The sequence below is a fragment of the Blautia sp. 1033sp1_1033st1_G9_1033SCRN_220408 genome, assembly GCF_040929965.1.
In the GTDB taxonomy this organism is placed as follows: domain Bacteria; phylum Bacillota; class Clostridia; order Lachnospirales; family Lachnospiraceae; genus Blautia_A; species Blautia_A ammoniilytica.
Window position 1 is genome coordinate 1 of sequence record NZ_JBFKZO010000026.1, and the last position, 47034, is coordinate 47034.

Annotated in this window: 58 protein-coding genes, 1 tRNA gene and 2 pseudogenes; 27 read left to right on the forward strand and 34 right to left on the reverse strand. The window is 39.8% G+C overall.

The features are described from left to right. Positions 1-343: 343 nt before the first annotated feature. From AB5916_RS15070 to AB5916_RS15095, 6 genes are all read right to left on the reverse strand, one after another. On the reverse strand, positions 344-895 hold the full coding sequence (locus AB5916_RS15070) for a hypothetical protein (protein WP_368191620.1): 552 nt from the start codon (positions 893-895) through the stop codon (positions 344-346). Between the two features lie 5 nt (positions 896-900). Continuing rightward, positions 901-1038 carry a hypothetical protein gene (locus AB5916_RS15075; protein ID WP_368191621.1) on the reverse strand — a complete coding sequence of 46 codons (138 nt, stop codon included), beginning with the start codon at positions 1036-1038 and terminating at the stop codon, positions 901-903. Between the two features lie 294 nt (positions 1039-1332). Continuing rightward, positions 1333-1632 carry a type II toxin-antitoxin system RelE/ParE family toxin gene (locus AB5916_RS15080; protein ID WP_368191622.1) on the reverse strand — a complete coding sequence of 100 codons (300 nt, stop codon included), beginning with the start codon at positions 1630-1632 and terminating at the stop codon, positions 1333-1335. A gap of 1 nt (position 1633) precedes the next feature. Further along, positions 1634-1882 carry a type II toxin-antitoxin system prevent-host-death family antitoxin gene (locus AB5916_RS15085; protein WP_158422546.1) on the reverse strand — a complete coding sequence of 83 codons (249 nt, stop codon included), beginning with the start codon at positions 1880-1882 and terminating at the stop codon, positions 1634-1636. Positions 1883-2048: 166 nt separating this feature from the next. Beyond that, positions 2049-3494 carry a hypothetical protein gene (locus AB5916_RS15090; RefSeq protein WP_368191623.1) on the reverse strand — a complete coding sequence of 482 codons (1446 nt, stop codon included), beginning with the start codon at positions 3492-3494 and terminating at the stop codon, positions 2049-2051. Continuing rightward, the gene (locus AB5916_RS15095; RefSeq protein ID WP_368191624.1) at positions 3491-3979 is read right to left on the reverse strand and encodes a sigma-70 family RNA polymerase sigma factor; all 489 of its coding nucleotides are present in this window, start codon (positions 3977-3979) and stop codon (positions 3491-3493) included. The genes AB5916_RS15090 and AB5916_RS15095 overlap by 4 nt, the downstream gene beginning before the upstream one ends. Positions 3980-4138: 159 nt before the next feature. Between AB5916_RS15095 and AB5916_RS15100 the strand changes: the two genes are divergently transcribed. Further along, positions 4139-4342, forward strand: a complete 204-nt coding sequence (locus AB5916_RS15100) for an ATP-binding protein (protein ID WP_368191652.1) — start codon at positions 4139-4141, stop codon at positions 4340-4342. 762 nt (positions 4343-5104) lie between these two features. On the opposite strand, the gene AB5916_RS15105 is transcribed toward AB5916_RS15100, so the two are convergent. From AB5916_RS15105 to AB5916_RS15120, 4 genes and pseudogenes are all read right to left on the reverse strand, one after another. Further along, entirely contained in the window at positions 5105-6031 is a 927-nt protein-coding gene (locus AB5916_RS15105; RefSeq protein ID WP_368191625.1) for a HEPN domain-containing protein, read from the reverse strand. Positions 6032-6377: 346 nt separating this feature from the next. Continuing rightward, positions 6378-7193: a PD-(D/E)XK nuclease family transposase gene (locus AB5916_RS15110; protein ID WP_368191626.1), complete on the reverse strand. Its 816-nt coding sequence runs from the start codon at positions 7191-7193 to the stop codon at positions 6378-6380. A gap of 64 nt (positions 7194-7257) precedes the next feature. Then, the gene (locus tag AB5916_RS15115; protein ID WP_368191627.1) at positions 7258-7716 is read right to left on the reverse strand and encodes a hypothetical protein; all 459 of its coding nucleotides are present in this window, start codon (positions 7714-7716) and stop codon (positions 7258-7260) included. Positions 7717-7733: 17 nt separating this feature from the next. Then, positions 7734-7913 (reverse strand): annotated as a pseudogene (locus AB5916_RS15120) (site-specific integrase); the annotation flags it as partial. Positions 7914-8048: 135 nt separating this feature from the next. Between AB5916_RS15120 and AB5916_RS15125 the strand changes: the two are divergent. Genes AB5916_RS15125 through AB5916_RS15135 form a run of 3 tightly spaced genes read left to right on the forward strand, consistent with a single transcriptional unit; the run spans position 8049 to position 12866 of the window. Further along, positions 8049-9182 (forward strand): Fic family protein, encoded by a 1134-nt coding sequence (locus tag AB5916_RS15125; RefSeq protein ID WP_368191628.1) that lies wholly within the window; start codon positions 8049-8051, stop codon positions 9180-9182. Positions 9183-9220: 38 nt separating this feature from the next. Beyond that, a complete protein-coding gene (locus AB5916_RS15130; RefSeq protein ID WP_368191629.1) occupies positions 9221-12193 on the forward strand; it encodes a class I SAM-dependent DNA methyltransferase in 2973 nt (990 codons plus the stop codon). A 4-nt stretch (positions 12194-12197) separates the two neighbouring features. Continuing rightward, positions 12198-12866 (forward strand): hypothetical protein, encoded by a 669-nt coding sequence (locus AB5916_RS15135; protein WP_368191630.1) that lies wholly within the window; start codon positions 12198-12200, stop codon positions 12864-12866. A gap of 82 nt (positions 12867-12948) precedes the next feature. Here the strand turns inward: AB5916_RS15135 and AB5916_RS15140 are convergent, their stop codons facing one another. Next, positions 12949-13764 (reverse strand): tyrosine-type recombinase/integrase, encoded by an 816-nt coding sequence (locus AB5916_RS15140; RefSeq protein WP_368191631.1) that lies wholly within the window; start codon positions 13762-13764, stop codon positions 12949-12951. A 57-nt stretch (positions 13765-13821) separates the two neighbouring features. On the opposite strand from AB5916_RS15140, the gene AB5916_RS15145 reads away from it, so the two are divergent. Continuing rightward, entirely contained in the window at positions 13822-13962 is a 141-nt protein-coding gene (locus AB5916_RS15145; protein ID WP_021651320.1) for a hypothetical protein, read from the forward strand. 6 nt (positions 13963-13968) lie between these two features. Beyond that, positions 13969-14193, forward strand: coding sequence for a transposon-transfer assisting family protein (locus AB5916_RS15150; protein WP_368191653.1), 225 nt, complete (start codon positions 13969-13971; stop codon positions 14191-14193). 285 nt (positions 14194-14478) lie between these two features. Here the strand turns inward: AB5916_RS15150 and AB5916_RS15155 are convergent, their stop codons facing one another. Next, the gene (locus AB5916_RS15155; RefSeq protein ID WP_118064609.1) at positions 14479-14715 is read right to left on the reverse strand and encodes a helix-turn-helix domain-containing protein; all 237 of its coding nucleotides are present in this window, start codon (positions 14713-14715) and stop codon (positions 14479-14481) included. 331 nt (positions 14716-15046) lie between these two features. Between AB5916_RS15155 and AB5916_RS15160 the strand changes: the two genes are divergently transcribed. The 8 genes from AB5916_RS15160 (at position 15047) to AB5916_RS15195 (ending at position 20885) form a co-directional block, all read left to right on the forward strand. Continuing rightward, complete coding sequence (locus AB5916_RS15160) at positions 15047-15751, forward strand: lantibiotic protection ABC transporter ATP-binding protein (protein ID WP_368191654.1); 705 nt, start codon at positions 15047-15049, stop codon at positions 15749-15751. Next, on the forward strand, positions 15752-16498 hold the full coding sequence (locus AB5916_RS15165) for a lantibiotic immunity ABC transporter MutE/EpiE family permease subunit (RefSeq protein ID WP_008705323.1): 747 nt from the start codon (positions 15752-15754) through the stop codon (positions 16496-16498). Positions 16499-16500: 2 nt separating this feature from the next. Further along, complete coding sequence (locus tag AB5916_RS15170) at positions 16501-17244, forward strand: lantibiotic immunity ABC transporter MutG family permease subunit (RefSeq protein ID WP_025580193.1); 744 nt, start codon at positions 16501-16503, stop codon at positions 17242-17244. After that, entirely contained in the window at positions 17237-17614 is a 378-nt protein-coding gene (locus tag AB5916_RS15175) for a NisI/SpaI family lantibiotic immunity lipoprotein (RefSeq protein ID WP_262579579.1), read from the forward strand. The genes AB5916_RS15170 and AB5916_RS15175 overlap by 8 nt, the downstream gene beginning before the upstream one ends. A 38-nt stretch (positions 17615-17652) precedes the next feature. Then, on the forward strand, positions 17653-18315 hold the full coding sequence (locus tag AB5916_RS15180; RefSeq protein WP_055056575.1) for a response regulator transcription factor: 663 nt from the start codon (positions 17653-17655) through the stop codon (positions 18313-18315). After that, entirely contained in the window at positions 18306-19670 is a 1365-nt protein-coding gene (locus AB5916_RS15185) for a sensor histidine kinase (protein WP_368191632.1), read from the forward strand. The genes AB5916_RS15180 and AB5916_RS15185 overlap by 10 nt, the downstream gene beginning before the upstream one ends. A gap of 559 nt (positions 19671-20229) precedes the next feature. Next, entirely contained in the window at positions 20230-20655 is a 426-nt protein-coding gene (locus tag AB5916_RS15190) for a sigma-70 family RNA polymerase sigma factor (protein ID WP_368191633.1), read from the forward strand. Beyond that, positions 20652-20885 (forward strand): helix-turn-helix domain-containing protein, encoded by a 234-nt coding sequence (locus tag AB5916_RS15195; protein WP_119245851.1) that lies wholly within the window; start codon positions 20652-20654, stop codon positions 20883-20885. Before AB5916_RS15190 ends, AB5916_RS15195 begins: the two co-directional genes overlap by 4 nt. 51 nt (positions 20886-20936) lie before the next feature. On the opposite strand, the gene AB5916_RS15200 is transcribed toward AB5916_RS15195, so the two are convergent. From AB5916_RS15200 to AB5916_RS15215, 4 genes are all read right to left on the reverse strand, one after another. Next, complete coding sequence (locus tag AB5916_RS15200; protein WP_368191655.1) at positions 20937-21296, reverse strand: cysteine-rich VLP protein; 360 nt, start codon at positions 21294-21296, stop codon at positions 20937-20939. Positions 21297-21522: 226 nt separating this feature from the next. Then, positions 21523-21720: a DNA-binding protein gene (locus AB5916_RS15205; RefSeq protein WP_368191634.1), complete on the reverse strand. Its 198-nt coding sequence runs from the start codon at positions 21718-21720 to the stop codon at positions 21523-21525. Continuing rightward, a complete protein-coding gene (locus AB5916_RS15210; RefSeq protein WP_008705328.1) occupies positions 21717-21935 on the reverse strand; it encodes a hypothetical protein in 219 nt (72 codons plus the stop codon). Before AB5916_RS15210 ends, AB5916_RS15205 begins: the two co-directional genes overlap by 4 nt. Before the next feature lie 63 nt (positions 21936-21998). Further along, positions 21999-22154: a DNA-binding protein gene (locus tag AB5916_RS15215; RefSeq protein ID WP_368191635.1), complete on the reverse strand. Its 156-nt coding sequence runs from the start codon at positions 22152-22154 to the stop codon at positions 21999-22001. A 594-nt stretch (positions 22155-22748) separates the two neighbouring features. Between AB5916_RS15215 and tnpB the strand changes: the two genes are divergently transcribed. From tnpB to AB5916_RS15230, 3 genes and pseudogenes are all read left to right on the forward strand, one after another. Further along, positions 22749-23108, forward strand: coding sequence for an IS66 family insertion sequence element accessory protein TnpB (gene tnpB / locus AB5916_RS15220; protein ID WP_148446808.1), 360 nt, complete (start codon positions 22749-22751; stop codon positions 23106-23108). Positions 23109-23503: 395 nt separating this feature from the next. Next, a pseudogene (locus AB5916_RS15225) lies at positions 23504-24811 on the forward strand (IS66 family transposase); the annotation flags it as partial. Positions 24812-24844: 33 nt separating this feature from the next. After that, positions 24845-25021, forward strand: coding sequence for a transposase domain-containing protein (locus AB5916_RS15230; RefSeq protein ID WP_368191656.1), 177 nt, complete (start codon positions 24845-24847; stop codon positions 25019-25021). Positions 25022-25399: 378 nt separating this feature from the next. Here AB5916_RS15230 and AB5916_RS15235 read toward each other — a convergent pair whose 3' ends face one another. The 8 genes from AB5916_RS15235 to AB5916_RS15270 form a co-directional block, all read right to left on the reverse strand. Beyond that, the gene (locus AB5916_RS15235) at positions 25400-25807 is read right to left on the reverse strand and encodes a transposase (protein WP_368191636.1); all 408 of its coding nucleotides are present in this window, start codon (positions 25805-25807) and stop codon (positions 25400-25402) included. 30 nt (positions 25808-25837) lie between these two features. Further along, positions 25838-26677, reverse strand: coding sequence for a transposase (locus AB5916_RS15240; RefSeq protein WP_368191657.1), 840 nt, complete (start codon positions 26675-26677; stop codon positions 25838-25840). Beyond that, positions 26678-26872 (reverse strand): hypothetical protein, encoded by a 195-nt coding sequence (locus AB5916_RS15245; RefSeq protein ID WP_368191637.1) that lies wholly within the window; start codon positions 26870-26872, stop codon positions 26678-26680. Positions 26873-26991: 119 nt separating this feature from the next. Continuing rightward, positions 26992-28536 carry a glutamine-hydrolyzing GMP synthase gene (gene guaA, locus AB5916_RS15250; RefSeq protein WP_158422278.1) on the reverse strand — a complete coding sequence of 515 codons (1545 nt, stop codon included), beginning with the start codon at positions 28534-28536 and terminating at the stop codon, positions 26992-26994. Positions 28537-29107: 571 nt separating this feature from the next. Continuing rightward, entirely contained in the window at positions 29108-29842 is a 735-nt protein-coding gene (locus tag AB5916_RS15255) for a TraX family protein (RefSeq protein ID WP_368191638.1), read from the reverse strand. Between the two features lie 70 nt (positions 29843-29912). Continuing rightward, positions 29913-30674, reverse strand: a complete 762-nt coding sequence (locus AB5916_RS15260) for a hypothetical protein (protein ID WP_368191639.1) — start codon at positions 30672-30674, stop codon at positions 29913-29915. 385 nt (positions 30675-31059) lie between these two features. Further along, positions 31060-32184, reverse strand: coding sequence for a helix-turn-helix transcriptional regulator (locus tag AB5916_RS15265; RefSeq protein ID WP_368191640.1), 1125 nt, complete (start codon positions 32182-32184; stop codon positions 31060-31062). 72 nt (positions 32185-32256) lie between these two features. Further along, positions 32257-32439, reverse strand: coding sequence for a ribbon-helix-helix protein, CopG family (locus tag AB5916_RS15270; protein WP_288700359.1), 183 nt, complete (start codon positions 32437-32439; stop codon positions 32257-32259). A gap of 281 nt (positions 32440-32720) precedes the next feature. Between AB5916_RS15270 and AB5916_RS15275 the strand changes: the two genes are divergently transcribed. Further along, entirely contained in the window at positions 32721-33410 is a 690-nt protein-coding gene (locus AB5916_RS15275; RefSeq protein WP_368191641.1) for a hypothetical protein, read from the forward strand. A 181-nt stretch (positions 33411-33591) separates the two neighbouring features. After that, a complete protein-coding gene (locus AB5916_RS15280) occupies positions 33592-34662 on the forward strand; it encodes a DUF4234 domain-containing protein (protein ID WP_368191642.1) in 1071 nt (356 codons plus the stop codon). A gap of 64 nt (positions 34663-34726) precedes the next feature. Here the strand turns inward: AB5916_RS15280 and AB5916_RS15285 are convergent, their stop codons facing one another. From AB5916_RS15285 to AB5916_RS15295, 3 genes are read right to left on the reverse strand one after another with little or no spacing between them, the layout of a single operon-like run. Beyond that, complete coding sequence (locus tag AB5916_RS15285; protein WP_368191643.1) at positions 34727-35290, reverse strand: tyrosine-type recombinase/integrase; 564 nt, start codon at positions 35288-35290, stop codon at positions 34727-34729. Continuing rightward, on the reverse strand, positions 35283-35627 hold the full coding sequence (locus AB5916_RS15290; RefSeq protein WP_368191644.1) for a hypothetical protein: 345 nt from the start codon (positions 35625-35627) through the stop codon (positions 35283-35285). Before AB5916_RS15290 ends, AB5916_RS15285 begins: the two co-directional genes overlap by 8 nt. Before the next feature lie 12 nt (positions 35628-35639). Beyond that, a complete protein-coding gene (locus tag AB5916_RS15295; protein WP_216419168.1) occupies positions 35640-35918 on the reverse strand; it encodes a hypothetical protein in 279 nt (92 codons plus the stop codon). 338 nt (positions 35919-36256) lie between these two features. On the opposite strand from AB5916_RS15295, the gene AB5916_RS15300 reads away from it, so the two are divergent. Next, positions 36257-36484 (forward strand): helix-turn-helix domain-containing protein, encoded by a 228-nt coding sequence (locus tag AB5916_RS15300; protein WP_368191645.1) that lies wholly within the window; start codon positions 36257-36259, stop codon positions 36482-36484. 280 nt (positions 36485-36764) lie between these two features. Here the strand turns inward: AB5916_RS15300 and AB5916_RS15305 are convergent, their stop codons facing one another. From AB5916_RS15305 to AB5916_RS15320, 4 genes are all read right to left on the reverse strand, one after another. Further along, positions 36765-37031, reverse strand: coding sequence for a hypothetical protein (locus AB5916_RS15305; RefSeq protein ID WP_227195450.1), 267 nt, complete (start codon positions 37029-37031; stop codon positions 36765-36767). 147 nt (positions 37032-37178) lie between these two features. Next, positions 37179-38372, reverse strand: coding sequence for a DEAD/DEAH box helicase family protein (locus AB5916_RS15310; protein WP_368191646.1), 1194 nt, complete (start codon positions 38370-38372; stop codon positions 37179-37181). Between the two features lie 100 nt (positions 38373-38472). Continuing rightward, on the reverse strand, positions 38473-38922 hold the full coding sequence (locus AB5916_RS15315) for a hypothetical protein (protein WP_368191647.1): 450 nt from the start codon (positions 38920-38922) through the stop codon (positions 38473-38475). Between the two features lie 65 nt (positions 38923-38987). Beyond that, a complete protein-coding gene (locus tag AB5916_RS15320; RefSeq protein ID WP_368191648.1) occupies positions 38988-39401 on the reverse strand; it encodes a hypothetical protein in 414 nt (137 codons plus the stop codon). A gap of 225 nt (positions 39402-39626) precedes the next feature. On the opposite strand from AB5916_RS15320, the gene AB5916_RS15325 reads away from it, so the two are divergent. After that, the gene (locus tag AB5916_RS15325; RefSeq protein WP_368191649.1) at positions 39627-40796 is read left to right on the forward strand and encodes a tyrosine-type recombinase/integrase; all 1170 of its coding nucleotides are present in this window, start codon (positions 39627-39629) and stop codon (positions 40794-40796) included. A 180-nt stretch (positions 40797-40976) separates the two neighbouring features. On the opposite strand, the gene AB5916_RS15330 is transcribed toward AB5916_RS15325, so the two are convergent. The 3 genes from AB5916_RS15330 to trmB all read right to left on the reverse strand — a co-directional run bounded on the left by AB5916_RS15330 (position 40977) and on the right by trmB (position 42045). Further along, positions 40977-41049, reverse strand: a tRNA-Lys gene (locus AB5916_RS15330). Between the two features lie 115 nt (positions 41050-41164). Next, the gene (locus AB5916_RS15335; RefSeq protein WP_173727086.1) at positions 41165-41323 is read right to left on the reverse strand and encodes a hypothetical protein; all 159 of its coding nucleotides are present in this window, start codon (positions 41321-41323) and stop codon (positions 41165-41167) included. A 68-nt stretch (positions 41324-41391) separates the two neighbouring features. Further along, positions 41392-42045 (reverse strand): tRNA (guanosine(46)-N7)-methyltransferase TrmB, encoded by a 654-nt coding sequence (gene trmB, locus AB5916_RS15340; RefSeq protein ID WP_158422308.1) that lies wholly within the window; start codon positions 42043-42045, stop codon positions 41392-41394. Between the two features lie 377 nt (positions 42046-42422). Between trmB and AB5916_RS15345 the strand changes: the two genes are divergently transcribed. The 6 genes from AB5916_RS15345 to AB5916_RS15370 all read left to right on the forward strand — a co-directional run. After that, positions 42423-42734 carry a hypothetical protein gene (locus AB5916_RS15345; RefSeq protein ID WP_173727087.1) on the forward strand — a complete coding sequence of 104 codons (312 nt, stop codon included), beginning with the start codon at positions 42423-42425 and terminating at the stop codon, positions 42732-42734. A 42-nt stretch (positions 42735-42776) separates the two neighbouring features. After that, positions 42777-43820, forward strand: coding sequence for a V-type ATPase subunit (locus AB5916_RS15350; RefSeq protein WP_158422285.1), 1044 nt, complete (start codon positions 42777-42779; stop codon positions 43818-43820). A 20-nt stretch (positions 43821-43840) separates the two neighbouring features. Continuing rightward, complete coding sequence (locus AB5916_RS15355; RefSeq protein ID WP_368191650.1) at positions 43841-45802, forward strand: V-type ATP synthase subunit I; 1962 nt, start codon at positions 43841-43843, stop codon at positions 45800-45802. An 89-nt stretch (positions 45803-45891) separates the two neighbouring features. Beyond that, on the forward strand, positions 45892-46323 hold the full coding sequence (locus AB5916_RS15360) for an ATP synthase subunit C (RefSeq protein WP_158422287.1): 432 nt from the start codon (positions 45892-45894) through the stop codon (positions 46321-46323). A 1-nt stretch (position 46324) separates the two neighbouring features. Beyond that, positions 46325-46633 carry a V-type ATP synthase subunit F gene (locus AB5916_RS15365; RefSeq protein WP_158422288.1) on the forward strand — a complete coding sequence of 103 codons (309 nt, stop codon included), beginning with the start codon at positions 46325-46327 and terminating at the stop codon, positions 46631-46633. Between the two features lie 14 nt (positions 46634-46647). Beyond that, positions 46648-47034: Archaeal/vacuolar-type H+-ATPase subunit E (locus tag AB5916_RS15370; protein ID WP_368191651.1), on the forward strand; the 387-nt coding region annotated here is incomplete at its 3' end.

Consider the following 47034-nt stretch of genomic DNA (forward strand, 5'->3'; position numbering starts at 1 on the left):
TGACATACTTCTCCTGCGCACCTCTGCAATCCTGCCGGAGGCTATATCAGCTGGGGGATTGACTCCCAGCTGATATAGCACAAAGGAATCTTCCTCTCCATATAAACGCTTTACAAAATACTTTGTCGGAACTTTTCCTCTAAACATCAGATATCTCTGTTCTTCCAGCTCCTAATTTCACAGTTTCCATATGCGTTATCGCTAAACCCTGAAGTTTGCATCATTGAAAAAAGGGTATAAAAAAACAGTCTGCTCTGACGGAAAATAATTTCATCAAAACAAACTGTTCTTCATATTCAGATGTTCAGCCACAAAACACCCTTTTGACAATTCACTAAACTGATTAATTGCACAGTATTTCCCCTACAGGCTTTCTCTTAGTAGCAATCCCTAATCGTTCCATGTCTAATTTAAAAAGTTCACTTGGATATCCATATGCATCAAATCCCTCTGGCTTGCAGATATCTCTGTTCAGATACTCACTAAGTTCCCATTGATACTTTGTTTCTTTCTCCAACTTTTTATCAAAATACTGTGTATCCATTACCATTCGATTAATGCCACCAACTGCTTTCTTACCATGAGTTTTGGTTACAATTGCATCGCCTGACATTTTAAAATACTGCCCTATCTGATCCTCGGAATATCCCATTTCCTGCATCATCCCATGAATCACACGGCTGATATACATTGCATAGCAATTCCAGTTTCTTTGTTCAATATCTGTCATTGCTATTGTGTAACGATTACTAGCATTTACAATAAACAAGACATTTCTTCCTTTTATTTTCGTCAAATGTGTGTCCCAGCAAAACACAAGTGAAGCACCTTTGCTTTCTTCAATCTTTGTTGTTTTTAGTCGATTTTGAACTGCTTTTGTTGCACCAATCTCCATGTGTATCACCTGCTCATCTCCATGATAACTCCCGAATGACGTTTATCTTCCTTTATCCATTTTTCAAGTTCCCAGAATTTATCTGATACAGGCTTTTTATCATCATTTAGAAAATTTACATACTTTTTAACAAGATCTTCCATATAATTTTACTGCCAGCCTGATATTCTTTCTCAAAATAGTTTCCAATTCTTTTTTCTTATGTCCATGATTTTGAGCCTCCTCAATCTCATGTTAGTCTCAACAAACAATTTCAGAGATGAGACTGACTTGAAACTATAATTTTATAATTTACCTACAAATCCTGGGATTATCGCATTTTGCTATATCATAGAGTCTCACTTAGTCTCAGATCTCGCGAGGCTTCGTTGAGACTAACTCCGAAATATTCTTGAGTAAAAGTTTGGGTGTCACATTGAGTACCAAATTTACTGTCATCAGTCAAAGATTCTAGTGATATCCTGATACCGGTTAATTACACGATAAATCTCTACATACTCACTGCCCACTTTATAGATAATCACATACTCTTCCCATATCGCATATTTATAATCTGTCCGAAAACTGACCCGTTTGAAGAGATCCGCCCCAATTCCAGAAAACATCTGAAGGTTTTCAAATTTACCGTAAATTTCCTTCATGGTCTTTGCCGCATATTCCTCGTTGTCTTCAGCAATGTAATCCCGAATATTCTTCAGATCCTTTGCAACAATCGGAGTGATCCGCAGTTTTAACATCTTATTCCCCCACAAGTGATTTTAATTCATCCAGATCCAGCCAGCCTTCTCCGTCTTTCACTGCTTCTTCGGCTTCCTGCAGCTTCATCAGAAGCTTTTTCTCTGCCCGATCACGCTCATAATCTTCAATATCCATGACAACGAAACGTCCTCTGCCATTTTTGGTCAGATATACTGGTTCTCCTTTATGACAGTTTTTCAGGACTTCATTATAATTTCTCAAATCAGATACTGGTAAAATATTTGCCATATTCTTTCAGCTCCTTTCTTTGATTTATATTGTTTCTGCTACTTCTAGTATACATAAAAAGTTGTAAAATTCAACGTGAAGTTTTACAGCTTTATTCAAACTATGCTTTTTTACCTAAAAGAAGCTGCCCACTACGGACAGCCTCTTCTCTATAATAAGATTTTCATTACTGATATATGTCCACCAATCCTATTTTTAACATTGAATCTGAAAACTCATATGCCGCTCCATCACCGTTAAGATTCAGATACATATTATTCAAGTCATTCTCATTTACGATCCATGCCATATTCACCTGTATACTCTCACCAGGTTTTAATGAAGAAATATAGTTTCCTCCATTTCCATAATCCTCTGATAAACTGCTGTATGTCATTTCAGCTGTACGTGCAACACTATCCCATATAACACGATCGTAGTCATCTCCGGACTGTTCTGTCGGATCGTAAATTTGATATGCTCCATCTTCATGGTCCATCAACAGCAATGTACCGATATAAAGCATATGGTTAATTTCTTCATCTGACTTATTGGTATAAGTAACTGTCGCATAGACAAGCTTTTGTTTCACACTTTCTGTTTTTACAATCTCATCCACTGAATCAATGCCATTACCGGACTTAATATAAGACAGCGTATTATTTACTAAATTTCCATCAGTTCCAACTGCATCAATCCATTCTTCCGGCACATTATTCTGACCAAGCAGCTGCAGATTGTCCCCCACCTGAACAGCATCAACACAAACTGAAATCTTATTATTTTCAATATAGTTGCCATCTCTGTCTTCACCAGATGCTGATATATCAAACACTTCACCTATCTGATGCATTGGCAATTTATTATCTGCAATGGAAGTCATCACTGCTTCTCCCGATGATTCTTCAGGGGATACCATTTCGCTCCACGTATACAAACCAGCCGTTTCAATCATTGTATCATTTTCAATGATTATAAGGTTTTCAACCACTTTAATGGCATCCTCTTTTGAAATATCATCACCGATATAAACAGTAATTACACGATATACATCCGGGCAAAGGAGATAAATCCTTTGATTAAAAGACCCATCCGCTGCCAGGTCATTATATTTAAGGTATACACCTTCATAATTGCCAAAAACTCTTTCCTCACTGTCAACAACATTCTTATCTTGCATTACTTTGCTCAAATCATCCTCATCTAAAAGCACAGATGCAAAGCTGAATCCTCCGGTTCGATTATGCTCAGTATATTCCAGATGTAATTCATCAATCCATTCCATACCTTCTGGAATATATCCTGCTGAGATATCTATATCATGAATTTTTTCAGGAAGATTAATTTTCCCTGTGCTGCCATCCGCTTTAATTCCAGTTATGATACTGTAGATTCCTTGTTTTTCTAAAAACATATGATATAATTTGGTACCTGCATAGGCTATGGTCGATGTAGCCAATACACATACAGCTATTGCAGCAGCCACTCTGGCACCTGTCCATTTTTTCACTCTTCTTGTCTGAATATTAACCACCTTCGTGTCCTGAAGCTGTTTTTTCACTTCGCTTTGAATCATCGTGTGGATGAACTCCGGAGTTTCAGGAATATCTTTTTTCATATCTTCTAACTTCATACTGTCAACGCCTCACTTTCCTGTAAATTACGCTTAAGTTTTCCCCGTGCTCTGGCAAGCCTTTTTTGAACTGCCCCCTCGGTTATCTCTAGAATCTGCGCAATCTCTTTTATGTTGAAATCCTCAATATAATACAAAATAACTGGCATTCGTAAATCTTCTTTCAAAGAATTTACAGCCCTGTACAAGTCACCGTAGTCAGTTTTCTGATCTGCCTCAATTTCTGTCATTTCATTCATCCCTTCCAGAGAAACAAGTTTACTCGACTTTCTTAAAAGAGTATAACACTCATTGATCAATATACGAATCAGCCATGTCTTGGCATATTTGTCATTTCTCAAAGTTCCAATCTTTGAAAATGCCTTAACAATCGTTTCCTGAATAGCATCCGCACAATCTTGATCGTTAATTAGAATTGTTTTGGCAGTAGAATACAATTGCCTCTCTGAATTGAGAATCAACGTTCCTAATTCCTCTTTGGTCACTTTAACACCACCTTCTTTAGCCGGCCGGCAATTTTCATTTACATAGATTAGACGTACATTTTTTCAAAATATCCCCACATAAACCTTATTTTTTTAATACCAGAGGGAATTAAATCTTTCTCCTCCGGTAATATTGTACACCTGTCTTACTTCTTACCCATATACAAGAGGTACGAAAAGCATTGCACACTTATAACAACCAATATGCCATTCTCTAAATGGGGAGAAATTTTGGGCTCTCCTACTCTGGCAAATGCGGTGCTAGATCGACTGTTGCATCATTCACAGGTTATTTCCATCAAAGGACCGTCATACCGTTTAAAAGAAAAACGAGCCTTTATGGAAGCACAAACTGAGGAATAAATCTTGGAAAATGTACATTTTTATTTTCCACTTTTTTAATCATTTTTATATTGACATTTACAACAACGTCCTTTGTAATTCTTTTTCTGCATAGTGCTTCTCCTTTCCCAAAAAGAGAGAACTTTTCCCCAAAAGGGAGGGTTTTCTCCCAAAAATGAATTGATTTTCCTAAAAACGAATCCTTTTTCCCAAAAATAAAGGCTATTTTCCCAGAAAGAGCTAATTTTCTCCCAAAAAGAAAACGTCACTCCCCAAAATGCCTTGTTCTGTTTCTGAAAATCTCATACGTTACAAAATTGCACTCGCATTTTTTATTACAGAAAAAAATAGAAAACTGTATTTTCCAAAAACGGTGAGCTCTTTCCCAAAAATCACTTTTAGAAAAAACACTATGTTCATTCACACACTCCATTATCCACTTTTTCGCACTTTCTATTATCCAGTAAAAGTGAACTTTATTTGCTCACAAAACATCTATTCCACCACAAAAATAAGGCTCCGAACCTACTATGTAGATTCAGAACCTTAAAGTGTATAGATTATTCATTTTTACAAAAAACTGAATAATGAGGTTTGCGAACAAACTATTTTTATTATTCAAACTCTACTCCGTTCTCTGTAACATGGTGTAAAATTGGTTCGGTACAGACGTCAGATTTACTACTATTTTCAATTTTTTCCTATCCTGCATCTCGTTTCAGAACTTTTTAGAACCAATCCAGAACCACGGTACTGTTGTAAAACCAGAGATATTTTTCACTCTTATAGTCTTAGAAGAAACTTGTCTAGTGTATCATTCCATCTGTTAAGTCTCGACACACACTTTCGCAATTTGTCTACATACACCTGCTTCTCAACTCCTAAGATCTCCAATAAGATTCTACGATATAATAAGCTTAATTTTAAAATATACAGAACAGATTCATTTCCATCAAAATACTTAATTTTCTGATTCCGCTTTATATGCATTATACGAACACGGCTGTTTATCACTGTAGATAAAAATTCTTTTTCATTTGCTTCCATTTCTCTTTCAAAAATATCTTTACCGTATTCTTCGATCAATGCTTTAACACATGCCTTCAAACTCGTTCCGTTACCTGGTTTTAGTTTCTGAAATGAATTTGTATAGACTTTTAATACTTCTACTAATGTTTCGGCTAACTCAATCAAAAAGGCGCACTTAACATCTACTGTTATTTTAGTATCTCCCATGGCATACAAATACATTTGATGTGCTATATCTAGTTCTTCTAGTAGCTGTTCCCATTTATCATATAAATCGGAATTAAGTACTTCCTCAAATTCAAGTAACTTATCTACCTTATAGCTTACTAAATCAGAAGATTTAAAGTATGACAATCTTTGGTGCATTAAATTATTCCCAACACTTTTCAGCATGCTTTTCTCTGTGTCAGATGAATCTGTAAAATCCAAATTTTCCAAATTTAGAAATTGACCATCAAATATCATTAGCAATCTTTCAATTTTCGTAAATACTCCATATAACTCAAATACAGAAGTCTCTTCTGATGCTTTAATTGAAATCTTTCGATAGCCAAACTGTTCTATTTTTATGAAAAATTTATTATCACGCGTTTCAAATTCAGCTACATGCGGACCGCCTAAGATTATATTGTCATTTATATATGTACCTATTAAAACTTTACACTTTGCTAATTTTTCCATATATCATCCTCATATTTCAAAAAGAGGGGCTGTTCAACAGCCCCATGGGAATTGAAGGAGTCGAACCTTCCAGAGTTCTCATGTCTTGTTAATCTTCATTCTTCGCACAGCTCCCGCATATGCTTGCTAAATTCCCGAAATCTCTGTTGCCCACCATAATGCTCTTTACATTTACAATCATTGTCATAATCGTACCTCCAGATAATGCAAATTTCAGTTGAAAGTTACCTTTAATCTTTTGAGAATATATGACAGAGCAGCATGCTAAAATTCCAACTAACAATCCTAACCATGACAATTTTATATCAAAATATCTTGTAAATTACACAGTTGATATACTTTGACATCAAGCCGGCTGAACAACCGTTATCGCTCTCCGAACCTGCTCTATTGACAATTTTGTAGTTCTTGAGATCTTATCAAGATCATGTTCTCCTTCTGACCACAAATTCAGTGCTATATCCATTCTTGCCTTAACATCAGCGTCATCACGCTCTCTGTCTACAATTTTCTGCATCGTTTCACACATTTCAGTCACTCCTTTCGGTTCTTCCTTAAAATATCTGACTCTTTCTGCAATCTTAGGATTGTGCATCTCACGATAATCTTTACAGTTAAAATCGTGCATCAGCCATCCAACTTCATCATTTCCTCTATAAGAACCATTTACATAAACAATATGTGCTTTGTCTCCGAACAGTTCTCCTGTTTCCTGTATGGTTCTTTCTATTGTATATACCGGAAGTCCTCCCTTTAAAACATCATTAGATGTAATAAAGATAATGTATGTCTCCGGCATTTCTTTATATTTTTCCCCTGATGTGGTAAGCCTTGAATCAAATAATGCACTGTTAAGTCTGGCTCGTTCAGGAACAGCTCCACTGTCATCCTGCTGTACTTCAATATCATACTGTTTTCCTGTAGCATCATTGGCATAGATATCAAGTCTCACAGATCGTCCAAACAGATTTCCTATTGTCAACTGTGTAACCGATTTTATCACAGATAAATCATTTCTCTTTAATATTATTTTCAAAAGCTCTTCTGTACATTCTAAATCGCCTGAAAAAACCTGCGTCATAAAGGTATCATCCATTAACGTAAATTTGTTAATAGCCTCCATACGCTCTGTATTCTTTTCTTCCAGATTTAATACCTGCATTTTCTCACCTTCTTTTCTATATTATATCTATTATCTGGTTTTTGCACAACTACATTTTTATCCGTTACATCCCTTTCCTGCCCTGTTTTTCTTTTCCACCAATCTCCTTTCCAAGTGCTTCACAATACTGCTGAATCTCCTGCTGTTCTTTCCAATGCCTGTTATCGGAATCCGACTTCTTTTCAAATAAATACGCAGCTCCATTCAGAATATCCACCATTGTAATCACAAACGCCAGATAATCTTCTTTCAGCTCCTTGTAGCTTTCCCCAAACATAGAGAAATCACCGGACAGAATCTGCTCGGTGATCTCTTTCATAACAATCTGTGTTTCTCGTAATTCTTCTACAAGGTACTGTACCCGTTGCTTTGTTCCTACTACAACAATATTGGAATAAATACAGCTTCTTGCAATAAAATCTTTCTTATACAGCCCACTGGCTTTTACCCGTTCTTCAATCATTGCCCGTTCCCATTGCGTAGGACGAAACGCTATTGTTGGATTGCTGTGTTGTCCTGGCATACTTTCTGCTCCTTCCGTTAATTTTCATCCACTTCCGCTAACTTCTCCAACTGATCTGCCAGCTTTCGTGACTGGTCTGGATACAAATGAGAATATGTAGACAATGTTGTCTGAATTTTTTCATGTCCCAGTCTGTCTGCTACCAGATTAGGCTGTGCCCCCAACTTTGAAATCAGCAAGCTGGCATGAGAGTGCCTAAATCATGGAAACTGAATCAGCTATTATATTGCACTATTTCGTAAATTATTGAAATTAACTGTGGGATAGCGCTTCCTTTATTCATGATCGCCTGCTATAATTGAAATAAACAAAATAGCGACTGAGGGATAGAGATGCATCCATATACAGGAGATTACACCAAACAGAGAAAAAATGAAAAATTTAATTTCACATACTATACCTTCACGCCACGTCCATTGAAAGGTGCTACACTTTTTAAAATAGATGATGAACTTGCCGCGCTTTTGGTCGAGGCACATCACAACCTTGGGCTGTTAGAAGGTTTGCTTCAGTATGCGCCAAATAAAAACTCGTTTTGTGAATTAATGCTCTTAAAGGAATGTACCTATTCCAGAATGATAGATTATGATGCACCAGATTTTAGTGATATATTAGTTAGAAGAGGCGCTGGTAAGGGTGATATAGACCCTATAAACAATTTGATGTCAGCTTATAAAGCAGCAGCTGGTATGCAGTTTGTAGCTCAAGATTATAGCAAAATATGCGGCATCACTCTATATGGTGATAAACCAGAGCAACAAATAGGTATCCGTGACACCCAGACATTTTTGCAACATACAGTATCAAACTTAAAAATCTATAACCCAACGGCTCCAGAAGCCGTTTTACCGTCATTGGCCGATATTTCTGCTTATCTCTATGACAGTGAGGATGATCCCTTAATTCAAGCTGCACTAGTACACTATCAGTTTGAAATGATACACCCTTTCGAGAAGTATAATGGGGTTGTTGGACGTATCCTAATATTCATGGTTCTGCAAAAAATAGCAGGCAAAGCGTTGCCTGGACTGTGTCTATCTGAACACCTGTTTTTCAATAAAAACGAGTATTTTGATATACTTAGCACAACACAATACAGCGGTGGTTATGTACGTTGCATTAAGTATTTCGTAAGGATTATTAATGAAGCCGCTCAAACCAGTGTGGCGCTGCTCAATAAATATGAAGAAACAATTAAGCTGGACGAGGAAAGGTTAAGGGCTAAAGTACCACAAACAAGAAGCTTTTGGACCGTGTATGAGTACCTTAAGGCTTTCCCTGTTACGAATATTCCTATTGCGGCAAAGCATCTAAACTTATCATACAATTCTATTTCTAAAGCATTTGCTACATTGCAAAAGTACAATTTAATTATGCAAGGAAGCAATACTACAAGAAATCGAGTATGGAAATACGCCTGTCTTGATTTTATATTTACATTACCAAGCATCAATCAAACAACATGAGATTAGTTTTGAAAAATAATTAATATGGGGGAAGAAATATGAATGAGTTGCTAAATGGCATATTTGAATGCCTTGATATAAATAGCAGTACTGGTTTGGCTACAGAAGACAGCTTGCAGAGCTTGACCCCCTTTCAAAGACTATTCTATACTCAAGTTCATGAAAAAATAGGAATTGACGCCGTATATTTTCTTCGCGATGCAAATGGGATTGCCAAAGTTCCACTTATCTATTTTTCCGTTATCCACAAATATGATGCAAAACAAGTTGCAGAGTTGCATCGTCTTTCGTGGAATCTCGGAGAGGCTCCGCTGCTATTTGTAGTAACTCCGGATGAGATTTTGATTTATAACAACTACCAGATACCTCGAGCTGTTGAGAACGGAAACCTTGACCCCACCGCAGGGATAATTGAAACATTAAACTTGACTAATGGATTGGCTTCACAACGGCTTGCACTACAGAAATATCATCGTTCATTACTTGAAAGCGGCGAATATTGGCGTCAAAGCATGACAAGATTTGACGCTCAAAGCCGGGTAGATGCCACATTGATGTCAAATTTGAGAATAATGCGAAGAACGCTGATCAATCAAATCAGCAAAAGGTGTGATAAGAGTAAGGAAATAATCACGAGCGTAGTTCACTCTTTGCTCAGTCGGTCGATTTTTATTAAGTACCTGGAAGAACGAAAAGATTCAAACGGAGAAACAGTATTTCCGCAAGGTTTTTATTCCAATTTTTTGGAGTCAGCAAAACAGTATACGGATGTGCTAAACAGCAAAGAGGCAACTTATAGCTTGTTTAGAACACTTAAAGAGAAATTTAATGGTGATACGCTGCAAGTCTCAGAAGTTGAAATAGAGATTATTACTCAAAATGACTTGGATGAGCTTCGCACATTTATTCTAGGCGATAGTGAATTAGAGAGCAAACAACTCGCGTTATGGCCACTTTATAGTTTTGACATTATCCCCATTCAATTGATCAGCAGTATCTATGAGCTGTTTTTTCACCTGTCAGACGAAGATGATGAGAAGGGCACGTATTATACACCTCTCCACCTTGTCAACTTGGTCATGGATGAAGTATATCCGTGGGAAGGCGAGTATAAAGATACATCTTTTTTTGATCCATCATGCGGTTCGGGCATTTTCTTAGTTGAGGCATACAGAAGACTTGTTTGTAGATGGATGTCCCAAAATGATGTTCATACGATCAACTGTGATCAATTGAATTTTCTCCTGAAAAACAGTATCTTTGGTGTAGATATTAATGAGGAAGCTATTCGAGTTGCCTCGTTTAGTCTTAGCTTAGCCATGTGTGATTTTCTTGATCCACGAAGCATCTGGGATAAGCTTTCATTTCCGCGTCTATTAGATAACAACTTGATTTCAAGTGATTTTTTCGATAAGGATAAATCCTTTAATAACAGAAGATATGATGTCATTGTCGGCAATCCGCCTTGGCAGAGTAACATTACCGGAAAAACAAAAGAATACTTGGAAAAAACAAATCGCGTAATAGGTGACAAGCAAATTGCACAGGCATTTTCTATCAAGTGCTCAGAGTTGTGCAAGCAAAACGGAATCATTTGCCTCCTTATGCCGAGCAAAGGATTGCTTTTTAATAGGTCAGATAAAAGCAGGACGTATAGGGCAAATCTGTTTTCCGATAACAATGTCCTAGCGATTATTAATCTATCAGTGTATAGAAAATTCTTGTTTGATCACGCTAGTGGACCCGCTGCTGCCATTATCTATACTCCTAAACAGGAGGAGGTCATTCAACCAATAGTTTATTGTACGCCAAAGCCAATTTACACGATTGAAGATATTAGGAGGTTTTCTATTGATCCTACCGATATATGTAGAATACCTCGTGACATTATTGATGACGATAGGATCTGGAAAATTGCAATGTGGGGAGCACCTAGAGATCTTGAATTAATAGGAAAACTGCAAAGTACTTTTGCACCTATGGCATCATTCATTGAAGAAAATCACATGATAACTGCCGAGGGATTCAAGAGAGGAAATAGAAAGCACCAATGTTGTGATTTTGAAGGTCTTCCATTGGTTGAAGCCAAATCCTTTAAACCATATTATATTTCATCCGACGAACTTCCAACGGTTGATTTTGATGATTTTGAGTGCATAGTTAAAAATGCTAGAGAAATTTTCAAGGCTCCACACCTAATAATAAAACAGAGCCACAAAAATGGGCAATTCCTTTCTGAGGTACTAGATTACGATGCTGTATTTAATCATAGCCTTTTGGGGATTCACGGTGAAATTGAACAGCTTAAGTACTTGAGCGTGATAATTGGCTCAAGAATATTTTCGTACTATCATATCCTTACAAATAGGAAGTGGCTTGTAGAACGGGACGAGTTAGAGGCCGGGGACATCTGGCAGACACCAATCCCAAAACCTAACAATGCCGAGCTTACAGAAGCTTGCAACATCTTTGATAAATTAGTGAACTCACCAAAAGAAAATTACCTGTTGGAACAGTTTGCGCGAAATATGTATCGGTTAAAGCAATATGAGTGCTATCAAATAGATGATGTTATTGACTATGTTTATGACTATTTCAAAAATAAAAGGCGTTCAGTATCTTTTTCCAGACCGAGCATTGATAGCTACAAACTATATTACGCTTCTGTAAAAGAGGTACTGACTAGGACATTTGGAACTGGCGTGGGTTTTTCTGGAGACCTATATGTTGGCGATGCCCCACTATCTGTGCTTGTGTTAAATGTTGAGCATCCCACTACAAAGGATCTAAATGTTATAACTAACAATGATCAGCTTAATGAAATACTCCTAAACTTGGACCGTTCATTGGTTGATAATCAACAAATGGTTTTCGTGAGAAGAAACCTCCGTATTTATCAACGAGAAAAGATTTTCATCGTTAAACCAGCGCAACGCAAATATTGGACATATTCTGCCGCCTGCAGAGATGCAGATGAAATATTCGAAGATATTTCCAAGGCATGGAGGTGATGTAATGAGCAGTATAAGAAATATAACGGCATCCTCAGCTGTACCGGATGATTTGGCAAAGCGGCTTGGCCCTTCTGGAGTCAACGAAATATTATTGACTTTATGGCAGGGTTATCATGACATAATTGCGGATACAAGCATCACTATCACTGAAAATACTGAAGAAGATGATATTACGCAAGAATGGTATGGAAAAATTTCGCTGCGATGGACCAGCGAGAATAGAGCTACTATCCTACGAATAACCAGTATTGGCCCAGTACATCAATACCAAGATCCCACATTAAAGAAGAGGCGTGGATATAAGCCCACGATTGATTTTTGTTTTAGGGATTGGGATACTTCAAACAGTTATTTTGGCGCAGAATGCAAGAATCTATATAATCACAAGAAAGATAAAATCAAAAGATATGTCGAAACAGGAGTTAAAAATTATACCTCAGGACGGTATGGTTCACAGTCATCAGAATCTTCGATTATTGGGTATGTGTTAAGTGGTAAGATTCCTGAAATCGTAGCCGAACTTGTTTCTGAAATTGCGAAAGTTACGCCAGTAAGCAATTTGTCCCGAGAGTTACGCTATGTGGAACCGCAGTACTCTTCACAGCATACGCGGGATCTTGATAATCAGGAAATAACCATACATCACTTGTTTTTTGATTTTTCGCATTAAGATGCATACCCGATATTTGGAGAATATGGTTTCTACTTATTATGTGCTACTTGTTATAGCTAAGCAGTAAAAAGCAGAGAACTCAAGCTATCAAATCCATCTTGGTAGCTTGGGTTTTCTGCTTTTCAGAATTATATTTTTTTGTCGTGTGCTTGACATACGGGTGTCGCAGATCATGTAGTCGGATTCTTTTTACCCCTGATAACTCAACACCTCTCTGTATTTCATGTTCCCAGTATGCTTTTGTCGTGTTCTGGAACAGTCTGTCCTTTGCCATGAGTCCGTACAGCCTACCTGTGTACTCCTTTAACTCTGTTACCAGAAAATCCGGTAATGTGATGATTCTCTTTCCTTTTTTTGTCTTCGGATCAGTAATCACATCTCTGTTCCCGATTCTCTGATAGGACTTAGTTATCCTGAGCGTTTTTTCTTCTTCGTTAAAATCTTCTAATGTAAGAGCCAGCAGTTCACCAATTCGGCATCCTGTCCAGTATAAAATCATAAAACCACAATGAGAAGTTGGCTTATCTTCCATACAGGAAATAAACTGCTCAAATTCATCCTGTGTCCAGAAATTCATCTCATCTGCTTTACTTTTTCCAATGGTTCCTGCCTGACGGCATGGATTTCTCGGAAGATCATAATACTTTACAGCATAGTTAAAAATGCAGGAGAGCTGATTGTTCACAGTACGCAAATATGTCTGAGAATACCCTTTCTTCAGTAACGTGTTCTGCCACTCTCGGATATCTGCTGCTGATATCTCTGAGATGTTCCGATTTCCAAAGTAGGGTAAAATTTTTAACTCTACAATGTAATCTTTGCTTCTCATGGTGTTCTCACGCAGACGTTCCTTCATGTCATTTCTGTATATCTCCCAGAAAGCCTTGAAATCCATGTTCAGATTAAGTCCCTGTGCTTTACCAGCATAAAAGACCGACACGGGGTATATGCCATGATTAACAAAGATGAGCGCCGTGATGTGAGTATTCGCAAGCCCCGGCCATCTATCCGCAAGCAGCTTGCCGACAGCAAACAGGCCACCAGCCCGAAAAAGGCGGCGGCCAGAACCAAGAAAAATGAATTGGAGGTATGAGGAATGATGCACTTTACCGTGGAAGAAGAAAATTTGATCTGTATGTACCACAACGCAGACCGACGCAGGACGATAGGCAAGATCACCGCAGCCATGCCGGGTATGGACGGGGATATGTGGACGCTGGCCCAGCAGACCCTTTCCAAGCTGAAACGTATGACGGATTCTGACTATGACAGCCAGAAATTCTATTTCACAGACAAATTCTATTTCACAGACGAGAACGAATAAATAACAGCAGACGTCGGGCGCGGCGGCCATGTGGCCGCTTGCGTCCGGCGTCTTTTCTTTTTGCCTGTTCCTACGCATTTAGAACCCAGTATTGACGGGGATAGGATAAAGTATTCGCCCACCTCTGCAAACGTGCGGGAGAAGCCTTGAAACTCCCCGAAAGGCGTAGGTTACAGTCATTATTAGCCCCCGAAACAGGTACAGACGCGCAGCGGGTGTATCTGTTTCGGGGGTGTGCAGGTGATAGCCGCAAAGCGGCGTAAGAGGGTGCAGCCCTCTTGATCGTTATTCTTGTTCCAGCGGGAAGCTCGGCAACGCTTCCAGCAGCTTTAAGGAAATGTGCTGCCGCATATCCTCGTCAATGACTTTTTTCACTTTGCCGCCCGGCTGCCTGATCTCCACCGTGGAAAGCTCGTCGATGTAGTCCGCATAGTGGGCCAGCACCTTTTCTGTGGCCCACTTCTCACCGGCAACGGCGGCTTTGATTGTTTCATAGTCCAGCAGCTTTTCTTGTCCGTCCATCCTGATACCCCCGTCAGATTGATTTTTTCCATGATACCATATCTGGGAGTATGGAGCCAGAGAAACCGGCGATTTTCTGCTGGTAAATTCTACGCATTTAGAGCGGCACTATGGCGGGGATAGGATAAAACACTCACATACCCCGCCGACTATGCGGGAAAAACCTTGAAATATAGGGCTTTTTAAGGCCCTAAATGCGTAGGTTGGTGCTTTGTTGCGATATGCTCCACGGTTACGGTGTATTGTTCATATTCTGTTTTCGGGAATCTTTATGAAATCTTCAAAATTGCCCGGTATGCTATCCGTAAAATCAAAGAAAGGACTTGATTATATGGATATGATTTTGAAAACGACTGACCTCTGCAAAAATTTCAAGGGGCAAAAGGCGGTAAACAATGTGTCACTGAACATCCGGCGCAACTCGGTTTATGGTCTGCTGGGGCCGAATGGGGCTGGCAAATCCACGATCTTAAAAATGCTCACCGGCATTTTGCGCCCCACATCGGGAAGCATCGAGTTTGACGGCCACCCGTGGAAGCGGAATGATCTGGAGCATATCGGTGCTTTGATTGAGATGCCCCCGCTTTACGAAAATCTGACGGCATACGAAAATCTCAAAGTCAGAACTACATTGCTCGGACTGGACGATGCACGAATTAACGAGGTATTGCAAATTGTCCAGCTCACGAATACCGGCAAGAAACGGGCCGGTCAGTTTTCTCTTGGTATGAAGCAGCGGCTTGGTATTGCTATTGCATTGCTGAACAGTCCCCAGCTTTTGATTCTGGATGAACCGACTAACGGCCTTGACCCTTTAGGGATTGAGGAACTTCGAGAGTTAATTCGCTCTTTTCCCTGCAAAGGGATTACAGTTATTTTGTCCAGCCATATTCTGTCAGAAGTCCAGCAGATTGCAGATCATGTGGGTATCATTGCTGGCGGCGTCCTTGGATATGAGGGAGAGCTTCGCGCCGGTGAAGATTTGGAACAACTCTTTATGGATGTTATTCGCAGAAATGGTAAGGAGGGATATTAAATGGAGATGGCATATATTCAGGCAGAGAACCTAAAGCATAAGAGAACTTTCACAAAAACGCTGATCGTTCTGGCCCCGTTTGTAACTGCGCTTATGAACTTTTTTGCCCCTCTTTGGTTCCAGCTCAATTCTTATAATTGGTGGTATATCCTGCTTTATCCTGGATTCCTTACGCTCACCTGTGCCTTGATTGAACAGCGGGATAATGGCAAACTAAAATATCGTGCCGTTGCTTCATTGCCTGTTTCGCAGAACAAAGTCTGGAAAGCAAAAATTGGAGTGGCCGGTATTTACTCCTGTGTGGGGAATTTCATTTTCCTGGCGCTAAATCTGTTGGGCGGTTTTGCAATATTAGTTATCAACGAAATTCCCCTGACAATCGGAATTTGGCAGGCTGCGGCCGGAACAGCTTGTATTGTCATTGCAAGCCTATGGGAAGTTCCGCTGTGCTTATGGTTATCAAAAAAAGTTGGTATCTTTGTCACGGTTATTCTTAATGCCGGACTTGGAAGCGTTTTAGGGATTTTCACGGCTACAACCTCTTTGTGGATGATCTGCCCGTATAGCTGGGTGCCGCATCTTATGATTTCCGTGTTAGGTATTTTGCCTAATGGTGAGCCGGTTGCAGATCAGAGTACGGCAATGGCATTTTGGATGATTATACTTGTATTGGTCATTTCGCTGGCCTGGTTTGCGGCGCTGTCATTTTTAACTGCAAGATGGTTTGAGAAAAAGGAGGTGGGGTAACTATGGTATCTGTGGTTCGCTGCTGGAAAGCAGAATATCAGAAGTGTAAACATAGCATTTTGCTCTATATGCACAGCATGATTCCGATTATATGTGCGGCGATTTTTGCGGGTTACTATCATATATCCAGATGGGAACTGGCAACCAAAATCAGTGCCTATCTGGAAGTGCTGGCCGTTGCGTTCCCGTTTCTGATCGGCATTATTGTGGGCCTGGTTGTTCAGATCGAAAATCAGGCCGGGCATTATCAGCTTTTGTTGGGAACAATCCCATCTCGCATGGCAACGTATATTGGTAAACTTGGTTTTCTGATGATCTGTGCTTTTGGCGCAACATTTTTAGCGTTAGGAACATTCGCTGCACTATATAGGGATGCTCCGGCAAGCCTTTACCTGAAAGCAGGGATTCTATTGTTGATTACCATGCTTCCCATTTACCTGATTCATTTGTTTGTGGGAATGAGCTTCGGAAAAGGTGCATCTATGGGATTGGGAATTGCAGGGAGTTTAATAGCTGCCCTTATGATAACAGGGCTTGGTGACGCTACATGGAAATATATTCCCTGGGCCTGGGGCGTTCGTGCTATGGATTACACTGTGCTTGCATGGGATAGCCCCCAACTGTATGCACAGGTAAAAACCGATTTTTTCAGCGGTATGATTATTTCTGTATGCTGCACTGTTTGTCTGCTGATTGCCAGTTTGGTTTGGTTTCATGGTTGGGAGGGAGGTAAAAACAGTGAATAAAAAGTGCCTGTTTACCGTGGTAATTGTGCTTGTAAGTCTTATATGCTTATCGGCCTGCGGTGCGCTCCGCGATACCGCCGATAAAAATAAGGCGTTAAATGAATCTCTGCCGTATTATGAGCTGAACGCCGCAAACTATGATGAAATTTCATATAACGGCCTGACATATACCATAACGGATGAATGTCTTGAAATGTCAGAACTGCAAGAAGAAATCGGGCAGGTATCGAAACGCTTCAAAAATGTGGCGGGGGAAGATTTCAGTTTCGGCTACGTTTACAGTATTGTGGATGTGGATATAAGCAATGCCGTAGCTGTAAATATCAACAATGAATATCGGAAAGCTGACATTAAAAATAATGATGAGTAACCTCGACAATGTGGTATAATGGGGTGGGAGGTGATTTTTTGACCCACTTACTTGTAGTTGACGATGAAGTTTCTATCTTGGAATTGATTAAGAACAGTTTGGGGAAAGATGGATATTTGATAACAGTCTGTCAAAATGCGGATGATGTAGACATCAAAAAGCTGCATTTCTATGACCTCATTCTTTTGGATGTGATGATGCCTGGCACAGACGGGTTTGAGTTTTGCAAACAGATCAGGAATATGGTAGACTGCCCGATTCTCTTTCTGACCGCAAAGACATTAGAGGAAGATATATTGTTTGGATTGGGCATCGGTGCGGATGATTATATTACGAAACCTTTTCGTATTCAAGAGCTTCGCGCCCGTGTCGCGGCACATTTACGCAGAGAAAAAAGGGAGCATCACAGCACACTTTCATTTGAGCCTGATATAAGATTTGACCTTTCCGCAAAGGTACTGTATGTTTCAGAACAGCCGGTTCCCCTTACCAAAAGCGAGTATTCAATCTGTGAATACCTTGCGAAAAACCGGGGACAGGTTTTTACAAAAGAACAAATCTATGAAGCCGTTTTCGGGTTTGATGGAATAGGCGATAACTCTACGATCTCAACGCATATAAAAAATATTCGTGCGAAATTGGAGCATTTCAAAATAAGTCCGATCAGCACCGTATGGGGGATAGGATATAAATGGGAGTGAAAAAGAAACCTACATTGAAAATATTGTTTCGCCAGTTTGCTATCTCCCTCATTGTCATGCTGGTAGCGGCAATTATTGTCCCTTTTGGTTTGGAGGGACTTGCTGTAAATGCTGGATTAGCTACAAGAGCAAATCTAAGTGAATTGCAGGTAAAAGAGATCATTCCAACGCTGACGATTGCCCCGGATATTACAAAGGTTGTAATTCCACAGGGATGCGGCTACTTAATTCTGGACAAGAACTTTAATGAGCTTTACAGCAATATGAACGATGATGAAAAAGAAATTGCCCTGCTGTACGCAAAGGGAGAATATATTGAATATGCTACGGGGAGGCAGTTTGCACTTGTTGTCCGGGAAAACGAATTTTGCGTTTTAAGGTATTATATTGGTTCTCAATTTACAGTGTCATGGCTACCGGAATATTTTCCATCTCCTGACACACTTGCGTTTATCCTGATGGCTGTAAATTCGCTGCTGGTCATTATCATACTGACCGCCAGATTTTCTAAGAACCTGCGTACACAACTGACCCCGCTTTTTGAAGCAACTGCGGAGGTTTCAAAGCAAAACCTTGATTTTGAAGTAGGACACGCCAAAATCAAAGAGTTTGAAGATGTCCTTGCATCTTTTTCAGATATGAAAGATAATCTGAAAATTTCGTTAGAACGGCAATGGAAAACCGAACAGACACAGAAAGAGCAAATCGCCGCGCTTGCCCATGATTTGAAAACGCCTCTGACGGTTATTCAAGGAAATGCTGATTTACTCACAGAAACAAATCTTGATGATGAGCAACGATTATACGTTGGTTACGTCGTGGAAAGCTCCGGCCAGATGCAGTCATATATTCAAACCCTGATTGATATATCACGGGCGGCGGTTGGTTATCAGCTCCATATTGAAAGTATAGACTTGCCAGCGTTCATGCAGCACTTGTTCGGTTATATGGAATCACTATGCCGGACAAAAGAAATCCGGCTGCAAATGAATACTGTTTCACTCCCTCAAATGCTGAAATTTGATAGGGTGCTGATAGAACGTGCTATTATGAATGTTATCAGTAATGGGCTGGACTACTCCCCGCAAGGCGGAACGCTTTATGTGGATGTTCAGAGTAACAACGGTTTCGTGGAAATTTCAGTCACAGACGAGGGAACGGGGTTTTCTAAAGAGGCATTATGCCACGCACAGGAACGGTTCTATATGGGCGATCAAAGCCGCAATTCAAAGTTACACTTTGGTATGGGTCTATATATTACAAATTCGATTATGGAACAACATAATGGTCAGCTTATTTTAGAAAATTCAAAAGAAACCGGCGGCGCAAAGGTTACTATGAAACTTCCTTGCTGATTTTCCGATAGTGTAATGGACGTCTTTTATGTCCGTCCATTTTTCAAATCTTTATGGAATCTTCAAAAATTCCTCTTATCATGTATCTAAAGAAAAAACATCTGCCCAGCGGCAGAAAAGAAAAAAACCGCTGCTGGGCAGACCCATTTTCACGCTTAATTTATATTCACTGGTGGCGGTTTTGAGAAATCAAGGCCGCTGCTTTCTTTCTGTCATTCCCAGCAGTTAAAGGCATGGCGGCCCACGGGAGGACGCCGCCATGCTGTTTTACTATCATTATAATCTAATCCACTTCTACCGCTTAAAAAAAGCCTTGCCCCGCCACGGGAATATTCCGGCTATGAGTATGAACTATACCATGTAAGAAAATAACAAAACGCTTCAAATCGTCGCCCGGTAGGTTTACGACTGCCGGGCGATTTTTGTCGATTTTCGCGGATTGTCATTTCCGGCAAAAAATCAGATGGAAAAGGAGGCGGTCAGCAGACCAGGGCCAGCATAGGCCCCTGACAACGGACAGGATCATCCTGCTCACTCCCCACGGAAAGGGGGTGAGAAGATGAAAGTTACCCCTGATGATTACGGGAGGCGCTGCCAGTTTGACCATTTTTGCAAGCTGGTACTGTACCATGAAGCCGTTGACTACTTCCGGGAAAGGAATCGTCAGCGTGGCTGGAAAACATCCTTTGAAACGCTGCCGCTTTCGGAACTGGACACGCTATGCACGATAGATCAGTACCCCAGCGACAGTTTTATATTTCCGGCCTATGGCTGTGAGCTTCAGATCAGCGACGGGCTGGTGGCCGCTGCCTTTGCCAGCTTGCCCCAGCCGGGACAAAGCATCTTGATACTGCATTGTGTCCTGGAACTGACGGACGGCGAGATCGGCACGGTGGTGGGAATGTCCCGCAGCGCCGTCCAGCGGCACAGGACTAAGACGCAGGAAACCATGAGAACAAGACTGACGGGAGGTATTGCAGAATGAAGCAGGCCAGATATAAGGAGCCTTTGCCCCTTGCAGTGATCGAGGCGGCCCGCGCCGGTGACGCCGGGGCCGTGGAACAGGTCTTGCAGTATTACAACGGTTACATAAACAAGCTCTGTACCCGGACGCTCTATGACGATTGCGGCCAGCTCCATGTATGCGTAGACGAGTACATGAAGCACCGCCTTGAAAACAAACTCATTTATGCGATTGTCTGTAACAGCAGATAGCAAAGCGCCGGGCGCGGCGGCCATGTGGCCGCCTGTGTCCGGCGTCTTTTCTTATGCTTCGTGCTGCCAGTATCTTTTCCGCTGGCGCTCGGCCTCCTTACGGCGTCGCATCCGTTTGGCGCAGGCCGCGCAGTATTTGGCCCGGTTAGACTTCGGCTGGAACGTGGCCCCACACTCGCAGCAGCGTTTCACTTCATCCCGGTCTTTGATGATTTCGGCGTACAGGGCAGCGTCCAATGGGAGGACGGCTGCCTGAAACCACCGGCACAGCAGCGAATAGGAAATGCTTTGTACGCAAACACATTCCTCGCCATCGTCCAGTAACAGGCAATTACCGTTACAGTAATTACAGCACTCATGCGTCAGACGCCGGGCCTTGTCCTTAAAGTGCTTGCAGGTCTTGAAATTGATGGTATGCCCTAAATACTCTCGTTTTTTTAAAATGTTCACGATGGTAGATGATCCCCATCCATAGGGGTCTTTGACCGGCTTTGAACGGTTCACACCCTCGTTGAAGCGGGCAAGGTGTACGACAGGAATTTCAATCCGGTCTGTGGATAATTTGCAGGCGATCTGGTAAGGCCCCTATCACTCCAGCGTACTTTCCAGTTCTTTCCTTCTTTGTAAACACCCATTGTTAATCCTCAACCTTCATTCCGTAAATCTTTTCTGCCAAAAATTTGGTAGAGATTTTTCCAGCTACTACAATATAGCCTTTTGCTTTCAACTCCTTGTTGTACTCTCGCATCAAATTGTAGGCATACGCTTTAGAAACACCAAGAATTGCACACACATCATCCACATACATATACATTTTTTCCTGCACTATACTCATATCGCTTTATCCTCCTTCAAATATTGCTCAACATGTTCCAGACCATAGATCTTGTCCTCTACATAGCGGGTTGGCACCCGTCCGAGAATAACATAATAGTTCTTGCTTTCCAGATCGGCATTCATTCTTTCCACCACCCGGTAAGCAAACGAAACTGATAATCCAAAGAGTTCTGCAATGTCTTCTACTGATAAATACATTTTTCTCTTACGCATGAAACCATTCCTTTCCCTCTTCCTGTGGAATCTCACAAGTATCTTCTACTCCGTAGAAACGCTTCACAAAATACTTTGTCGGAACTTTTCCTCTAAGGTCAAATATCCCTGTTCTTCCAGCTCCTTATTCAGATTGCCAATGATCTCATAAGCCGATGTCTGTTTTACCTCCAGAAGTTCACATATATCGGCTGCCTTTAAAAATAATTTGTTCTGCATAATCAGTACCTCCTGTATTTTGAATATTTATCTCTTCATATACTCTGTACTGGCAGATGTAAAATCGGACATCATTTTCCGAAATTTAGCAAATTATTTTAATTTTACAGTTTCCATATGTGTTATCGTACACGGTAAATAGTTAGTACCGTGCTTTTCGCCTAAAACCATGAGATAATCCCTTTATAAAACTAAAAGTTTTTTAAAGGAGAAATCTTATGGATAAGATCACACGTCAGATCCGTATTGAACATTGGACCCAGATCATGAATGAATGTTTGAACAGTGGCATGAATAAGACCGAGTGGTGCAGGGCAAATGGAATCTCAGACAAATAATTCTTTTATTGGCAAAGGATTCTCAGAAAAGAAGCTTTTGCTGCTTCGACATCAAAGGAACTTTCGGTTATTACAGACCCGGCAGATGAAACCAGCCTGCGGAAGATCTCATTTGCAGAGATCAGTCTTCCAATCAAACAGGAGCCTGTCAGAAATGGATTCCAGCCAGATATCATCATCCGGAAAGGATCGGTTTCTGTAGAGATATCCAATTCCGTTTCAGCAGAACTCCTGTCACGGATCGGAGAGATCTTTCATGCTGAATGATGCTTCTGGGTTTCGCAGAATCTACCTGGCTACCGGTTACACAGATCTGAGACGTGGTATGGAAGGCCTTGCATCCATCATCAAGTTTAATTTTCAGCTGGATCCGTATCAGAAAGATATCCTGTTCCTGTTCTGCGGAAGGCGGACTGACCGTATCAAAGGGCTGGTCTGGGAAGGCGATGGCTTCCTACTCTTATACAAAAGACTGGAACTGGGCGCATTTAACTGGCCCCGCACGAAAGAAGAAGCACTGGAGATCACACCGGAGCAGTACCAGTATCTCATGCAGGGACTTGAAGTTGTTGCACGCCATCCGATCCAGGAAGTCAGACCGGGGAAAGTCTTATAAAGTCCTGTGCAAAACAGAGAAAATAAAAAAATATCTTCCGGTCATTATAAGCTCAGAAAAAAAGTTATCCACTTTTCATGATCCGCTGTCTTCATTTATTAAGGAGTACTTTCCGGCCATTTACGGGGCTTGTGGATAAGTACTCTGAAAAGCCCGAAAAACTATTAGTTTTTTGAGTTTTTCAGAGTGTTCATCCATTGGTAAAAATGACGGATGCTCTATCTGCCGGATTCGCTTTTTCTTTATCTTTGCGTTACAATAAAGACATCAGATAAAGGAGAAGGGCATCCATGGCAAAAGTATATACAAAAGAAGAACTGAATAGTTTCAGCAGGGAAACACTCATGGCAGTCATCCTGTCCATGCAGGATCAGATCAGCCAGCTGAATACAAACATGGAGCGCCTTATCGAGCAGATCGCTGACGCAAACAACAAGCGTTACGGCCGTTCTTCCGAAAAGCTGGAGACGATCTCCGGACAGATGGAACTGGAACTTATCTTTAACGAGGCTGAAGCACTTACGGAAACACTGTATGTGGTCGAGCCTGCTGAGGAAGATGTGATACAGCCGCGCCATCGTAAGAGTAAGGGAAAACGCGAGGCAGATCTGAAGGATCTTCCGGTTGAAGTGATCAGCCATACCCTGTCAGAAGAAAAACTCCGGGATGTCTTTGGCACAGATGGATGGAAGCAGCTTCCGGATGAGATTTATAAAAGAGTCCGTGTACAGCCTGCTGTCTATACCGTTGAGGAACATCACGTGGCAGTCTATACCGGCAGGGACAACCAGACGATCATAAAAGCAGACCGCCCAAAAGATCTGCTGCGTAACAGCCTGCTCACTCCATCACTTGCAGCAAGCATCATGAATGCCAAGTACGTAAACGGGCTTCCTCTTTACAGGATCAGCCAGGAATTCCTGCGGAATGACATCCATATCTCCAGACAGGTCATGGCAAACTGGATGATCCAGTGTGCAGACAGGTATCTGGGTATCCTTTATGACCGTCTCCACAGGGAACTGTATCAGTTTCATGTGCTTCAGGCGGATGAGACTCCGGTCATGGTCACTAAGGATGGACGGCCGGTGAACAGCAAAAGTTACATGTGGATCTATCGGACTGGAAAGAGTTATACAGATACCCCGATCATCTTGTATGAATACCAGCGCACCCGGAAAGCGGATCATCCGGAAGAATTCCTGAAGGATTTTAAAGGGATCGTAGTCTGCGATGGTTACTCTGCATACAGGAAACTGGACAGGGAAAATCCAGGCATCGTCTTTGCGGGCTGCTGATCCCATGCAAGGCGTAGGTTTGCGGAGGCGTTAAAAGCCCTGCCAAAAGCAGTACAGAAAAATGCAAAAGAGACGATAGCCTACGAAGCAGTCAGCCGGATTGCCGCGATCTATCATCTGGATAACCAGATGGAGGGACAGCCTGCAAAAGCCAGAAAAATGTATCGTCAGACCAACATCAGACCTCTTGTAGAGGCCTTCTTTGCATGGGCAAAAGAGATACAGTCTAAAAACCAGCTTTCCCGCGGAAAGACTTTGGATGGGATCAACTACTGTATCAACCAGGAAGCTTCTTTGAAAGCCTTTCTGGAAGACGGTGATATTCCTATGGATAACAATGCGACAGAAAGTGCTTTGCGTAGCTTTTGTCTCCATAAGCATACATGGAAGCTGATCGACAGTCTGGATGGTGCAAATGCCAGTGCCATTATCTACAGCATCACGGAAACTGCAAAGGCTAATAATCTCAATCCGTTCCGGTACCTTGAATATATCCTGACTGTATTAAAAGACCATCAGGAGGATAAGGAATACAGTTTTATAGATGATATCCTTCCATGGTCTGAAAAACTTCCAGAAATATGCCGGGGTAAAACAAAAACAATTAATATTTAAAACCTTGCCACCGGAAACGGCGGCTTAAAGTTAGAGTAGTACGGATGGATTACCGTATACTTAATATCATTGAAAAAGGGTATAAAAAAACAGTCTGCCCTGACGGAAAATATTTCCATCAAAACAAACTGTTCTTCATATTCACACTAATTGTATTTTCTGAGCATAGTTACTTTTGCGAAAATCTCAGATAACTCCGGAAAGAAAACAAAGAAAAAAAAGATTTTTTAACTCCATTTGCACTCCACCGGAACATCCAGACAGCCCGCAAAACCTTTATTTAAAGGGCACTGAAAAACTTCCATTTTTTCTTAAGTGGAAGTTTTTCTTTTATATTTTTTCAATTTTTTTTTTAGAAAAAGCACAAAAAGCTATGGCTTACTCCATAGCCAGCTCTTCTAATCTTACTATTCGTTTTACATTTGCTGTAAATGCCGTAAAATACATTTGCAGATGCATAGCAAATAGACCTCGCGAATCTGCTTTGCGCAAACCGTGAGCTTCCTTTAATTCTCCATTCTTTTCTTCTATCCTGTGCCGAATCTTCATTCGCTCCTGAAAATATTCACTTTCTTCAAATTTAAGCCGTTCAAGATTTTTCTCGCTTGCTTGCGTAATACTGTAGTTTCGTTCTTTAGCCTTTGATTTTCCTACACGGCAGTTTTCTCTTTGTGAGCATTTCCGGCACTTTACTTTGCTAAATATATATCTTAAATAAGTATTCCCGTTTTTTGCTGTTCTTTTTTCCACACGCGTGGAAAGCTCTCCGACAGGACACTGCAACATCCCCGCATCTTTGTTAAAGCAGAAACCTTCCTAAAGGTTTCCGTTTGTTGCTGCAGCTACTGTTGTATTGGTCCTGGCAATCAATGTAATCTCTTTTCCGCAAACTTCCAGATTATCATCACTGACATATGCCATATCGCCTATAACTTCTGTAACTTTTATTCCATTTTCCTTTGCTTTTTCTATCAGTTTTGGTAATTCCTGCCCGTCTGGCGCTCCTCCATCTGTTACACTGATCCCTGCAATGAGACGTTCTTCCGTCATCGCAAGGTGATTTTTATATCCATAAAACGTACTGGTTGCCGTTTTATGCCCGAATCGTGCATCTTTATCCTCTTTGGAGCGGATCTCTTTGAGCCGTTCATCTTCTAGCAGCTCTTTCATTTCCCGAGAAAGTTTCTGTATCTTTTTATTTCCACAGGATTCTATTCCTTCCTCCAAAATCCGGAGGAGTTCCTTAGTATAGGCAATTTCTTCATCCAACCCTGCTTCCAAAGATGGTTTCTCAGGAAATTGCTCTGATAATTCAAAAGCTGTTTTATAAATCTCTTTCCGGAGTTGTTTGCTCATATCTCGCAGAATCTGCGTTGGGGATTTTGCCCGAACAGACGCAAGTGTATGAGTGGAATCGACGATAATGGTTCCCGATTTGATCAGGTTTTTGTCTAGTGCCTGTTGAATGGTTTCTTTCAGTAGTTCTTCTAAGATATCTTCTGTAATACGAGTTTTTCTGAATTTTGTAAGAAGACTGGAATCTATCATTTTTGCTTCCGGTTCCAGATTAAGGAAAAATTTATATGCCATGTCCGTCTGGGCGCTACTTATTAGAACTTCGTCAGAAAGATCATACAGCTTTTTCAGAAAAAGCAGTTAAAACATCATCTCCGGTTCCTTCGCCGGGCGACCGAAATTTTCACAATACTGCTTACGAAGCATTGGATTTACAAAGCTGAAATCTATATTTTCTTTTATTCTCCGCAAAAGATGATCTTCGGGAATGATTGCATCGTAAAGCCCCTGATATGGTGACAATGATAATTGTAACTGTGAATGATCTTTTAACATGGTAGCCGCTCCCTCCTTATATTTCTATTATAATGGAAATACGAAAAAAAGCCCAATTCTTTTTTAGAATCAGACTTTTTCAGTGCCCTTTGTTTATAAGGCTTTCCAGAAATTTTTAATTATTCGAATTCAATCGTTGCAGGGGGTTTTCCGGTACAGTCGTACAATACGCGGTTTACATTTTTTACTTCATTCACAATACGGCTGGTGGTTTTTCCGATGATCTCCCAGGGAATTTCGGCGAATTCAGCAGTCATGAAATCGGTAGTAGTGACCGCACGCAGGGCAACTGCATAATCATAAGTACGTTCGTCCCCCATAACGCCTACAGAGCGCATATTTGTGAGGGCTGCAAAGTACTGATTCACTTTTTTGTCCCAACCTGCATTGGCGATTTCCTCACGCCAGATCGCATCCGCATCCTGAACCATTTTAACTTTCTCAGGTGTAATATCACCAATGATACGGATGCCAAGTCCTGGTCCCGGGAATGGCTGACGATAAACCAAATAGTCCGGAATGCCAAGCTCAAGACCTGCCTTACGAACCTCATCTTTAAACAGGTTTCTTAACGGCTCGATAATTTCTTTAAAATCTACGCAGTCCGGAAGTCCGCCTACATTGTGATGGGATTTGATCACTGTGGATTCTCCTCCTACACCACTTTCCACAACGTCCGGATAAATCGTTCCCTGTACCAGGAAATCTACAGCACCGATCTTCTTTGCCTCTTCTTCAAAAACACGGATGAACTCCTCACCGATGATCTTTCTCTTTCTTTCCGGCTCTTCTACGCCTTTCAGCTTTTCGTAAAATCGTTCCTGTGCATTTACACGAATAAAATTCAGATTATATGGCCCTTCCGGTCCGAACACAGCTTCTACTTCATCGCCTTCATTTTTGCGGAGCAGACCGTGGTCTACAAAAACACAGGTAAGCTGATTGCCTACTGCTTTTGATAAAAGGACTGCTGCCACAGACGAATCCACACCACCTGACAAAGCACAGAGAACCTTGCCGTTTCCTACTTTTTCACGAATATTTTTAATGGATTCTTCTACAAAGGAATCAATTTTCCAGTCTCCGGAACAACCACAGATGTTGTATACAAAATTGGACAGCATCTTACGTCCTTCTTTTGTATGAAGCACTTCCGGGTGGAACTGTAATGCATACAGGCCTTTCTCCACATTCTGTACTGCTGCCACAGGACAGTCATTGGTCCATCCACAGATTTCAAAACCTGGTGCCTGTTTTGAAATGTAGTCATTATGGCTCATCCAACAGATGGTTTTGGGTGAAACATCTGTAAACAATCTGGAGGCCGTATCAACATTTACTTCAATTTTTCCGTATTCACGAACTGGTGCTTTTTCAACCTTGCCGCCTAACAGGTGCATCATAAGCTGTGCACCGTAACAGATTCCAAGAACCGGTACACCCAGTTCAAAGATTTCTTTTGTATAAGTAGGGGCATCCGCCGTATAGCAGCTGTTAGGACCGCCAGTAAAGATAATCCCCTTTGGCTGCATTGCTTTAATCTTCTCAATATCTGTCTTGTAAGAATAAATCTCACAGTATACGTTACATTCTCTGACACGACGTGCGATCAGCTGATTATACTGTCCACCGAAATCAAGTACAACGACTGTCTCTCTGTTCATTGGTTTCCTCCTATGGTCCATATTGGGGACTTATTGGCTTTTACCGAAACCTTTTCTGTCCTCGAAGCTTTATCCGTGTCATATTATAAAAGAGTATAGAGCGTTTTACAATATCTAAAATTCAATGAGAAGCCTAAAATTTATAAGTTTTTTAGAATTTTCTCATTGTTTTTTCAACGATTCCTCACAGTTCCATCACAATTTACAGGTATATTAATAAGCAAATAAAGCGAAAGCTTTTTCATCATATAGATAAACTTTTTCTTTTTCATACTCGCCGGGCCATGTGGTCCGGCCCTCCTTCTTTTATAGGAAAAATATCCTCAGCTTTTATATGCTTTTGTCTTTCTTCTTGCAAAGATCCGCAGGATCCCGGCCACAGCCCCAGTGAACAGAAAAGCCTGCAGCAAAGGCATGTAATTATAACTTTTTTACAGAGCTTATTATATCAAATCCATATGAAGATACTATATTTTTACTATATAAGTTCCAGATTACAAATACAGTTAACCATTGTGGATGTGTCACAGGCGCATAGCAGTTGGTTTTCATATATGTAACCGCTAAGATTTTAGACCAGCATGGTCAAACGCATCACGCCAAGCAAAAGCAGATGGGTAGGATAAAAAATATAGAAAAACCACCTGGAAAATTCACTGCCGGAGGAACCCTTCTCTCCATTATAAAGATACACAATCACAAGGCCTGCCAGCAGAACCGCACTGCACTCCCAAAAGGCATATAATATACGGATTCCCACAGTCCCGGCTGCTTCCATATATCCTTCTTCAAACAGTACCAATGACGCAATGAAGAAATCTCTCATCCGTTTTTTCTGATTCATACGTGAGTTTCTGAAAAGGATCACCATAAGCGGCGCTGCCATTCCCCAGTCACAAAAGGCAGTGAGGAAGATAAGCACAGTAGCCGGAAGCACATGTCTTTCATCCAGACATACCAGTATGAGAAAACATATAAATAATGTAAGGATCATATTTCCCCGCACAAGTCTCCAGCTCTGCCTCTCTCCAAATGCGATCTGAAAAGGGATCTGGGAGAGCAGCGCAAAGAGCAGCAGCCTTTGTCCATACTGTTTTCTGGAATGAGTGTAATAATAGCCTTCCACTAGAAAATAGCACATTACAGGTGCTGTAAAATATCCCAGGTTACGAAGCAGCAGAAAAGCTACAGTGCCTTCCTTTAAAAATATACTGGCAATATGATTCAGTGCCATTAAAATCACTGCAATATATTTGATCTGATCCCGGTTCAGCACCTTTCCCTTTGTCCGCCTGATTTCTTCCATACGCTAAATCTAAACTCCTTTTATGATACACGCCCCCGAACAGCTTTGAACCCACCATACGCATTATTCCTTAATAAAAAGTAATATTCAACTTTGAATATAATGGAGAAGGCATATAATTTTTCAAATACAGATTCATACTAACATATGTACTGTCCGGCCTCTTGTAATATCTTGGTCTGTTCTTTGTATGATAAACTACATCTAAACATACAATATTTTTCAGTGAAACATTAGATCCGTTTTTATATTTTTTTAACACAATTCTGCCGTTCTTCGTATACTCGGCGATTATGCAATCCACTTTATAACCTTTTGCAGGAGTAGCCTTAACCTTTATCTTTTGCGATTTGAAACGCATAACAGAAACAGCTGAAAATCCTTTGAAATAAGAATCATACTCTCTGGATCCCATCTTAAAGGCTTTGAACTTTCTTTTCATATTCTTAAAGGTTACATCACAGTACAGCCTGTAGGATCGGCCGTTCTGATACACCATAAAGCTGATCCTTGTCCGTTCTCCGGCTTTCAGCACATGGGGTTTACTTTCCACATAAATCCCATTGATCCCCTTTTCTTTTCTGGCCTGAAAATTGCTGTTTGAAGATCTTACCTGATAGACTTCTGCATCCTTTGCCAGATTTCCAATGTAGATCCACCCTTCTGCACCTGTCATTCCCATACTTCTCAGGGGACGGCAGATATAGATCTCCATGGTCTGCCTTTTGGCGCACACTGGTGCTGCCCCGTCTGCCTTTGCTGTTACCGGAACCAGCATAAGCAATGCCAGCATCAGAACTATGCCGGCCAGTCCTTTCTTCATTGCTTTCATAATCCTCTTCCCCCCTCGTTTTTATAACAAGAAAGAATCCTGCAAAGCAGGATTCTGACTGCGGTGGGTCGCCTTAAGCGACATCTACCCTTCCGCCGCAGTGCGATCCTGCCCGGTCGGGCTTTTTTATGTACTGGGAAATTCCAACGGAATTTCCCAGTACACAAAAAAACACCATCCCCGCGGCAATCACTTTGTCCGCAAAAACAGTGCTTTCAATGCGCCTTCAGGGGCTCGAACCCTGGACACCCTGCGGCTTCGCCGCTAAGAAAGGAGGTTTTGGCACATCGCACTGTCCGGTGTATTCAACTTGTATTCAAACAACTTAAAATCATATTTTACGCCAGATTTTAGCAACTTTCTAGCATCTTTTAACATTTTTTCATCAACTCTCATACATCTTTCTGACCTTATCCAAGTACTCTGTAAATCCATCAACTACCTTCTGTGGCTTTAGAATCTTCGCTTTCTTTCCAAAACCAAGAACCCAACCATAAAACTGGCCACTGATTTCAACAGGCGCAGTAATACTGAAATGTCTATCATCTACGATATTATAAAGCATTCCTTTCTTTCCAAACCTGTCAACAACTGTGTCCAACAGAGGATTGATAAACTGAATTGTGATTACCTGCTGCTCTCCACCGAACATAGAAAAAACTCTCTGTGTATAATTTTTGAGGTTAATTTTATTAAAGACTTCTTTCCCCTCTCGTTCAATACCAAGTAGTTTTACATCTTTCATTCTGTCAACACGATACGTCCGCAAGTCCTTTACATAATCGTTATAAGCCAAAAGGTAATAGTTGTCATCATTGATAAGAAGTGCATAAGGGCTGACTTCGTACCTGCTGCCATGCCGCCGTTCCACCTGCTGATTCAGATTGCTAATGGAATATTTTAAATATTTAAAGCTGATTTTTTCAGGAGTGTGCTTATCTTCCATGCTCATTGCAGTATCTATTTTTTCAATATTATTTAAAACACCTGAATTGTTTGTCTTTACTCTGTCGGTCAGGATTGCATTATGACGGATTTTTTTCTCTTGGAACTCACTGACAAACTCACATAATATCTTTATCAAACGTTCTGCCTGCGGCTCTGATAAATATTTTGACGCATAGATGCTTTCAACCAAAAGTTGAATATCTGTATAATCATAGTGCCGCTGCTGCATACAGAAGCCCTTTTGGTGCTTATCGAAAATAATATTTTTCAGACTTTCATCATCTTCAATCCACTCAGCAGCTTCTTTGATAGAAATGCCTTCTTCAAAAGCAAGAATCGCTTTATTGATTTCGTCAATATCTCTGTAAATCCCTCTCCGTTCCGCGTCTATACCATAAGTCTCAGCCATAGCAAGACAAATATCATCTGCTCTGATAACATGATTTTCGTCTGTATGTCTCATAAGATATTGATATACAAGGAAAGGTTTCATTTTTTGGTTATTTTTCTTTCCTCTGGTTGACTTTTTCAGTTCGTCTTCTTCGTCAAATTCTTTTCTCATAAGTATAACCCCAAACATTTTTCTTTTATTCTATCATTCCAAGAGCAAAGAAAAAAGAGTGGAATCCCACTCTCATTCAATCTCGATGTTTTCAACGCCATATTTCAGAATAACATTGATTAATTCATTTCTGGAATAGTTGGTTTCTGCGGCAAGTTGGTCTAATGCTGAAAGCGTATCCTCTTTAATGCGAACAGTGATAACCTTACTACCGTCTTCCCCTCTTTTTTTGAGTTTTAAAGGTTTATTCATCATGTCAATCCACCTCTCATTTTGTAATCATTATAGATTGACAGTATGTTTTTAAATATGCTACAATTAGATATGCAAATGTAATACAATTAGATTGCTAATTAGGGGGTGTAAAAAAACACATATAAGCAGAAACTAATGAGAATGTTTGATGTTCAAAAAGGCAGGGGATTTTATGGAAAAAAGGCAAGCATATTGTTAATACGTGTATGTTTACCACAAATGCAGCAATCAAAATGAATAGGACAAAATAACAGGAAAATACAATAAGAGGAGAGATGACAATGAAACTTAAATGTTTACTAGCAGGAACTCTGGCAATATGTTTAGGGATTAATAGCAACGTAGTAGTATTCGCTAAAAAAAGTGAGTATGTAAAAGACTTACAGCATAAGATAGACAAGGCATTAGAATCTGACCCTTCATATGAAGAGTTAATAGAAATCAGAGATGATTATGACGAACTTTTAAAATCAGAACAGGAGCAAATTAAAAATTATGACAAAATAGAAGAAATGTTTACTGTTTCAGAAGAAGTAGTTGCAGGAGTATTTGCTGCAAATGCTCTAAAGGAGCGTCTGAAAAACCCTAGTTCTTTAAAAATACTTTCAGCAGGATATTCTTCATCATATGATGAAATAGATAAGGAATATGGTATAAAAGATGTAATGGGAGCTGTTGTAAAACTTGACTATACAGCGACAAATGATATGGGCGGCGAAGTGGAAGATACTTATTACTGTTGGCAGTATGTACCTGTGGAGGAAGACGGAAAATGGACATGTAAATATAACGATATATTTTGGTCTTTATTACCGGGAGAAGCAATGGGAAACTTGGCAGGCTCAGATGAAAAGAGTCAAGCACAGGAAATGGCAGAGGAACAATATAACGATTATGAAATAATTGAATTGGAACCTGAGCAAATTATGGATAACATTGATATGGATATAACAGTGTTAAAAAATGAATAAACCATATCCAAAAGATGTAATTGATGATGAAGATATAATGTTAGATTTCCATCTACTTTTCAGAAGATAGAAAAGTAGATGGAATTTTGATGTTCCTTGATATTGATGTTATAAAAGATTTTTATGAGAATCATATTGCAGCAGGTGGAACAAAACAAAATTTATCAGGAGGTTAAATACAATGAATGAAAATAAAAACATAAAGACGTATTCACTAATTGGAGCTATATGTTCCATAATATGTGGCATATATTTTTTCGTACATCCTTTTTCATATGGTGCTACTATTATAAGTATTTATTATATGGTACTGTGCGTTCTCCCATATATTATGATTACAGTGCTGCTATTATTAAGGAAAAAGAATGTAATATGGCTTATTCCCTCGGGAATTTGTTTATATCAAACTTTTCGCCAATGGCACTGGTTTCTTTTTGATGATACATTGGATTGTGCAGTAGCAATATGTCTGATTCTGGCACAAACAATATTGTTTATTATCTTATTATGTAATACTATTCCTGCTTTAGAAAAAAAAGCAATGGCAATAAATGAAGTTCTTTGGTTTGTTCCGGCATTTTTGATGTTTATAGGATATATAATTAACATTTTTAATTATTATACAATTAGAAATTATTTTATAGGCAACATTATGAATTTACTTCAAGTAATCATCTCATTGTGTATTGGTATATGGATAAATAGTATATATCCAAAACCAGAAGTCAAAAAAGGAAGTGATAATTATAGCTCATCTATCGCGCCAGATGAATTTTACTGTGGTATGGCAAAACATGTTTTACTGCTTCTGTTTACTTTTGGAATCTGGTATCTTATATGGATTTATCGAATGACAAACTATACAAATGTTGTAGAAAATGAAGAATATCGCGACCCAACAAAAAAACTTCTTCTTTGTATGTTTATTCCGTTCTATAGTATTTACTGGACATATAAAACTGCACAACGTATAGATAAAATGGCTATTACAAACGGTATTTCATCGGATATGACAACACTGTGTTTAATTCTGGCTATTTTTGTTCCGATTATTCCACCTATTTTAATGCAGGATAAAATGAACAATATTATACAGGCAAATAATACGCAGTCTGTTTCCAAACAGGAAAATATGAATAAAGAAACATTTAGAACCGCAGAACAATTAAAGGAATTCAAAGAATTACTCGACAGTGGGGTAATTACACAGGAAGAATTTGAAGCAAAGAAAAAACAGTTACTTGGATTGTAATTGATATATAGTGTTTTAAAATATTAAAGAATTTTTCTAGAGAGGAAGCCAATTGCTTCCTCTTTTATAATAACTGTGCGTGTCCCTCTATAGCCGCTTCGATTCTCTGGGGTTCTATGCCTATATACCGCTGTGTGATTGCACTGGAACTGTGCTGAAGCAGTCTTTGAACTAGGGTAATATCATAACCATTATTTTTGTAGATTTCCGTGGCGTACCATTTGCGGAAACTGTGGGTTCCGACACCTTCAAGTCCAAGGTAATCGCAGACAAGAGCCAGTTGTTTGCTGACTGCCCGTTCTGTCAGGTCAAAAATCTTTTCGTTTTTTCCTATGCCGTTCCGCAGGCAGTAATTTTCAATATACTGCTGAATAATTAAAGGGACTGTAAAAATTCGTTTCTTTTGTGTTTTCTGTTCTGTGATTTCCAGTCTGTATCTGTCGCCATCTCTCACAATGTCGGAGAGCCGCAGGCTCAGAATATCAGATATTCTAAGCCCAAGATTTCCTTCCAAGACAAGAGCGGTTGCAATTCGTTCATTTGGGCGGCAGCCGCAGAATCCTTCTCTCATGGTCTGAATGATTTCTTTGTACTGTTCCGTAGTAAGAGCGATTGTCCTTTTATTCATTTTTAGCATTTCCCTTCATCTTGTTTAATTCTTCAATGCAACTATTGATACGATTGTTTACATCTTCCAAAAGTAAACTGACTGTGTTTCCTTCTGGAAAGAAGTGTTCATTATCAAGAGCGATACAAGCAACGTCAAGGAAGCTGCTGCATTTTGATAAGGTATCTTGGATTTTATAGAATTTCATTTGCGGTTCCCCCTTAAAAGTTCTTATTTTGTGAGTGAATAGTTCCATATTTTCTACAACTTTTTGGAAAGCCGCAGAAATAATGGATTTTACTGTTCTTATAATATATCTTTTAGGAACTTTCCTCTCTTGGCTCATTTTTTGAACCAAGAGAGAAGAATTTCATGCACTGATTGAAAAACGTCTTGAACGTGTCTGACGAAGAAACGCGGTATAAAGATTTTCGTAAACCTTTTTGAATTCCTTGGAGTTGAACTTGGAAGTAAGAACTTCTGTCCATCTGACTGTGTAGCGGTCTGTGGAAAGGCTTTCTACTTTTCTCTCTGCCATCTCATTTTTAAGGTTGTCTTTCAGTCCGTCCACGATTCCTTTCACTTCATCCAAAAGTGCTTCATACTCCATGATTTCCTCTACTGTTGCGTTGATTTTTTCGTTTGTCATAATTCGTTATCCCCTTTTCTTTTGGTATTGGTGAGAGGTTCAAGTGGTGGTTGGCTATTTAAGTATCTAGCGTTCTACTCAGTGCATCCCAATCTCCCTTATCCATTTCCACTCTGACCTTGTATTCTTGGTTTCGGCTTTCGCTTACTTTCGTCTATCCTTGACTTGTTCCTCTCTCTTAACTTATCTTTATTATAGCACTATATATTAGTGCAGTCTATTGGCAAAAGCACTAAAATATAGTGCTATAAAACACTTGAAATTAGTGCAATATTAACACTGGAAACTGGTGCAAAAATATGCTATTATTAAATAAAATGGAGAAGGAGGACATTAAAATGGCTCTTAGATATAAAATGGATATTATGGCAGAGCTTAAAAAGAATGGTTATACTTCCACAAGAATACGAGAAGAGAAGTTAATCGGACAATCTTATCTTCAACAGATAAGACATAACGAATTAGTGTCTTGGAAGACCATAGACACACTTTGCAAGCTCTTAAACTGTCAAGTAGGGGATTTGGTCGAATACGTGGCAGAAGACACGCCAGAAACCGCAGAATAGCCCTTTTAGCATATTCCAATAGAAAAGAGGGAGTGTGTGCGGTCAGTCCTTTAAAGAGACCCGAAGGGCAGCAGGTAAGCGTCATAGGGGGCAGGTATTCAGGATTCTTTTGGAAAAATTCGATTTTCCGATTATACGAGGACAGAACTTCCACTAAGAGGTACTTTCATTTCAGGGAACGGATGTAAGGGAAATACCAAAAGCAAAAAGAATAAATAACGAAAAAAATGGCAAGTCCATTTATGAGGTCTTATAATCTCACAAACGGGCTTGCCGCAATTTATTTGTTAAATCCTGCTAGAAGTTCATCAAGTGCCTTCTCGACAGTTTTTTCAAGTTCTGCTTTGATAGAACGTTCTAGTTCCTGCTGCTCTCGTTTCGCCATTTTCTCCTGCCGTATTTTACGGAACTTCCTTCTTTGGACTTTATCAAAAGCACGACAGATTTGATTAACGTCATATCCGTCAAGATACATTGTATCGTAATAGTCTGGAATACCGTCCCTTCTGTCTAGTTCATCTTGAAGTGTTTCATGTTCATACATCATAACGTGTCCTTTCTTTTCCTGCTGCTGCGGAAATCTTTATTCTTTACTATATATAAAAATCTATTCATGTAGATTAATCTTTTCTGTCTTATTAATTTTAACTGCCAATTTTGTATGTACTCTTTAAGGATATATACAATTTTGGCATTATTCTTCTTTAGAAACGGTAATAATACTATAATGTCGGTTCTGAAAGCGCGCATCTAATATCTGATAATCTGAATCTATAAGTATCCTGCGAATTGTTGTCCAACCACATAGACGGTTATTTCTTGAGTTGCGGATATTCAGGATTCTACAAAGTTTCTCTTTGTCTTCTCTGAAAAGTCGTCTTGCTAAAAATGCATCAGGTATTTTAACTTGTATCATATCTGCCATTGCAGGAAGATAAATGATATCTAAGTCCCCTGTATATCTTCCCCGCACCTGAATTTGAGTATCTTCATGTGAACTATTGATAATGATATAATCAACTCTTGACTTTATCTTTATACTTGTTGCGCAGCTTGCGTTGATGATTAATAGATTATATTTTTCTGGGATAATAAAATTTTTCAGTATTTGTTCTCTGACTGCGTGCTGCTCATCTGTCATGGGATGGTCTTGATTTGAAGTACTCCAAATACAAATAGGAGAATAACCCAACTTAACCGCAAGAGCATTTAATTCTTTCATTGCTGTAATGCGCGTTACATAGCAAATACCGATTTTATCAGTAGCATTGATAGAAGATAAAAGAGCATTAAGATTTGTATACCTTACCGTCTCTTTTGTTTCGTAATGAAGTACATCTTCTGAAACTGGTAATTCACAAATTGCGGTGTTAAATTTCTTTTTTACTATCTCAGGTGTCGCGGTGAGCGCAATTACAGTTGTTTTACTATTGGTTACAGCTCTTTCTAAGCCTTCTTTAGCAATAGAATGACTATTAGGTAATTTTGAAAAGTATTGAAAGTGAATGAGACTATGTAGCTCATCGCAAATTATATAATCAAAATAATTATAAAACTCAGGTTTGCTCGACAAAATCAAACCAAACTTCGCATAAGTCATAATAACAACGCGACTGTCCTCTTGAAACCACAAGTAGTCACCTTCGATGTCTCGAAGCCAATATTTATTGCATTCCGTAGCATTGTAATTCCGAAGAATCTGTTCTTTACCATTTATTGTATCAATCAAATATACTGCCTGATGGAGTGCATTTTGGCAAAGTGAAGAGATTTCGTGAAGTGCAAAGTATGTCTTGCCACTACCTGTTGGAGCTTTGATAATATTAAGTTTTTCTGTTTCAAGATTATTGATATCGACTGCTTCTGAAAGATATTTTGTACCAATCATTTATATTGTCCTTTCTTTTTGTTTTTATTTATAGATTAATATTACAAAATATTTTTATTAAAATCGAATAAGGTCGTTTATCCTAAATAGTAGAGAAGTTTTAGGCAACTTTTGACTGGCTGCTGCCCTTTTCCTCTTTCTTTTCTTTTGGAACTATTTTAAAGCCAGGCATCTCCACCATTCCATAATCTCTAACTGCCGGATATTTCTCAAGAAACCAGTTTTTAATAACTGGATATCTGTGTGCCTTACTGTGACACTGAGAAATAAGAAGCAATTCATCAAATTCCATTACCATTTTTACCCTGTTCTCCCCTTCTTCATGGCTCATAATATAGGCTCTCATATAATCGTAGGTAAGACCTTTGTAAGATTCTTTTTCAGAATTCTTTTTAATAGTTCTTGTTATAACCGCATAAGTCGGATAATCAGCACGAACTCTTTGAAGCTGTTCATATTCCTGAGAGAACGGGTTGCTCGCTTTTTTGGCATAAGCTGCATTTACAATAATTATTGAATTAACGAAGTCGATTGTAATAGGAGATTTCATGGTTTATTACCTCTTTCTTTTGGATTTTATTTTTTTCTTATTACAACTTGTTCTACTAAAGCTAATTAAATAATCATTTTTTCAATTTTTTTCATTTCTCTGTCTTCACGAAGGGCTGCTCTCTTTTCTGTCAGCTTTTCATTGAACTCTGTGATTTCTGTAAACTGTTTAAGGAACCACGCCTTTACTTCTCCATAAGTTGCTTTTTCCGCAAGCATATCTCTTTTTCCGTTTACACATCCACGAAGCTCATTAAACTCAGTCATAAGAGCTTCTTTGCGGTCTCCTGCTTTCTTTTCGATATAGATGGTCATATAAGCATATGTAAGACCTTTCATTGTGTCTGCTTTTTTCTTGGTATCTTTTACTACAACTTTATAGCCTGTTGCTTCTCTTGCTTCTTTAAGATTTTCGTACATTTCAGATTTGAAAACGCCTGCTTCTTTTGCTTCTGCTTTTGTGATTTCGATTGTAGCCATTTCGTAATTGATAAACATAATATTTTCCTTTCTTCGCCTTTTGGCGTTTAGCGTCTGGTCGCTACCCTTATTGTATTTTTTTTTATTTTTCTGAGGTTCTGTGTTCCTCTCTTTGATGATATTAGTATACCTCTATATAGATAATAGTAAGTCATTCTTTTGGTACTTACTGTTGATTTCATAAATAAAAAATGCTAATATTAAAATAAGCGATGTGCCTTGAAAATGAACGATTTAATCAAAGCAGAAATACAGAAAAAGCATCCATATTCTATCGGCAAAGGTAATGGAAAAGACCAACGTTGGAGAACTTACATTCCAGATAAAGCGAAAAAATATGGAAGGAAACTCATCGTCAAAGCAACAGAAGAAGAACTTTATGAATGGCTAAATGACTTCTACAAAGAGAAGCTGCTTGACAATCTTTTGGATAAAGTAAACTTGGAAATTTTTTATCACGAATGGTTGAAATATAAGCGACTTCATACAACTGCTTCAACTTATATCACAAGAATTGAAAGTGATTGGAAATCTTTTTACGTTGGAACCCCTATCATAAAAATACCTTTGAAAAAAATCAATAAACTGACATTGGACGTTTGGGCTCACCAACTTATAAAAGATTATGATATGACTCGAAAAAAATATGTAAATGTTCAAGTCATTATGAGACAAGCGCTTGAATATGCAGTTGATTTGGATATTATCGAGAGCAACCCCATGAAGGGGCTTAAAATTGATAAAAAGATTTTCAGAAAAGAGCAAAAGAAGCCCGATGATACACAAGTCTACACCGTTGATGAAAGAAAAATGATGATTCCTCTTGCATGGGAAGATTATAAAAATGCTGTGAAATTCTATGAGCTTTCTCCCCTTGCTCTTATGTTTCAATTTCAAACAGGATTAAGAATTGGTGAATTGTGTGCTGTGAAATTTTCTGATATCGAGAATGAAAATTATATTCATATCCAGAGAATGCTCAGACGTGATACTAAAGAAGTTGTTCCGCATACAAAAACAGACTGCGGCGACAGATATGTTTTTTTAACAAAAGAAGCAAAAAAACTTATAGCCATTGCAAAGGAACGTCAAGAAAAATCGAACGGAAAGGCAGCAGGCTATATTTTTTCATTAACAAGTGAGCCAATCACCGAACGATGTATCACTTCATTATTGAAAAAATATTGCAGCAAACTAGGAATCTTGTATAGAAGCAGTCATAAAGTAAGAAAAACTTACGGTTCTTCTCTCTTGGACGGTGGTGTTAGTCTCAACACCACAAGAATAATGTTAGGTCACTCAGACGAAAAGACAACATTAAAATACTATTGCTTTGACACGCATACAGAACTTGAAAAGATGAATCTTATGGAAAATGCTTTAAAGATATCTTGAATACATTGTATTCAAATTAAGATTTGCTTTAGAAGATGTAAAAAAGATGTTAGAAAGTTTTTTTGAGGCATATAACAAAATGATTAAGAGCCCGCAAACCCGCATAAACACTGAGTTTTTTCACACAAAAAAACACCATCCCCGCGGCAATCACTTTGTCCGCAAAAACAGTGCTTTCAATGCGCCTTCAGGGGCTCGAACCCTGGACACCCTGATTAAGAGTCAGGTGCTCTACCAGCTGAGCTAAAAGCGCATAGCGTCTTGGGTGATTCTGTTTTCTCTCAGAACTCCATTTGTTCAACGCAAGAGATATTGTACATGAGCCGACAGAAAAAGTCAAGGGAATTTTTATAATTTTTTTATTTTTTTTAATTTTCCTTTTTTTCTGCTTTTTTCCCACCCATATGCTCCAGCATATTTGTTAATTCCTCTGTGGATCGCCTCATCTTATTCATGTGACTGTCCAGCTTCTTATGCTTGTAACTGAACTGACTAAGGGACTGTTTCAGACGATTTCTGGACTTCATATCTGCTCCTGGGCATTCTTTCTATATATAATATGCCCAGGAGCAAAATACGTTCTGTCCTTTGGGTCTTATCTGCTGATCACCATTTTGCAGATAGGATTACCTGCTTTGGAAAACTTCTCTTCATATTCTGTCATAACATTTCCCTTCACCATCTCTTCATCATGATGAAGATCAAAGGAGTGAGCCAAAAGCTTCCAGCCTGCTTCCTGTACTTCCTCCAGGGAAAAATCAAATAAAGGACGGTTATCTGTCTTAAATTCCAGGGTCCCGTCTTTTTTCAGAATCTGGTCATACCTGGCCAGAAACTCTCTGGATGTAAGACGGCGTTTCCCATGTCTTGCCTTGGGCCACGGATCTGAAAAATTCAGATAAATCCGTGAAACCTCCTCTTTTTCAAAAATATCCGGCAGATTACTGGCATCCACACACATAAACAAAAGATTGGACAGTGTCTCTCCATTATTCTCAAGTTCTTCTCTTTTTTGCAGAGCACGCAGCAGCACGCTGTCATACATCTCGATCCCCACATAATTGATTTCCGGATGAAGCCGTGCCATATCCATCAAAAAACGGCCTTTCCCCATCCCCACTTCTATATGAATCGGCTGATCTGACGCAAACGCCTGCTTCCACCGGCCTTTCTGCTGTTGGGGCTGATGCACCACATATTTGCTTTCCTGGATTGCTTCTTTTGCGCCAGGGATATTCCTCAGTCTCATACTTTCATTTTCCTCTTTCTCTTTATTTTTCTTATTTCTTTTACCATGTTTATTTTTCTTTTCCCGGCCGCCTCTTCCCGGCAATCCGGATTCCTTCCATATCATACATGCTTTCCGGAATTGCCGCAACTACATTGTTTCACCGATACTTTTTTTATATTACAGGCATATCAAATATACTTTTTACATTTTTGTAACTGCCAATTATACTGACCCTTGAAAAAATTTGGTCTTATGACTATACTGAAACTATCCATTCCATAGACAAAAATCACAAATTGAATTTCTGTTTTACAATCCATTTTGGCCATTTGTAAAATAGTTTTTCTCAGATTTTAGGTGTATGATATATGGAAATTTTATGGAGGAGGATGCCGATGGAACAAATTTTAAGAAAGCTGTCGGAAATCGAAACCACCGCAGATGAGATTCTGAAAGATGCGGAGAGGAAAAAGCGGGCACTTTCCGAAGAGACGGAGAGACAATGTAAAGAGTTTGATGCCGTCCTGGAAAAAGAAACCGACGCAAAAATCCGAGATATACGTAATGAACTGGAAAAAGAAAAGGATTCACGCCTGGCAGCATTAAAGGAAGACACAGAGCAGCATCTGGTGCATCTGGATTCTTTCTATAAAGAGAATCACCAGCGTATTTCCGAAGAACTTTTCAAAAAAATTATTACAGCTTAATTCAGATGAATGAAGATTTCAAAAGAAAGGAAGTGAATTGAATTGGGAAGTGTTTTTTCCTATAGCGGACTTTCTACCAAAATAAGGGCTCTGCAAAGCAAGCTTATGACCGAGGAAGAGCTTTCAGAAATCGTACAGCTTCCGAATGTACCTCAGATAGTGGCCTATTTAAAAAGAAAACCGGAATATTCCCGGGCATGGGCCAACCTTGATGAGAACGACCTGCACAGGGGCCAGATTGAAAAGCTTCTGAAGCAGTCGATCTTCCGAAATTTTTCCAAAATTTACCACTTTGCAAACAAGGAACAGAGACGTTTTCTGTCTTTATATTCAAAAAGATATGAGATCCTTGTTTTAAAGGCGATCATGGCCAATCTTTTTGACCACAGAAATACAGACCCTGTAGACCTTAGTCCTTACCGTGACTTTTTCCTTCATCATTCCAAATTAGATCTGGATCGTCTAGCCGCCACCACAAATATGGAAGAGTTTGTAAATGCCCTGAAGGGTAATGAATTTTACGGACCTCTTTCCAGAGTAATGGAACACGGCAACGGTCTTCTTTTTGATTATGGGATGGCACTGGATCTTTACTATTTCACCCAGATCTGGAACCTTCGGAAAAAGCTTTTCAAAGGGGATGACCTGGAGGAAATAACAAAAGCCTACGGTGAAAAATTTGATATGCTGAACCTGGAATTTATCCAGCGTTCCAAACGCTATTACCATATGGATCCTGCCGCTATATACAGCCTGCTGATCCCTATGAATTATAAATTAAAAAAAGAAGAGATTACCGCCCTTGTAGAGGCTTCCGGCCATGATGAGTTTGTGGCTGTTATGAACCGCACATATTACGGACGGAAATATCCTCAGATCACACCAGTCAACCTGGAGGAATTCTACAATTACATTCTCCGTACTGTTCTTGAAAAAGAATCACGGAAGGATCCTTATTCTGTAGCAGTGATCTATTCTTACTTATATCATAAAGAACACGAAGTAAACCGCCTGACCATTGCTCTTGAATGTGTACGTTACAAAGTAGGCCAGGAGGAAGCTATGCGTTATATTCGCAACAATTAAAGAACCCGGAGGACAACATAGTGATTGAAAAAATGAAATTTGTGAGTATCACCGGGCCAAAAGCGGATATTGACAGAGTGGTAAACCGGTATCTCAGTAAATATGAGATTCATCTGGAAAATGCTCTTTCTGAGCTGACCACTGTCCGTCACCTTACTCCGTTTCTGGAAATCAATCCTTATAAAGATATGCTGTCAACTATCAGCAGCTTCTATGAGGAACTGGATACTCCTGAACAGATCCCGGAAAAGGATCTGACCATTGAACAGGCTCTGGATATTGTTTCCGGCCTGAAAAGCGAATCTGACCGGATTGCAGACAGGAAATGCCAGCTGGAAGAACAGCGTACATCCCTGACTGAATCCATGCGGATCATCGCTCCCTTCCGAAATGTGGAATTTGATGTTTCTTCTATCCTGAATTTCCGTCATATCCACTATCGTTTCGGACGTATTGAAAAAGAGTATTTTTACAAATTCAAAAAGTATATTTATGAAAATCTGGATACGATTTTTATCAAATGCAACGAAGACGACCAGTATTTCTGGGGCATCTACTTTGTTCCGGAATGCGAGGCTGCCAAGATCCATGCAGCTTATGCTGCCATGCATTTTGAAAAAGTCTTTATCCCGGATCAATATCAGGGTACAGCAAAAGAAGCTTACGCTGCCCTGGATAAAGCCATTCACAAAAATGAAGCTGACCTGGCTGATGCTAATGACCAGATGAAGAAGCTTTTAAAGGATAAGGCTTCTGATATTGTTTCTGCATATCAGACTCTTTCCCAGCTTTCCAGGAACTTTGATATCCGCAAGCTGGCTGCCTGCCTGCCAAACGGAAGCAGCAAAGACCAGGCTAATGATTCAGAAAATGCCAATACCTTCTATATTTTATGTGGATGGATGACAGAAGCAAATACCAGAAAATTCCAAAATGACATTAAGAATGATTCTAATATCTTCTGTCTGGTAGACGATGATGAATTGAACATTAAGAAACAGCCGCCTACCAAATTAAAAAATCCAAAGCTTTTCAAGCCCTTTGAAATGTACATTAAGATGTATGGCCTTCCGGCCTATGGAGAAATGGATCCTACCTGGTTTGTGGCAATTACCTATTCCTTTATCTTTGGTGCTATGTTCGGAGATGTAGGACAGGGACTTCTGCTTCTTATCGGCGGACTGCTTCTCTACAAGATCAAGCATATTGACCTTGCAGGTATCATAAGCTGTGCAGGCGTCTTTTCTACTTTCTTCGGATTTATGTTCGGCAGTTTCTTTGGATTTGAGGATATCCTGAATCCTATATGGCTGCGCCCAATGAATGCCATGATGAACGTACCGTTTATCGGAAAACTGAATACTGTATTTATTGTAGCCATCGGCTTTGGTATGGGACTGATCTTGTTATGTATGATCTTTAATATCATCAACTCTGTAAAGTCCCACGACATCGAAAAAACCTGGTTTGATACAAACTCTGTTGCAGGTCTTGTATTCTATGGTTCAGCAGTTCTTGTAATCGCACTGTTCGTATCCGGTAAAAGCCTTCCTGCCACAGTCCTTCTTCTGATCATGTTTGTACTGCCTCTTATTATCATGTTCCTGAAAGAGCCTCTTACAAACCTGGTCAACAAGAAACCACACCTGATCGAAGGCGGTGTGGGCATGTTTATCACACAGGGATTATTTGAAATGTTTGAAGTCCTTTTAAGTTACTTCTCCAATACACTTTCATTTGTGCGTATCGGAGCCTTCGCAGTAAGCCATGCAGCCATGATGGAGGTTGTACTGATGCTGGCAGGTGCAGAAAGCGGTTCCCCTAACTGGGTGGTGGTCGTTCTCGGAAACCTGTTTGTCTGCGGACTGGAAGGACTGATCGTTGGTATCCAGGTTCTTCGTCTGGAGTATTATGAGATTTTCAGCCGCTTCTATAAAGGTACCGGAAGGCAGTTTGTTCCTTTTGGTTCCAAGAAGCAGTGAAAATAATAAATTAAAATTATTTTAACGAAAGGCCCTGACTACATTTATAAAAACTTTCATTTCAGGGCAATTGAAAGGAGAACATTATTATGACAGCTATGACTCAGATCGTATTAGCAGCAGCACTTGTATTAAGTATCATTATTCCCTTTGGTTATTATCTTCTGGGCGAAAAAAGCCGCGGCCGTTACAAAACTGCTATCGGTGTAAATGCATTCTTCTTCTTTGGCACCATGCTGATCGCAGCAGCTGTTATGTTTGCAGGCAGTGCATCCGTACAGGCAGCTACCGGTTCTGACGCAGGTCTTGCAACCGGACTTGGATACATCGCAGCAGCACTTGTTACAGGTCTTTCCTGTATCGGTGGTGGTATTGCCGTAGCCAGTGCGGCAAGTGCAGCCCTTGGCGCTATCAGTGAAGACCAGAGCATTCTTGGTAAATCCCTGATCTTCGTAGGTCTTGCAGAAGGTGTTGCCCTTTATGGACTGATCATCTCCTTCATGATCATCGGTAAATTATAATATGAAAATATTCTTAATCAGCGACAATATTGACACCTATACAGGGATGAGACTGGCAGGTGTGGAGGGCGTCGTTGTCCATGAACGGGTTGAGCTGAAGGATGCGCTTGAGAAAGCCATTTCCAATAAAGAGATCGGGATCATCCTGCTGACTGAAAAGTTCGGCAGGGAATTTCCCGCCATCATTGATGATGTAAAGCTGAACCACAAAACGCCCCTTATCATCGAAATCCCTGACAGGCATGGTACTGGCCGCAAACCGGATTTCATTACCTCATATGTAAATGAGGCAATCGGACTGAAATTGTAACAAGGAGGCACCCAATGACAATCGAAGAAAAACTGCAGCATTTCTATGATGTTTCTGTAGAAGAAGCTTCCGGCTCTGCAAGCCAGGCCCTGGAAGAACACAAGAAGCATCTGGCGAAAATGTTTTCTGATCATAAACAAACCCGACAGCAGGATGCCCAGGCTCAGATCAAGGCTGAAACAGAAAATGCAAAACGGGAAGTAAACAAAGCGCTTTCCGCACAGCAGCTTACACTGAAACGGAATCTGACTGCCAGGGAAAATGAACTGAAGGACGAGCTTTTTGTAGAGGTTAAAGAACGTCTTACCCAGTTCATGTCCACCACTGAATACGAGGATTACCTTGTACGCAAGATCAAAGAAGCTGTTGATTTTGCAAAAGATGATGAACTATTTATATTC

Excerpts from the sequence above, each read along its gene's own strand:
- AB5916_RS15150 (WP_368191653.1), top strand. The coding sequence starts at position 13,969 with ATGCACTTTACCGTGGAAGAAGAAAATTTGATCTGTATGTACCACAAC.
- AB5916_RS15275 (WP_368191641.1), top strand. The coding sequence starts at position 32,721 with ATGAAACTTAAATGTTTACTAGCAGGAACTCTGGCAATATGTTTAGGG.
- AB5916_RS15155 (WP_118064609.1), bottom strand. The coding sequence starts at position 14,715 with ATGGACGGACAAGAAAAGCTGCTGGACTATGAAACAATCAAAGCCGCC.
- AB5916_RS15335 (WP_173727086.1), bottom strand. The coding sequence starts at position 41,323 with ATGAAGTCCAGAAATCGTCTGAAACAGTCCCTTAGTCAGTTCAGTTAC.
- AB5916_RS15295 (WP_216419168.1), bottom strand. The coding sequence starts at position 35,918 with ATGACAAACGAAAAAATCAACGCAACAGTAGAGGAAATCATGGAGTAT.
- AB5916_RS15270 (WP_288700359.1), bottom strand. The coding sequence starts at position 32,439 with ATGATGAATAAACCTTTAAAACTCAAAAAAAGAGGGGAAGACGGTAGT.
- AB5916_RS15235 (WP_368191636.1), bottom strand. The coding sequence starts at position 25,807 with ATGTTGCAGTGTCCTGTCGGAGAGCTTTCCACGCGTGTGGAAAAAAGA.
- AB5916_RS15245 (WP_368191637.1), bottom strand. The coding sequence starts at position 26,872 with ATGTTAAAAGATCATTCACAGTTACAATTATCATTGTCACCATATCAG.
- AB5916_RS15085 (WP_158422546.1), bottom strand. The coding sequence starts at position 1,882 with ATGGCAAATATTTTACCAGTATCTGATTTGAGAAATTATAATGAAGTC.
- AB5916_RS15130 (WP_368191629.1), top strand. The coding sequence starts at position 9,221 with ATGAATGAGTTGCTAAATGGCATATTTGAATGCCTTGATATAAATAGC.
- AB5916_RS15125 (WP_368191628.1), top strand. The coding sequence starts at position 8,049 with ATGCATCCATATACAGGAGATTACACCAAACAGAGAAAAAATGAAAAA.
- AB5916_RS15190 (WP_368191633.1), top strand. The coding sequence starts at position 20,230 with ATGAAAGTTACCCCTGATGATTACGGGAGGCGCTGCCAGTTTGACCAT.
- AB5916_RS15215 (WP_368191635.1), bottom strand. The coding sequence starts at position 22,154 with ATGCAGAACAAATTATTTTTAAAGGCAGCCGATATATGTGAACTTCTG.
- AB5916_RS15195 (WP_119245851.1), top strand. The coding sequence starts at position 20,652 with ATGAAGCAGGCCAGATATAAGGAGCCTTTGCCCCTTGCAGTGATCGAG.
- trmB (WP_158422308.1), bottom strand. The coding sequence starts at position 42,045 with ATGAGACTGAGGAATATCCCTGGCGCAAAAGAAGCAATCCAGGAAAGC.
- AB5916_RS15080 (WP_368191622.1), bottom strand. The coding sequence starts at position 1,632 with ATGTTAAAACTGCGGATCACTCCGATTGTTGCAAAGGATCTGAAGAAT.
- AB5916_RS15280 (WP_368191642.1), top strand. The coding sequence starts at position 33,592 with ATGAATGAAAATAAAAACATAAAGACGTATTCACTAATTGGAGCTATA.
- AB5916_RS15265 (WP_368191640.1), bottom strand. The coding sequence starts at position 32,184 with ATGAGAAAAGAATTTGACGAAGAAGACGAACTGAAAAAGTCAACCAGA.
- AB5916_RS15360 (WP_158422287.1), top strand. The coding sequence starts at position 45,892 with ATGACAGCTATGACTCAGATCGTATTAGCAGCAGCACTTGTATTAAGT.
- AB5916_RS15210 (WP_008705328.1), bottom strand. The coding sequence starts at position 21,935 with ATGCGTAAGAGAAAAATGTATTTATCAGTAGAAGACATTGCAGAACTC.
- AB5916_RS15345 (WP_173727087.1), top strand. The coding sequence starts at position 42,423 with ATGGAACAAATTTTAAGAAAGCTGTCGGAAATCGAAACCACCGCAGAT.
- AB5916_RS15325 (WP_368191649.1), top strand. The coding sequence starts at position 39,627 with ATGAACGATTTAATCAAAGCAGAAATACAGAAAAAGCATCCATATTCT.
- AB5916_RS15135 (WP_368191630.1), top strand. The coding sequence starts at position 12,198 with ATGAGCAGTATAAGAAATATAACGGCATCCTCAGCTGTACCGGATGAT.
- AB5916_RS15145 (WP_021651320.1), top strand. The coding sequence starts at position 13,822 with ATGATTAACAAAGATGAGCGCCGTGATGTGAGTATTCGCAAGCCCCGG.
- tnpB (WP_148446808.1), top strand. The coding sequence starts at position 22,749 with ATGCTGAATGATGCTTCTGGGTTTCGCAGAATCTACCTGGCTACCGGT.
- AB5916_RS15110 (WP_368191626.1), bottom strand. The coding sequence starts at position 7,193 with ATGCAGGTATTAAATCTGGAAGAAAAGAATACAGAGCGTATGGAGGCT.
- AB5916_RS15305 (WP_227195450.1), bottom strand. The coding sequence starts at position 37,031 with ATGATGTATGAACATGAAACACTTCAAGATGAACTAGACAGAAGGGAC.
- AB5916_RS15165 (WP_008705323.1), top strand. The coding sequence starts at position 15,752 with ATGGAGATGGCATATATTCAGGCAGAGAACCTAAAGCATAAGAGAACT.
- AB5916_RS15365 (WP_158422288.1), top strand. The coding sequence starts at position 46,325 with ATGAAAATATTCTTAATCAGCGACAATATTGACACCTATACAGGGATG.
- AB5916_RS15300 (WP_368191645.1), top strand. The coding sequence starts at position 36,257 with ATGGCTCTTAGATATAAAATGGATATTATGGCAGAGCTTAAAAAGAAT.
- AB5916_RS15090 (WP_368191623.1), bottom strand. The coding sequence starts at position 3,494 with ATGAAGTTAGAAGATATGAAAAAAGATATTCCTGAAACTCCGGAGTTC.
- AB5916_RS15260 (WP_368191639.1), bottom strand. The coding sequence starts at position 30,674 with ATGAAAGCAATGAAGAAAGGACTGGCCGGCATAGTTCTGATGCTGGCA.
- AB5916_RS15075 (WP_368191621.1), bottom strand. The coding sequence starts at position 1,038 with ATGGAAGATCTTGTTAAAAAGTATGTAAATTTTCTAAATGATGATAAA.
- AB5916_RS15310 (WP_368191646.1), bottom strand. The coding sequence starts at position 38,372 with ATGATTGGTACAAAATATCTTTCAGAAGCAGTCGATATCAATAATCTT.
- AB5916_RS15205 (WP_368191634.1), bottom strand. The coding sequence starts at position 21,720 with ATGAGTATAGTGCAGGAAAAAATGTATATGTATGTGGATGATGTGTGT.
- AB5916_RS15160 (WP_368191654.1), top strand. The coding sequence starts at position 15,047 with ATGGATATGATTTTGAAAACGACTGACCTCTGCAAAAATTTCAAGGGG.
- AB5916_RS15255 (WP_368191638.1), bottom strand. The coding sequence starts at position 29,842 with ATGGAAGAAATCAGGCGGACAAAGGGAAAGGTGCTGAACCGGGATCAG.
- AB5916_RS15320 (WP_368191648.1), bottom strand. The coding sequence starts at position 39,401 with ATGGCTACAATCGAAATCACAAAAGCAGAAGCAAAAGAAGCAGGCGTT.
- AB5916_RS15070 (WP_368191620.1), bottom strand. The coding sequence starts at position 895 with ATGGAGATTGGTGCAACAAAAGCAGTTCAAAATCGACTAAAAACAACA.
- AB5916_RS15105 (WP_368191625.1), bottom strand. The coding sequence starts at position 6,031 with ATGGAAAAATTAGCAAAGTGTAAAGTTTTAATAGGTACATATATAAAT.
- guaA (WP_158422278.1), bottom strand. The coding sequence starts at position 28,536 with ATGAACAGAGAGACAGTCGTTGTACTTGATTTCGGTGGACAGTATAAT.
- AB5916_RS15115 (WP_368191627.1), bottom strand. The coding sequence starts at position 7,716 with ATGCCAGGACAACACAGCAATCCAACAATAGCGTTTCGTCCTACGCAA.
- AB5916_RS15285 (WP_368191643.1), bottom strand. The coding sequence starts at position 35,290 with ATGAATAAAAGGACAATCGCTCTTACTACGGAACAGTACAAAGAAATC.
- AB5916_RS15315 (WP_368191647.1), bottom strand. The coding sequence starts at position 38,922 with ATGAAATCTCCTATTACAATCGACTTCGTTAATTCAATAATTATTGTA.
- AB5916_RS15140 (WP_368191631.1), bottom strand. The coding sequence starts at position 13,764 with ATGGATTTCAAGGCTTTCTGGGAGATATACAGAAATGACATGAAGGAA.
- AB5916_RS15170 (WP_025580193.1), top strand. The coding sequence starts at position 16,501 with ATGGTATCTGTGGTTCGCTGCTGGAAAGCAGAATATCAGAAGTGTAAA.
- AB5916_RS15185 (WP_368191632.1), top strand. The coding sequence starts at position 18,306 with ATGGGAGTGAAAAAGAAACCTACATTGAAAATATTGTTTCGCCAGTTT.